Origin of the sequence: Streptomyces sp. NPDC050121, from assembly GCF_044460385.1 — a bacterium.
GTDB lineage: Bacteria > Actinomycetota > Actinomycetes > Streptomycetales > Streptomycetaceae > Streptomyces > Streptomyces soliscabiei.
The window spans coordinates 230,686-288,356 of the sequence record NZ_JBITJV010000007.1; the positions used below are offsets into that span (position 1 = coordinate 230,686).

The following is a 57,671-nucleotide window of genomic DNA, read 5'->3' on the forward strand; positions in this document are numbered from 1 at the left end:
CCACGGGAGGGCCTGACGGACGGTGACCGGGGTCGACCTCGGTCACGGCCACCCTGGCTCGATCGTCATCGGTGGTGTGCCCGGCGCGGTGATGAGTTCGCTCCCTGTCGCTCGGGCATCATGGCACGTCCTCGATGACGGGTTGGACTGTGCACATCGCCTGACGCCGGTCAGGCCAGGCCCGCGCCTCCGTCCACACTCAGGAACGCGCCGTGAACGAAGGCGGCGTCATCGGAGGCGAGGTAGGCGACGGCCTCGCCGATCTCGCGGGGGAGACCGAACCGACGTGCGGGAAGGGCGTCCAGGATTGCGGAGGCACGGGGGTCACCGGCGATCGCGGCCTGTACCTCTTCGGGCAGTACGGGGCCGGGAGCAACAGAGTTCACCCGCACGCCTGACGGGCCGTACTGCTTGGCCCATGCCTTGGTGAGGTTGTTCAGCGCGGCCTTGCTGGAGGAGTAGGCAGCCCTGTCCGGTGCCGCTTTGTCGGCGGCGAAGGAGCTGATGTTCACGACCGCGCCGGAGCCCCGCTCGATCATGGCCGGAACGAGCGCGGCGACCAGGAAGAACGGCGCCTTGACGTTGGTGTTGTAGACCGTGTCGAAGACGTCCTCCGCCGTGTCGACGGTGAAGCCCTCGGGGAAGACGCCCGCGTTGTTGACAAGGATGTCGATCTGGCCGGTGACCGCTCGGGCCTGCTCGGCCAGGGCCCGGGCGCTGTCCGCGGACGCCAGGTCGGCCGCTATGAAGTCGGCCTTTCCGCCGGCTTCGCGTATTCCGGCGACGGCTTGTTCGCCGCGCTCGGCGTTGCGGCCGGAGACGATGACATGGGCGCCGCGCTCGGCCAGTGCGTCGGCGATGGCGCGGCCGATACCGCTGGTGGATCCGGTGATGAGTGCGGTCTTGCCGTTCAACGGGGTGGACATCGGTACTCCAAGCTGTTGGGAAACCGGCGGTCAATTGTGGAACTGAGTGTCACAGTAGCAATGATTAGTCGATTATGAAAATGAGAGTCGGGTATGAAAAAAGCAGCGTCCAGGCGAACTGGCGCTGCTGTGGGTCGGTCTTTCTGCGGCCTAGTTGGCCTGGGTTCCGTCACCTTGTCGTGGGCTGAGTGCGGCGAAGGCCTGGTCCAGCAGATCGACGAGGTCGAGGTCGCCGTCGGAGGCGGTCCAGTAGTCGAGCGCGATGTTGAGACAGGCCAGCGCCGCGGCTGCCTTCACCGAGATGTCGAGCGTCACGAGCTGCGGTGAATCGGTGCGCTCGGCAAGGGCATTCGCGAGAGCGGGCAGCCATCCGCGCTGCTTCTCCAGCTGGCGGGCGCACAGGGCGGGGGTGTCGAGGACGAGCCGGGTCGTCGTCAGGGCCCGGTTCGGGTCCTGACGGTAGTGCTCGATGACGGTGTCCAGCCCATTACGCAGCGCCGTCCAGTCGTCTTCGTCGGCCGGGCGGGCGCGAACGGCGTCGGCGACCTGTTCGCCATGAGCCTCGAAGACGCTGAGGACCGCTTCTTCCTTGCTGCCGAAGTATCGCAGGAAGGTGCTGCGGGAGACCCCGGCCGCAGTGGCCAGGTCATCGAGAGTGACCTTCTCGAACCCTTCGCGCAGGAACAGGTCGAATGCCATCTGGGCCAGTTCGGCCCGTACAGCGGCGCGCGCGATGTCCCGGGTCTTCGTGCGTACGCTTGGCACGCCCACTCGCGCAGTCATCTCTCACTCCCAGCATCGCGTGTCGGTTGCCAGTATGACACTCAGTTTCATGGCTTAGCTGTGCGGACTCGAGGCATCCATGCCGATGCAGTGCTGGACGGCGGCGGGATGCCGATGGCGACGCACCGCTGCGGTGGCACGCTCTGGCCGGTCTGGCCGGTCCGGATTGGTGCGGGAGAACCAGTCGGTACGGGAGGCGCCGACCCCGCCCGAGACCACGATCGCGGCCTCGGTTGGCTCGGGGCGGTCGGCCAACTCGCGCAGAGTGCGGCCAGAAGTCCTGGTGCCGATCGTCTCGTCGGAGAAGACCACCGCGAGGGGCTCTACCGCACCGGCGGGCGGGCGGTTCGAGGCCAGTTCGTGGAGATCCGTCACGGACTCCAGAACCCGGCATGTCCCGCAGATCGATGATGGCGTCATCGGCCCCGTCGCGTTGCGTCCCGGCATGCACAGCAAGCTCTGTCGACGCTGGGCGACGGCAGTTGTCCGTCGAGTCACCGCCACAGGACCATGACGGCGGATGCGGCGACACCGACGACGATGATGAGTGTTCGCAGCCCGGCGGGTGGCAGGCGGCGGCCCGCGCGGGCACCGATCAGTCCGCCGAGCGTCGATCCGAGCGCGATGAATGCGGCAACGGACCAGTCGACCTTGGTGGCGGCGACGAAGACCAGTGCCGCAACCGCGTTGACGATCGCGGCCAGGACGTTCTTGGCGGCGTTGAGGCGGTGCAGGCTCTCCCGAACGGAACAGCCCAGCAAGCCGATCAGGACGATCCCCTGTGCGGCTCCGAAGTAGCCGCCGTACACGCCCGCTGCGCAGACTGCCGCCCACAGTCCCGGCGGCCCGTGCCCGGGCGTCCGCGTGCGCCGGTCCAGGCTGCGGCGCAGGTAGGGCTGGGCGAGGGTGAGTGCACAGGCGGTCAGGATCAGTACGGGCACCGCTGCCTGGAACGTCCGGGCCGGCAGCCTGAGCAGGAGCAGTGCTCCTGCCAGCCCGCCCAGGGCGGAGGCCGTGGCGAGGTGGGCCAGGCGGCGGGCCTGGCCGCGCAGTTCACGCCGGTAGCCCCAGACGCCGCCGAGCACTCCGGGCACCAGTCCGATGTTGTTCGACACATTGGCGAGGACGGGCGGATAGCCCAGAGCGAGCAGAGTGGGGAAGGTGATCAGGGTTCCGGAGCCGACCACCGCGTTGAACGCCCCGGCTGCCGCGCCGGCTGCGGTGATGGCCGTAGCCGCAAGGAAGTCCACTACTGCCTCTCCGTGTTTCACCGGCCCACGGCCTGCGGGCCGCGCACACGGCTTGCCCGCGCCTGCCGTTTTTGGCCGGCGCGGTGTGGACGTGCCGGCGCCCCCGGTCAGGGGGACCGGGGGCGCCGGATTGTCGGACGGTTCAGGAAACGATGACGGGCTGCTCGGTCGGGGAGGAGGTCCTGCCGAGGCGACTGTCGTCAGGGTCTTTGTGGAAGGAGCCGCCCTTCATGATCGCGGAGATGTTGTCGCGGTTCTGCAGCACGGTGATGTCCTGCAGGGGGTCCCCGTCGACGAGGATCATGTCGGCGAGGAAGCCGGGCCTGATCTGCCCGAGTTCGTCGGGCATCCGCATGATCTCGCCACCGAGTTTCGTCGCGGCCAGCAGCGTTTCCATCGGGGTGTAGCCGAGTAGGTCGACGAAGTGCTGCAGGTCCCGGGCGTAGGTGCCGTGCGGTGTCCAGGCAAAGCCGTAGTCACCGCCGGGCAGGACCCGGATGCCCCGCCTGCGCATCTCTTGCAGCCCTGCGATGGCGCACTCCAGCTCGTGCTTGTAGCCGGCCGCCTCGGCCGCTTCTGGCGGGTAGCCGAAGCCGGCGGCGTCATGGAGGGTGGCCACCAGCCAGTTCAGGCCCGGGGCGACGAAGACCTCGTCCTTCTTCGCCTCCAGCATGTCCATGCCCTCGTCGTCGATGAAGCTGGCGTGGTAGACGATGTCGACGTTGTTGCGCAGCGACATCTTCACGCTCTCGGCGGAGCGGGCGTGCGTGCACACCCGCAGGCCGCGGCGGTGGGCTTCGGTGGTCACGGCCAGGACCTCTTCGTCGGAGAAGTAGTTGTCCTCGGCGTGCTTGTTGCCGGTGATCTCCTCGCCCGACATGCTCAGCTTGACCAGGTCGGCGCCGTAGGCGACGTTGCGGCGGACCTGCTTGCGCATTTCCTCCGGGCCGTCGGCGAAGGCGGTGATCCCGTCGACGAGCTCGCCGCCGGTGACGGCGATCTCCTGACAGTTGGCCAGGTATCTGGGACCGGGAATCAGCCCGTCGTTGATCGCGTTGCGGATGACGACGTCCAGCCGCGGCTTGGCCGCTGCCGCGCCGACGCACATCGTGTAACCGCAGTTGAGGTAGGTCAGGGCCGACTTGGCCGAGAGCAGGGTGTGTTCCTCGACGCCCAGACGGCCCAGGCCGGGAAGATCCGCAGAGTCGATCCAGGAGAAGTGCGTGTGGGCATCGCACAGGCCGGACATGAGGAACTGCCCACTCCCGTCGACGACGCGCACACCGTCCCGGGACAGGTCACCGCTGCCGCGGCGCACCTCCGCGATGCGCTCGCCGCGGACGAGGACCTCTCCGTCGAACGGCTCGCTGCCGGTCGAGTCGAAGACACGGACGTTCGTGAACAGGATCGAGGTGTTGGGTGACATCCTCGTCACCTTCCTTTCAAGCGGCTCTTGCCATGGTCAGCGGGCGAGGAATTCCTGCAGTGCGTAAGTGACCTGGTCGGCGGCTTCGACGGTGTGCCAGTGGCCGACCCCGTCGAGGACCTTCAGGCGGGCCTTGGGCAACAGGGAGAAGATCGCGTCATTGACGGCGACGGGGCTGGTCTTGTCCTCGCTGCCCGTCAGCAGCAACACCGGCGCCTTGATGCCGGCGAAATCCGGCTCCTCGGCGGATGCGAGGGCCTCGCAGGCCAGGGCGTAGCCCTCGGGGTCCTGTCCCAGCAGCAGCTCCCTCACCATGGCGGCGGCCAGCGGCCGCTCGGTGCGGGTCGTCTCAGAGGTGGCCACGGACACGATGGCGTCGGCCACGGCCGACATGCCGCCTTCCCGCACCGTGCGGGCCCGGGCCAAGGTGGCCTGCCGCGCCTGCTCGCTCTGGGCGCGCACCGGCCCGAGCAGGGCCAGCCGGGTGACCCGGCCGGGGTGCGCGGCCGCGAAGTGGGACGCCACCAGGGTCCCCATGGAGTGGGCCACCACTGCCGTCTCCTGGATGCCCTCGGCGTCCAGCAGTGCCACCAGCTCCTCCACCCAGTCGGCGATGTTGGGGACACCGGCGCGCGGGGAGCGTCCGTGCCCGGACAGGTCGTACCGCAGCACCGTGTGGGTCTCGGCGAGCGCGGCGGCCTGCTGGTCGTAGACGGTCGTGGCACCGCCCAGGCCGTGGATGAACACGACGGGCGTTCCCTGCCCGCTCTTCTCCACGAACAGCCGCGCCGCACCCGCCGACTGCAGACGGTCGCGGCCCGGTACCGGGCCGATGACGTTGGTCAGCTCGCCGAGGCCCGGCGCGGACACGACGACGCGGTCTCCGGTGGTGAGGTACTTGGGCGGGTCGAAGCCGATCCCGACACCCACCGGGGTGCCGGTGGCGATCACGTCGCCGGGCTCCAGCGTGATGCCGGCCGACAGCGTTTCGATGATGGTCGGCACATCGAAGATCAGCTGAGAGGTGTTGGCGTCCTGGCGCAGCTCGTCGTTGACCCGGGTCTGCAGCTGCAGATCCTCGATGTCGATCTCGTCCGCGCTCACCGCCCACGGGCCCATCGGGCAGAACGTGTCCAGGGACTTGCCGATGAACCACTGCTTGTGATCACGCTGCAGATCCCGTGCGGTCACGTCGTTGATCAAGGTGTAGCCCCACACGTACCGCAGAGCCTCTTCGCGCGAGACCTTCGAGCAGCGGCGCCCGATGATGATGCCGATCTCACCTTCGTAGTCCAGTGCGGAGGTGAGATCGGTGTGGGGATCGACCACATCTCCGGAGGCGATGACCGACGCGGCGGGTTTGGTGAACACCACCGGGTGCTGGGGGATGTGCTGCCCGTCGGCCGACCCGGTGGCATCGAACCCGCTGCGGGCGAACTCGGCGGCGTGTTCGGAGTAGTTGCGTCCCACGCAGAAGACGTTGCGGTGCGGCACCAGAGGCGCAAGCAGTTTGCCGTCCGCGGCCTGGCCGTCGACCTGCACACGTTTCCCGGCCGCCGGCCCGGCGGCGATGATCTGCTGCAACTCCGTGATCCACTCGCCGGTGTCGGCGAAGCGGACCGCTCGTGTGGTCCCCTGCTGGTCCACCGCGCACACGCGCACGCCGTCAGTGGTGTGAATCCGTGCGTACCGCACCGGCCCTCCAACCAATTGGAACCAATCTTGGCTATCGGTTCGTATCGGTGACCTTAAGTACGTGTTTCGCGTCGGTCAATGACCTACCGGCCGGTAATTGGTTTGGGGTGGTGCTAATATTGGTCCGCATTGGTTTGGCGAGGAGGGGACATGAGCCACCCGGTCGGCCCAACGGCCAGCGTTCTCAGGCACATTCAGCGGCACGTAGTCGAAGCCGGACTCAAGCCCGGTGACCGTCTGCCCACTGAACGTGACCTGGCCACTGCCGTCGGTGTGGGGCGCGCAGCGGTACGGACCGCTCTGGAGGACCTCGAAAGTCGCGGCATCGTCCTGCGTCACGTCGGGCGGGGCACCTTCCTCGCCCCCGACGGGACCGCAACCCCCGAAGGCCACGATCACCCCAGCCCGTCGGAGATCATGACCGCCCGCATGGCCCTCGAACCCGAACTCATGCCGCTCGCCGTCCTGTCGGCAACCGGCCCCGACGTCGCCGAGATGGAGCGCTGCCTGCGCGGCGGAGAGCAGGCTGCCACCTCGGAGGAGTTCGAACGATGGGACACCTCGCTGCATCACAGCTTCGCCCTGGCCACACACAACGCGGTCCTGATCAACGTCAGCTCGCTGCTCGTGTCAGCCCGACGCCAGCCCGTGTGGGGCGGCCTGAAGAAGCGAACCTTCGACGCCCAGCGTCACCGCTGCTACTGCGACGAGCACGAGCAGATCGTCGCCGCCGTCAAGGAACGGGACGCGGAAGCCGCACGCGAGGCGATGAAAAGTCACCTACGGCACGTCCGCCGCACTCTCCTCGGCGACGCCGAGTGACTCGACCGTGGCCGTTGCCTGAGCTCCAATGCGTCGCCTCGTCGGTCAGGTCCGTGTTGCAGGAGAAGGGACGAGGTCACGGACAGGAGTTGCTTGATTCGGGTCTGGGCGTATCCGTTGGGTCGCAGCGTAACTGCGCTGCGACCCAACGACGTTCGCGCTCCGGGTGCCGCTACTTCAGCACCGGGGACGTCGACCCAGGTCCTGCTGCCGTCGCGCATCGGCACCCGCACCGTCGACTGGACGCTCTCGTACCGGGCCGGACGGTCATGGGCGAGCCAGTCGTGGTTGACAAGGGGAGGTAGTCATGCCAACTCCGAAGGCCGGTAGCCCCGTTGCGGGGTTGCGAAGACGGTAATGGGGGGGGCGGGCTGCTCCCCGCCGTGTGGGGCGGTGCGCATGTGGGGAGTCCAGGACGGCCAGCTCTCCGACCAACCGCCCGCTGCGGCAACGGCCGTAACATCGTGGGGGCCGATGGCGTGATGACGCTGGGTGATGCGGTTACCTACCTGGCGGGACCAATACGGCCGGCCATGGACATGCGCCTCGACCCGCAACCGGCCATTGCCATGGTGTCGCCCTGGTGGCAGGACTGCCTCCGCTCGTCAGGCAGGCGAGGCGCACATGCCTCGCTCATATCTGGCGTGCCGGTACGTGGGCTGATGCAACAGCTCACGTCTGTGCATTGAATCCCGTTCATACGGGGGAGGGCACGAGGCGCTGCTCGGCCCAGATGATCTTGCCGTCGCGGGTGTGGCGAGTGCCCCAGCGTTCGGTGCACTCGGCGACGAGGAAAAGGCCCCGGCCGCCCTCGTCGGACAGGCGTGCCCGGCGCAGATGCGGGCTCGTACTGCTGCCGTCGGAGACTTCGCAGATCAGCGACTGGTCCTTGATCAGCCGGAGCCGTATCGGGTCGGCGGCGTGACGGATGGCGTTGGTGACCAGTTCGCTGACCACCAGCTCGGTCACGAAGGCGGACTCCTGAAGCCCCCATGCCGTGAGGCAGTCGGAGGCATGCTTGCGAGCCTCGGCCACGGCAGCCGGATCACCGGGGATCTCCCAGGAGGCGACATGGTCCTGGTGGAGGGCCCGGGTGCGAGCGATGAGCAGTGCTATGTCATCGGCCTGGGACTCGGTCCGCAGTGTCTCCAGGACCGTGTCGCAAAGAGCTTCCAGCGTGGGAACGCGACGGGCCAGGACGCGGCAGAGCGTATCGAGCCGTTCATCGATGTCGTGCTCGCGCGTCTCGAGGAGCCCGTCGGTGAACACGGCCAGCAGGCTGCCTTCGGGCACCGTGATGTCGGTTGCCTCGAAGGGAAGGCTGCCCAGGCCGAGCGGCGGGCCGGCAGGCAGGTCGAGGACGTGTGGGGTGCCGTCCGGATGGACCAGGATCGGGGCGGGATGGCCCGCCCGACTTATGGAGAAGGTGCGGGAGACTGGATCGTAGATCGCGTACAGGCAGCTCGCTCCGACGTCCCCGGAAGGCTCGCCCATGTCGCCGGCGCTCTCGGAGCTCTCCGCCTCACGCTCATACGCGGCGTGGGTCACGATGTCGTCGAGGTGGGTGAGGAGCTCGTCCGGAGGCAGGTCGACGTCCGCCAGCGTCCGCACGGCGGTGCGCAGGCGCCCCATGGTGGCGGCGGCGTTGATGCCGTGCCCGACGACATCGCCGACTGCGAGGCCGATCCGTGCGCCGGGCAACGGAATCACGTCGAACCAGTCGCCGCCCACCTCGGCATCGCCGCCCGCCGGCAGGTAGCGGGCGGCGATTTCCACCGCGGCATGGGGGATCGGGCTCGGGGGCAGCAGGGCGCGCTGAAGCGCCAGCGCGATGCCGCGTTCGCGCGTGTACCGGCGGGCGTTGTCCACGTGGAGCGCGACCCTGGCGACCAGGTCCTCCGCGAACGCCAGATCCTCGAGGCTGAAGGGCTCCGGACATGCGGCATGGCGCAGGAACAGGACCGTACCCAGGGTCGTGCCCCGGGCGCGGATCGGCACTGTGATCAGCGAATGCGCCCCATACCTGCGGCACAGGTCCGCGCGTACCGGATCATCGGCGAGCCAACCGACGATCTCCGGGTCGGTGATGCCATGCAGTTCGGCACGGCCAGTGATGACGGAGCGGGTGACAGGAGAAGACGATAGATGGACCTGGCTCTGGCCGACGGAAAGTGCGGCCTCCCCCGCCCACTCGTAAACAGACCGGTTCGCGGCCCGGCGCAGCGCCGCACCACGGCCGGCGAGAACGGGACCGGGCTGCTCACCCTGGAAAACGGCGTCGAACAGGTCGACGGTGACGAAGTCGGCGAAGCGGGGAACGGCGACCTCGGCCAGTTCCCGGGCCGTCCCGGCCACGTCAAGGGTGGTGCCGATGCGGGTCCTGGCCTCGCTCAGCAGTTGTAGCCGTTGCCGTGAGTAATGCTGCTGGGTGTAGTCGTACACCGCCAGGCTCACCGCACTCACCTCGCCGGCCGCGTCCTTGAGCGGGAAGAATTGGGCGACCCAAGGGTGCGCCTTGCTTCCGGGCGGTGTACTGACCTCGTGCTCCATGTAGTCCGGCTCACCGGTCTTTGCCACCCGTAGGACCCGCCGCTCGGCTTCCTCGAAGGTCGGCCCTTGCAGGAATTCGGTCAGGTGCAGGCCGCGGACTTCGTCCTCGGGACGGCCGATCACTTCCGCCATCTTCTCGTTGATCCGCAGCAGCCGACCATCCCGATCGTAGATCACCAGAGCGGTGGGGTACTGGTCGAACTCCCGCCGCATGAGCGCTTCTTCCTTGCGGGCATCAGCATTCTCCGTCACCACGCCGGTTCGCTCGGTGGTCACGGCTGTGAGTGCAAAACCGACCTCCCGCTCACCGTCCTGCAGCAAACCCAGACGCGCCTCCGCACTGAGCCCCCGTCCCTCCCGGTCACGAAATCGCGTGCCGTCCTCGGAGAGCAACTCGGCCACGGGCCTGCCGATGACTTCCGCAGGGGCGTATCCGAGCAGTCGCTGCACCGCGGGGCTGCAACAGGTCACGCGGCCGCTCGGGTCCGTCATGACGACGACGGCGGACGTGTTTTTGTCGGCGCCAGGCGGTCCAGGAACGAGCCGATCGAATGTGACACCCATGATGATCATCCTGACCGTTTTGCCGTAAGTGTCATAGCCTACGATGGCCCCGAACGCGTCTGCCGACAAGGCGGGCTCCGGCTATGGCCCGTGCGCTGTCGGTGCAGGCGGGTCGGTGCCCGCCGGGATGCGGCGTGCCAGGGTCCTACCTCCGAACTGCGGGGCGGTTGCTGCGGCGCCCGCTGCCGTGGCCCACGCGCGTCGGTCGTGGGTCCGGAAGGCCCGTCGACGGCCGCCCGCATCGACCGCCGGGTACGCCGCGCGCGGGCGCGGCGTAGGCAGTGCAGGTCCGTTCCCGCCCACTGCACAGCCTCCCCGAGTTCGGACTTCTGCCCGAGTCGAGCATCCTGCGCACCCGGCAGGAGTGGGAGGCCCCGCCCGGATACCTCAGGTGCCGCCCCGCTCGACTGCCACGGGAACAGCCGCTGACCTGGACACTGGTCCCGGCGGTGGCTCCCCCTGGAAGCACGCCATGAGGAGCGTGCGTCGCCCTGGCGCGGAGGGTTTTTGTCGACATCGATCCGGCCCGCTGTCATCCGCCGGCTGATCGACCAACGGGCGGCGCGCCCCACGGCATCGAGTGGAGCGCCGTCCGTGCTTGCGACTCGGGTACTCCGATCCGATCCGTCTTGTTCAGCGCGGGGCGATTGCGGCGAAGGCTTCGTCGAGCAGGTCGTCGAGCAGGTCGTCGAGGTCGCCGTGACCGTCGGAGGCGGTCCAGTGGTTGACCGCGATGTTCAGACAATCCACTGCGGCGGCGCGCACCAGTGGGCCCAGGGTGGGAGGCCGTGCCGGGTCGTCGCGTTCGGCGAGCGCCTGTGCGATGGCGGGGCGCCAGCCGTTCTGCTTCTCCTGGCTTCGGGCACACAACGCGGGCGTCTGCATGATCAGCTGGGACATTGCGAGTGCGCCGTCGGGGTCCTGGCGGTGGGGCCTGATGACGGTGTCCAGTGCGCGCCGCAATGCCGTCCAGTCGTCTTCGTCGGCGGGCCGGGCCCGTACAGCATCGGCGATCTGCTCGCCCTAGGCGTCAACGGCGCTGAGGACGGCATCCTCCTTGCTGCCGAAGTAGCGCAGGAAAGTGCTGCGCGATACTCCGGCGGCCGCGGCCAGGTCGTTGACGGTGACCTTCTCGAAGCCCTCGCGGCGGAAATGGCCGAGCCCCGGCCGCAGCAGGACTGTCGACAGTTGCACGCCATGGCACTGCAGCACGTCTGCAGCGCAGGGGAAACCCGCCGACCTCGCCAGGCGCCGTCCTCTTGCCCGACGGCGCCGCCTGGATCAGCAGTCAGCCGTGGCCCACGACAGAAGCGTGAGCCCCCGCAGCCGATATCTCGCATCGCGATTCCCACTTCTACCCATGGAAACGAGGCATGACCCATGACCAAGACCCTCGGACTCATCGGTGCCGGCCACATCGGCAGCGCGCTGGCCCGTCTCGCCGTCGTCGCCGGCCTCAATGTCGTACTCAGCAACTCTCGCGGCCCCGAGACCCTCGCCGACCTTGTCGCCGAACTCGGCGAGCACGCACGCGCGGCCACACCCGCCGAGGCTGCACAGGCCGGTGACCTGGTCGTGGCGACGGTCCCGCTGAACTCCTACCAGCAGCTCCCCGCTGCCGCCCTGGTCGGCAAGACCGTCATCGACACGATGAACTACTATCCCGAGCGCGACGACCGGATAGCGGAGTTGGATGCCGCCGAGCAGACCTCCAGTGCCCTGGTGCAGAGGCACCTGGCCAACTCCAACGTGGTCAAGGCCTTCAACAACATCGACTTCGTGCGACTGTTCACCTCCGCCCGGCGCGCCGGCGCCGACGACCGCAGTGCCCTGCCCATCGCCGGCGACGACGCGCTCGCCAAGTCACAGGTGGCCGAGCTGTTGGACGTGCTGGGCTACGACGCTGTCGACATAGGAACCCTTGCCGACAGCTGGCGCAGCGAGCCGGGTACCCCCGTCTACGTCCAGCCGTACCTGCCCGCACAGCCCGAAGGGCTGACCGATGCGGAGAAGTGGCACTGGTTCTCCGAGACCTCGAGCCTCCTGGTACCGGCAGACACAGTGAAGGAACTGACCGGTACCGCCGTACGGCGCTCCGCAGGCGATGCCCGCGCGACTCTTGCTCAGGACTGAGCCCGGCTCAGGAGAGTCGGACAGGCAGCTTGTCGAACGCGACCAGACCGTCGGTGCAGACCTCCAGCAGCTCACCGGCGAGCTCGACCGAGGACCGCTCGGCGATGAAGCAGAGGTTCCGGCTCGAATCAGGCGGTCAATTGCAGTCGAACTCGGCCATCAGGTTCGGTCGTTCGGCGAACAGCTTGAATCCGGCACCGATGAGGTAGGCGGGGTTCGGGCCGCCCGACATGTACAGCAGCACCGTGGTCTCCAGGATCGACGTAAGACGTTGGTGCATCCTGCCTCGTTCGGCAGCGGCGCCGGACGGTGTTCCGCACCCTTCATTTGTCGTGTACTGAAACTGTTTGCTGTTGCGCGAGTCGCCGAGCGTCAACGGCCATTGAGATGCCCAGATGGGTGGCCGAGGCGAGGCAGGCGCCGGCCCAGAGGCGAGGAGTGTCTGCAGTTCGCAGACCAGCTGATCGACGAGCTGGCGAGCCGTGCCCGGTCTGAGGGCCTGCAGTTGACGGGTGGGGGCGGGCTGCTGCAGCAGCCCTTGAGGCCGAAATCACGATCACCTCGACCATGACAAGCACGGTCCGGCGGGCAAGGACGGCGGCAACTCCCGCAATGGCAAACGCTCCAAGACGGTGCTGACCGACGTGGGGCCGGTGGCGGAGGTCTACCGCGCCGACGTGTCCCGGCAGATCATCTCCACCATCACCGACAATGTCCTCAAGGACATGGCCGAGTGGCAGAACCGCCCTCGGGCCAATACCTTCATGGCGCGCGCTCTACGTCTGGGCAGTCAAGGAAGCAGATGGAGCAGGCGCGGATGGCCGCGGACCGTCGTCCCGAGAGCGGACAGCGCAAGATGGTTGTCCGCTCTCACAGCCCACCCCGGCGCCTGCAGCACGCTACGGACGACCACTCCGGGCCGGTCTTCGGGCGGTTGGACGCGCGGGCCGTGCCTTAAATATCCCGGCGGCTCCGGCGACCAAGAGACAGCAGACGACCGGGACGATCAGGGCGATTCGGAGAGTCGTGACCTGGGCGATGAATCCGATGAGAGAGGGTCCTGCGAGAAGCCCGCAGTACCCGAACGCCGCCACCCTCGAGACGTAGGTCGAAGAGTGGCGTGGATCTACGTTCCCGGCCACGGAGAACGTGAGAGGCACAGTGCCCGCGATGCCGAGCCCCGCGAGGGTCCAGCCCAGGATGGCCATGGGCGCGTTGTTGCTCAGGACGGCCAGACCGAGTCCTGCTGCGGCCAGAATGGTGGCGGCCCGGCAGTACTTGTCGGGGCCGACGTGCGCGACGACCCGGTCTGCGATGACGCGCACGCTTATCATGCCGACAGAGAAGGCCCCGAAGGCGAGGGTGGCCACGTTGGGCGCGGCTCCGATGACGTTGCGCAGGTACAGGTTGGACCAGTCGTAGGCCGCCCCTTCGGCGGTAAACAGCGCGAAGGCGACCAGTCCCAGCACGATGATTCGCCTGTTCCTGAGTGCCGGCTGCCCCGCGGGTTCGTCTTCGGTGCGGGCGGGGCGGGGCGCAGCGGGTAGCCAAGGGGCCAGGCACAGGCTGAGGGTGGCGGCTGCGGCCGCGGTTCCGACGAGCAGCCACCTGACATCGATACCTGCCTGCAGCACGACGCTGCCCAGGAGTGCCGCTAGCAGACCCCCGGCTGAGAACCAGGCGTGGAAGGAGATGATGACGGGTCGGCCGATCTTGCGTTCGAGCGCCACGGCCAGGGCGTTCTGCGAGGCGTCGAAGGTGCCGCTGCAGGCGCCAAGGACCACAGCGGCCGCCAACAGCTCAGGCCAGGTGCCAGCAGCGGCCGGTCCGAGAGCCGACAGGCCGAAGGCCGCACCTCCACAGATCAGGATTCGACGTTCACCGAAATGCGACATCAGTCGTCCCGAGACGGACATGGCCGAGAGCGAGCTCAGTCCGAGGACCAGCAGCGTCAGCCCTACCTGCCCGTAGGAGAGGGGCATCCTGTCCTTGATCGACGGGATTGACACGGCCCACACTCCGAGCACGAAACCCAGGGTGAGGAAGTTGGACGTCAGAGCGACGCGTTGCTGCGACAACGACGGCATCGGCTTCTTTCTGGAGAAGGGAGTGAGGCGGGCGGCCAGAGATTTTCGGCGCTCGCGGCGGGGGAAGCTCTCATCGCTCGCGTCACTGAGGGTGGTCGCGTGGCGGACCGCCTCGGCGACCGCGGGGGAGACGGTCGGGATGAAGACGCTGGGGATGATGTAGTTGGCGTTGAGCTCGCCGGGCTCGACCCGTGCCTGCGATGGCGATGGCGTTTGCCGCGGCGGTCAGCATGGTGTCGCTGATGTGAGCATTGGGGTAGTCGCTGCGGCCGGTGGCCACCACCACGGCGTGCCGGTGGGCGGCAACGGGGTGCACCTCGGGCACCGGGTTGGCCAGCGCAAGCACCACCGCGCGCGGGGCCATGGCGGCGACGTCGGCCTCGTCGAGCAGGTTCGGCCCGGAGACGTCGATGAACACGTCGGCGTCGGCCGGCGCCTTCTTCCGATTGCGCTTGATGGTCAGGTGGCGTACGTCGGCGGGGTTCTCGGCGATGGCCGGGCATACCCGCGCTACCCCCGGCGTGTACTCGCGGGACAGGTCATCCCGGTGCCGCAGCGGCACCTTGGGCGTCACCTCGATCTTCCCTCCCAGGCGCATCGGGAAGGTCCGGTCGGAGACCTCGACCACGGTGCAGTCCGGTAGGGCGGCCGGCGCTTTGGTGATCGCCGCGCTGCGACCGGCGTTGCAGCTGGTGTCGACGACTAACCGCTCCTCGGTGGACTCGGCCACGTCAAGGGCGGTGATCGCCCCACTGGCCTCGGCTACCGCCTGCGACAGGCGGGCGATGGCCATCGGCGCGGTCGTCGTCTCGACCCGCACGGTGATCGAGCAGCCCGGGCTGGTGGCTACTCCTCCGCCCGACCGTGCCAGCGCCTGAGCGGGGGGCGCGACAGCGGTCGCTGGGGTCGACTGGTCGGCTGCTTGCGGTCCGGCGAAAGCGGGGCCGTCGGTCTCGGCCCGGGGAGGGGGAGAGGTCATGGGGTGGTCCTCGGGAGGCAACTTGGTGAGTACTGCACGCTGGGCGGGCCGGCCCCGGCGTCACCTCAGCGGCACGGGCCCGTCGCTCAGGTGATCAAGGATCCGCAGCCAACTGGCCCTCTTCGTGAGCCGAAGTGGCAGGCGGTAGGTGGGTAGCAGCCGGTGAGGGCGTGGCGAGACGGCGGGTTGGGCAGAGGACTGGGCCCGCTGCCCAGCGGGGCTCGGACATCCGCCGGTGGGTACTCGCCTTGTACGGCAAACCGGGCCGCCACTGGACGAGCTCAAGGACCAATCCCCCGGTCAGTGCGGAAGCAGGTCCCCAGGAGTCCGTCCAGCGGCGGCCCCACCTATGAGATGACTCCGGACAGCGACCGGACGTCGGGACCCTGCTCGAGTCGGCGGCGGCATGAATGTCATCGACGTGGATGATCAGATGCCAGCCGTCGGGTCTGCGGGGCAGGGCGCGGCTTCGGCGGGTTCAGCCTGGTCCAGGTCCGGTACGGCCATGTTCACGTGGTCGGAGGCTCGCCGGCTCGCTTCACGCTGATCATCGTCTTCTCCGTTCTTCACTGCCGATCGTCGTGGACCCTGACCGATCGGCGCCGGGTGTCGTCTTCGGACGACCCTCGAACCGGGCTGACTCATCAGTGAGAGACCCGCCCGAGTCGCCACTTCTGAGGAGCCTTAGCGAGCTGTATCTCGCAGCCAGCAACTTAGCCTAACGTCCGTTAGTTCGCTAGAGTCGTGGATGGGCTACTGGCACGGTCATTTCCGCCGGAGCTGGTCGGGTGGGTGGTGGCCGAGTGCGGGAGGTCCGGGCAGTGCAACCGGCAGCTGCGGGCGCGGGTGGTGGTCTATTTGTCGCTTGCCATCTGCCCGTTCGCCGGGCAGGAATACGAGAAGGTGGCGCGGCTACTCATGCAGTTGGCCTGGGCGAAGCGCTGCTCATGGCAGGTGACCGACACGGCGGCGATTTCCCGGGCCCGGGACAGGCTTGGGCCGGGACCGTTGAAGGCCCTGTTCTCCCAGGTGGCCAAGTCGCCGGCGACTCAGTCGACGCCGCGGGCGTTGTACGGCATGGCTCGCCGGACGCCGACATCTGCACCGCCGCTACGAGCGCAAGGCCGACCACTTCCTCTCCGTCACCAGTATCGCCTGCACCCTGATCTGCTACCGCAGACTCACCACATGAGATGACCTCTAGGTCACTGATCTCAGGTTCAGAAGCTCGTGGGAGATCAGGACTGCTTGGTCGGCGCCGGCAGCCAGTTCAGCGTCGGAACTGTCCGGGTCGAACCAACGGGTCGCCCCCTCCAGTACGGTCATCACGACCTTGATGCGTCGCTCGGCGTCGGGAAAGCCCATGTCGAGCGCCGCTGCTTTGAAGAGGGCTTCGTACAGATCGACCCAGTGCGTCACCTGCTCACTGAGGTCAGTGGGCAGCATGTGTACCATCCGGTCGGTGGCCACCAAGAGGTCCCACAGGTTGCTTTCGGGCAGCCGAATCTGGCGGGTGAAGTGAAGCCTCACCATCGCGTCCCAGAACTCCGGCGCGTCCTCTGCCTCAGTGACAGCCTCGCAGAGAGCTCGTCCGAACTGTTGGAAGTGCCACCGCAGGGATTGCGCGACGATCTCGTCGCGACCCTCGGGGAAGTGAGAGTAGATGCTCGGTGCCTTGATGTTGAGTTCTTTGGCCAGCGTCCGCATGCTGACCGACTCCATGCCGTGGCGAATGCACAGCTGCAGGAATGCTTCGAGGACGCGCCGCTTAGCTGCGGTCATGCCGGTCCAGCTGTCGGATCCGATTATCTGGACGAATTCGTCGAGGGCTTGCTGACGGTGTGACGTACGTATGCCGACGGGCAGCTCCGACAGCGCGGAGGGCGCCGATCCCACTCGCTGATTGGACACAGTTGAGAGTCTATGGGAGCCAGGCGGCTGGCCCGTTCAACCGGCAGCGCGCCCGGCTCACGACTCAGACCTCGCCCTGGCTTTTACCCGGACGCATGCCCGGAGTGGAGGCCTGTTCGGGTCAAGCTCCGGATGGAACGCATGCTGTCGCTGCCGTTGTCCGCACCGGGTAGTGTTGGATGTTCGTCTGTCATCCAGCGATTCCTCCCCCGACACTCGTCAGTTCGATCATCGGCTGCCTCATGGGCCCCGCTGGCAAGCCCGCTCGTCGAAGCCCGAGGTTCGGCTGTTTCAAAGGTCGACGACCGGTCTTGCGCGTGGGTCCAGGGTGTCGATGGCAGGCCCTCGACCTTTGGCCTCTCCGCGTCTTCCGTCAGGAGCTCGAAGGCAGGTTGATGCCGACGTACTTGGTCTCCACGTACTCATTGATGCCCTCGGGGCCGCCTTCGCGGCCGAAGCCGGACTGCTTGACACCGCCGAAGGGCGCGGCGGGATTGGACACGATGCCTTGGTTGATACCGACCATCCCGAACTCCAGGCTCTCAGCGACTCTGACCGTCCGCTCCAGGCCGGCGGTGAAGACGTAGGCGACCAGACCGTACTCGGTGTCGTTGGCGAGCCGCACGGCTTTGTCGTCGTCGGAGAAGGTGGTGATCGGGGCGACTGGCCCGAAGATCTCCTCGCGGAAGACGTTGGCTTCCTGGGGGACGTTGGCCAGGACGGTAGGGGTGAAGAAGTAGCCAGGTCCGTTGCCCGGCTGGCCGCCGGTGAGCACGTCGGCGCCGCGGCTGGTGGCGTCGTTGACCAGATCGGTGACTTTGTTCTGCTGCTTGGCGTCGATGAGGGGCCCGACGGTGACTCCTTCATGGGTCCCCGGGCCGACGACCTCGGCTTCCATGCGCGCGGTCAACCGCCGCCCGAACTCGTCGGCGACGGACTCGTGGACGAGGAAGCGGTTGGCCGCGGTGCACGCCTCGCCCATGTTGCGCATCTTGGCCAGCATCGCGCCGTCGACGGCAGCGTCGAGATCGGCGTCGTCAAATACCAGGAACGGTGCGTTGCCGCCCAGCTCCATGGAGACTCGCAGCAACTGGTCGGCTGACTCCTTCACCAGCGCCTTCCCGACCGGGGTGGACCCGGTAAACGTGAGTTTCCGCAGGCGCGGGTCTGTGATCAGCGGGGTCATGACCTGGCCGCTGGTACCAGTGGGAATGACGTTGACGACGCCGGCGGGGACCCCGACCTCGGTGAGCAGGTCGGCGAGGGCCAGCATGGTCAGCGGCGTCTGGGAGGCCGGCTTGACCACCATGGTGCAGCCCGCGGCGATTGCGGGCCCGATCTTGCGGGTGCCCATCGCCAGGGGGAAGTTCCAGGGCGTAATCATCAGGGTCGGGCCGACCGGCTGGCGCATGGTCAGCAACCGGGTCTTGCCGTCGGGCGCCGTCGACCAGCGCCCGTCGATGCGCACGGCCTCCTCGGAGAACCACCGGAAGAATTCCGCGCCGTAGATCACCTCGCCCTTGGCCTGGGCCAGCGGCTTGCCCATCTCCAGGGTCATGAGCATGGCGAAGTAGTCGGAGCGCTCGGTGAGCAGCTCGAACGCCGCACGCAGGATCTCTCCGCGCCGTCGCGGCGGGGTGGCCGCCCACTCGGTCTGGGCCGCGACTGCGGCGTCCAGGGCGGCGGCGCCGTCACCGATGGCCGCCGATGCGACGTCCGTGAGGGTGCGACCGGTTGCCGGGTCTTCCACTGCGATGGTGCGGCCGTCGGAGGCGTCGCGCCACTCGCCGTTGATGAAGAGCCCGACGGGGACCTGACTCAGCGTGGTTTCCCGCAGCCGAGCCGTGGTCGCTGCCTCGTTGGGTGCAGTTCTGCTGTTCATCGACGTCCGTTCTGTGTGAGATCGGGGGGTGTCGCGAAGACGTTGGAATGAAGTGTGGGTAGGCGAGCCGCGTGTGCCCCGACGGCGCCGCAAAGCTGGGCGGTGGCAGGGTTCGGCGTCGGCCGGCCTGCGGGTCGTGGGCTCCCTGGCCGGCCGACGCCGTCGGTCTCGGGGTTGGTTGGTGCGTAGCCAGCTGTGTGAGGCCGAGGTTCGCCGAAGTCAGGTGAGAATGGCCGGCATCTTCTCGAAGGCGATTAGCCGGTCGGTGATCACGCGGGTCGGAGGCCGGAGCAGCTCGACCTTGGTGAACCGCTCGGCGGCCATGGTGAGGATGACGTCGACCTCGGCTCGTGCGATCAGCTGTCCCGCGCAGCTGTGGGCTCCGAGACCGAAGGTCAGGTTCCGGCTGGTCTCCATGGGCCGCTCGTAGTCGAACTCGTGCGGGTTGTCGAAGACGGCCGGGTCCCGGTTGACGGCGCCGATGGGGAACTTGATCATCGACTCGGCTGGGATGATGGTGCCGGCGATCTCGACGTCCTCGGTCGGGAACCGCGTCAGGAGCAGTTCGACGGGGTGGAGCCTGGCGAGCTCGTTGATGATGCGCTCGCGGGCCTCGGGCTTGTCGCGGTAGTCGCGCATGATGTCGGGTCGTTCGGCGAACAGCTCGAACCCGGCGCCGACCAGATAGGCGGGGTTGGGGGCGCCGGACATGTAGAACAGCACCATGTTCTCCAGCACCTCGCGCGGGGTGACCTCGCCCCGCTTGCTGGCGGCCAGCAGCTCGTCGGCCAGGCCGTTGCCGGGGTTGGCCTCCTTCTCCTTGAGCAGGGCCTCGGTGGTGTCGAACATGTACTTAAGGTTCTTGATGGATTTCTCCCGGATGCCCTCGCCGGGGTCGGTGGCCTGGACCAGCATGGCGTTCCACAGTGCCCAGAACAGGGGCTCGACCTCGCCGTCGGGCAGGCCCAGGACCTGGGCCATGGTCGTGTGGGTGGGCAGGACCCCGAGATCGAAGTGGGCGTCGATGACCGCGCCGGGCTGGTAGTCATCCAGGATCGCCTGCAACGAGACGCGGGTGGCCTCCACCCACTGCTTGATCAGCTTGGGGGTGAACCAGCGCGAGAAGAGGCGGCGGGCCCTGGTGTGCTCGGGCGGGTCCAGGGAGAGGACGGTGTTCCCGAAGGCCAGCCAGGGGTTCTCATCGACCCAGCTGGGCTCGCGGATGCTCATCACCGGGGCCTTGACGAACTGCATGGCCTCCTCGTATCCGAGGACCACGAAGGTGCGCTCGTCGGTCTGGTGGACCGGACCGAGCTCGCGGGCCCGGTCGTACCAGGGGTGGGGGTTGTTCTGGAACTCCTTGTCGCTCCACGGGAACAGGTCGTCCTCGATCGTGGTGGGCGTCACAGTGGTCCTTTCCGCGGCGGGGATGAGGATGGGCAGAGCGTCGTTGTCCGCCCAGTCCGCGGCGGCCTGGGCGGGGTCGAGCCCGGACGCGGCGTCGTGGCGTCCGGTGACGCCGATCTGGGTGGCGCCGAGGTCGACCAGCAGCTGCGACATGGTCTTGATGGCGTTGTTGTAGTTCTCGTAGCTGCTGTCGCCCAGGCCGAAGGCGGCGAAGCGCAGGTGGCTCAGATCCGGCCGCTCGTCGCTGAGAGCGTCGTAGAGGGGTTCGGTGGTGGCCGGCAGGCCGCCCTCCCCGTAGGTGGAGGTGATGACCACCGCGATCTGGGCATCAGCGACGTCGCCAACCTCCAGCTTGGTCATCTCGGTCAGCTGGGTCTCGATGCCGGCATTGGAGAGGGTCTCGACGATCTCGTCGGCCACCATCTCTGCATTGCCGGACTCAGTGCCGTACCAGACATGGATGAGTGTCATGCGAGTGTTCCTTCGGTTCCTGGGTTGCCGTGTCTCGTGTTGGTCTGCTGATCGACTACTGCCTGCCCGTCGCGCTCACGTCGTCGTGCGTCCCGTCGGTCGCCCGGTCGGCCTCGACTGAATCAGTGGCTTGAGGGGTGACAGGGTCGGTCGGGCCAGTCAGGTTGGTCGGGCTGGGGGCGGTGGTCCCGCGGTGGGTCTCCACCACGTCGGCCATCTCCTCGCGGGTGGTGAACTTCCACCGCAGCCGGTCGGGCCGCGCACGCGCTACCTCGGCACGGTCGATGGCTTTCCAGCCCTCGAAGGAGACGGCGTCCGGCGGCAGCAGGTCACGGATGCCCTTGAGGCCCGGCCGCCCGGAGGATCGCTGCAGCCGGTCGACCACTTCCTCAGCGGCGGCCTTGGCCAGCGTGCGGTTCTCGGCCAGGTTGCCCAACGCACCGCTGTGAGCGCCACCGGCCCACACCTGACGTTCGGGGTCGGCATGCGCAACCGGGTTCTGCTCGACGGTCGGGCGGACGAAACCCATGGCCGTCACGACGGTGTCGACGACGTAGGCCTTCTCGCCCGCCCCGGCACGCTCTCCCGAGTTTCCGGACTCCTCCGGTTCGCCTGAGGGGGTGGTCGTGGAGGTCTCACTGGTCCGGCGGGCGCGGACCAGGGTTCGGCCGTCGGCGTACTCGATCGCTGTGGGGGACCGGTTGAAGTGGATGTCGATGTGGATGGCATCACGCACGGCCGACGCTTCGCCCTCGGAACCGGCATCGGGGGCAGGTTCATCGCCGCGGGACAGGCTGCGTTCCACGACCTCACCGTCGACCGTGATCACGACGCCGGGCAGGCGGCACAGCTCGGTGAACATTGAGGCGTCCCAACGGGCGCGTTCGTGGGGTCCGCGGGCCAACAGGATCAGCCGGTGGAGGTCGTGGGTCGCGAGGCTGGCCCACGCCTCGTCGTCGATGTCGGTCCCGGCGAACGCCTCTTCGGTCTTGCACAGCAGCCTGGCGACGTCGATGGCGACGTTGCCGGCGCCGACCACGAGGAGGTCGGTTCCCAGCGGCCCGTGAGAGCCGCCGAGCGAGCGCATCCGGCTGTCCGGGTCGCCGTTGAGGAAGCGGAGGAGCTGGCCGGCGCCGTAGACCTTCGCCTCCGGGTGCGTCGGCACCTGCAGCGGCCGGTCATCGGAGAGTCCCGTGGCGATGACGACGACATCGAAGGCCTGCTCGAGTGTCGCGAGAGAGATGTCGCGGCCGATGACGGTATTGCCGACGAACTCGACGCCTTCGGAGGCGAAGAGCCGGTCGAACTGCCGACTCACGCCTTTCATGCCCTGGTGGTCTGCGGCTATGCCGTAGCGGACCAGGCCATAGGGGGTGGGGCGACCGTCGAAGACGGTGATCTTCACCTCTGGGGCCAACCGCCGGAGGGCGAGCGCGGTGTAGCAGCCGGACGGTCCGCAGCCGACGACAGCGACCTCTCCGGTCACCCCCGAGTTGCCAGCGTCCGCGAGTCCCGTCCGGACATTGCGTCGAGCCCGAACATCACGAGCAGGCCGCGCATCACGAACTGGCCGGGCGGCGACAGAGCCGGTGGAACCACCGGTGTTCCCGGACGAGGTGGGCGTCATCTGACCGTCTCCGTGTGGCGTCGGCGTCTCGGCTGATCCCGAGATTGGATGCCGGGAACATACCTAACGACCGTTAGTAAGTCTAGACGTTCACATAGCGAAAATCGCCTCGGTGGTCGGCCGCCAATTAACGGACCTCTATGGCGTCGCGCAATGCCCGGCGATCGGTCGCGGCGATATAGCAGCAGGTCATCGAGCTCGCTGGCGGGGTGGGCCAGGAATTCCAAGACGGCCCTTCCCATGCTGACGAACGTTAGGTAGGGTCCCCAGTCATCTTGGAGCAAGCGCGACGCGACATCTCCGTCGATCTCCCGTGACCTTGCCGATCAGCCCCTCTGAGGGAGCCACCGTGAGCGAAGCAACCAACTGTCCGGGTTCTGCCGGCGTCAGCGTCACCGAGTCCTCGACCCGTCTGTCCGGCAACCTCGGGACCACCTCACTGGTCCTGAGCGTCCTCGCCTTCTCCGCCCCCATCGTCACCGTGTCCGGCTACATCGCCTTCGCGATCGGCTTCGTCGGTGACTCGGCACCCCTGGCCTGGGTCGTCGCGACCGTGAGCCTCTTCATCTTCGCGGTCGGCTATACGACCATGACCCGTCACATCCACAGACCGGGTGCCTTCTACGCCTACATCAGCCTCGGGCTGGGCCGCGTTCTCGGCGTCGGTGGGGCCTACCTGGCTGCGGTTTCGTACATGCTCATCACCGTCGGCATCTACACCTTCTCCGGCGTCATGGTCTCCGCCGCCATCGACCACCTCGGCGGCCCCTCCGTCCCCTGGTGGGCGTGTACCGCCGGCTGCTGGGTGCTCATCAGCATCCTCGGCCACTTCAAGATCGAACTGTCGGCCAAGGTGCTGGGCACCGTCATGGTCTTCGAAGTCGTCCTCGTCAGCGTCTTCAACCTCTTCGTCCTGGCTAAGGGCGGCGAGAGCGGCCTGTCGGTCGAGCCACTGAACCCCGGGGACTTCTTCAACGGCGGAACCGGCCTGGCTCTGCTGTTCGCCTTCGGCAACTTCATCGGCTTCGAGGCCACCGCCTTGTACCGCGACGAGGTGCGCCGGCCCAGCAAGACCATCCCCCGCGCCACGTACCTGGCGGTGTTCCTGATCGGCGGCTTCTACGCCCTGTCCGCCTACTCGCTGATCATCGCCTACGGCTCCGGTGCGGCCGGCCGAGCGGTCAGCGACCCCACCACCATGTTCGACCACGCCATGTCCGTCTACGTCAGCAGCAACCTGGCCACCGTCACACTCCTGCTGGTCTCCACCTCGGCCCTCGCCTCGGTGCTGTCCACGCACAACGTCGTTGCCCGCTACCTGCAGAACCTGGGCGCCGACCACGCCCTGCCCACCTGGCTCGCCGCCGTCCACCCCCAGCACAAGTCGCCCTACCGGGCCTCTCTGGCCAACTCGATCATCGTCGGGTTGCTCATCATCCTGGCGGCCCTCTTCGTGTCTGACGAGAACAAGGTCATCGGCGCCGGAAGTGGCATCGGTACCGCTGGCGTGCTGGTCCTGATGGCGCTGGTCAGCCTGGCCGTGTGGCGCTACTTCGCCGCCACCGGCCGGCCGGCCGGCGAGACCGCCTGGCGCGTCACTGTCGCCCCGATCATCGCCTTCGTGCTCTTGGCCGCGGTCGTGATCTTCGCGGTCATCCGCTTCGACCTTCTCGTCGGCGGCGCACCCGGCCAGAACCTCTGGATGCTCCTGGTGCTGATCGCCTTCCTGGCCGCGGGCTCCGGTGTCGCCTACTACATGAAGCGGAACCGGCCCGACCTGTACGCCATGCTCGGCCGGGCCGAGGGAGACAACGTCGCCACCGACCCCACCGGCGAGGCCCAGATGGAGGCCGAGCTGGAGGCCACCAGCGGCTCCTGACCCACACCCGCCCCAGTGCCCCGCCATCAGCGGCGTCACCCCGTCAGCGCTCCGTCCAGCGTAGTCAGGCATCAGCGTGGTCAAGTGCCGTCCGCCGGCCACCGGCCCGCAACTGGCGGCGGGGCACGCACCGGGTCGCAACACCCTGCACGTCACTGCGGGACATCCATCGAACAAACCGACACACCAGCAACAGCTGCACAGAAAGTGGGTTAGCAGTCATGACCGGAGTCAAGATCGGACTGGTTGGTGCCGGGCCGTGGGCCAAGGTGTTCCACGCCCCGATGATCACCGGCGGTCCCGAGACCGAGCTGACCACCGTGTGGGCGCGACGCCCCGAGGCCGCCCAGGAGATCGCCGCTGAATTCGGGGCCACGGTCTCGAACACCTTCGAGGACCTGCTCGACGCCGTCGACGCCGTCGTGTTCGCCGTTCCGCCCTTCGTGCAGGCCGAACTCGCCCCCCAGGCCGCGGCCGCCGGCAAGCCGCTGCTGCTGGAGAAGCCCATCGGGCTCGACCTGGCCCAGGCCGAGAAGCTCGTCGCCGCGATCGACGCCGCCGGGGTGCCCACTCAGGTGATGTTCACCAACCGATACAGCCCTCGCATCCGCGAGTTCCTCGACCAGGCCGGCCAGCAGACCCCGATCGGTGCCGTGGGTTTCTACGTCAACCAGGCCGCTCTCCCAGGTGGATTCTTTGCCACCCCCTGGCGGGTGGAGAAGGGGGGCCTGCTCGACCTGGGACCCCACGTCCTGGACACCCTCGACGCCGCCGTCGGTCCCATCGTGGACATCCAGGGACAGGGTGACCCGCAGAGCTGGTACGTCATTACCGCAACCCACTCCAACGGTGTCATCAGCCAGGCCTTCATGTCCCTGACCAGCCCGGTCGTCCGCGACGTTGCTGGGGTCAAGGTCTACACCGAGCAGGGCGAACTTGAGTGCGAGTTCGTCGGCAAGGACGGCGATCCCGCCGTGCCCGGCGTGATCCGGCGCGAATTCGCCGAGGTCGTCGCCTCGGGGAAGTCCCACGAGATCGACATCCACCGAGCCCTCTACATCCAGCGGCTGCTCGAGCAGGCCGCCGTCACCAACCCGGACAGCACCACGACCACCGCACCGGTGAACCCGCCGGCCAAGGGGTGACCCACGCCCGTCAGCCCACTACTCCTGCCCTCGCAGGAGGCGTCAGCCTCCCGGACTGAAACCGGATCCGACCACCGCCAGACCTGGCCGCCACGGCCTACCGGCAGCCGATGACTTCGACAAAGAAAGAACTCATGGCCGACAACAACCCGGCAGCTTCCCCGGCAGCCACCATCGAGCAACTGCTGGGCCCGGACAGTCCATCGAACTGGGGAAAATGGGGCCCCGATGACGAGGTGGGGAGCCTGAACTACCTCGGCCCCGCCGAGATCCTTCGCGCGGTCAGCGCAGTGCGCAGCGGCGAGGTGTTCACCCTCCAAGTGCCCATCGGTGACCCGGACCGGTCCGACCCCGTATGGCCCGGCCGCACCCCGGCAGTGCGTACCCAGGTCATGGACGAGGGGTTCTTCGCCCGCGGCGAGGAGCCCGAACCCTCCGACGGGCATCACTGGGCCGACGACAAGATCGAGATGTTCACCCAGGGATCCACCCAGTACGACGCACTCGCGCACTACTGGTACGGCGACCAGGTGTGGAACGGCTACCCGGCCGACACCACCATCGGCGCCCTGGCCCGTGCCTCGGTCCTGCCCATCGGCGAACGAGGTGTGGTCGGCCGCGGTGTCCTGATCGACATCGCCCGTGCCCGTGGCAAAGACGTCCTCGACAGCGGAGAGCAGATCTCGCTCGACGACCTGCTCGCTGCCGCCGACCAGCAGGGAACCACCATCGAGCCGCGCGACATCCTCATCATTCGCACCGGCTGGATCGGCTCCTACTACCGCACCGCCCGCGAGGACTTCTACCGCGACTGGAACGAGCCCGGACTGGCCTACACTCCCGAACTCGTCAAGTGGTTCCAGACCATGGAGATCCCCAACCTGGTCACCGACACCATCGCCAACGAGCTCAGCTTCTACCCCGGCGGCCTCCAACTGCCCCTGCACTGCGCCCTGATGCGCAACCTGGGAGTCGCCTTCACCGAGCTGTGCCAACTCGACGACCTGGCCACCGCCTGCGCCGACGACCAGCGTTGGACCTTCCTCTACGCCGCCGCCCCCCTGAAAATCGTCGGCGGCAGCGGATCACCAGTGAACCCGCTGGTGATCCGATGACCACCTCCCCAACCCCACCTGCCAGCACACCTCCGGGCACGCACACGACCTCGTCTGCCGAGATGGTCGGCGCCACGAGTGGCATGGCCGAGTGCGGCCCAGCCGCTGCGATCGACGTCTTCCGCGACTCCCACGGCTTCTTCACCATGGTCGCGGTCGACCAGCGCGAGTCCCTCCGGCACATGCTGCGCGAGGGCCAACTGCTGGACGAGGTCGACGACGCGACGCTGGCCGGCTTCAAGACCGCCGTCGTGGACGCCATCAGCGGAGCCGCCAGCGGCATCCTGCTCGACCAGCAGTACGGCCTCGAGGCCGCACAGCGAGCCCAGTGCCCGGTCATCCTCGCTGCCGACATCCTGTCCTCCTCCGAGGCGGGAGGACCGGTCGACATCGCTGCCATCGACGACACCGTCACCGCGGAGACCGTCAGCCAGTTCGGTGCCCAGGCCCTCAAGCTGCTCCTGCCTTGGCATCCGCAGCACCGCAGCGAGGCCATCGACCTCGCTCACGCCTTCATGGCCCGTTGCCGCGACCTGGGGCTTCCGGGAGTGCTCGAGGGTGTCGTACGACCCCGTGACGGTCGAGCCACCACCTCTGGCGGATTCGCCGAGGCCCTCATTGCCGCCGCAGTCGACCTCGCCCCCACCCAGCCCGACCTCTACAAGACCGAGGTCGTCTTCGGCTCACCGGCCGACCGGCGCCTGGCCACCACCACCGCCGAGGCCATCACCGACGTGATGGCCTGCCCATGGGTCGTGCTGTCCTCCGGCGTCGCCGCCCACGACTTCGCGACCGCAGTCGCCGCATCAGCCGCAGGCGGAGCCAGCGGGTTTCTCGCCGGACGCGCGGTATGGAGCGGCGCGGCCACCTCGCCCGATCCTCACGAGTACCTGCGGTCCCACGCCGCCACCAACCTGCAAGGCCTCACCGACCACATCTGGGGCACCGTCTCATGACCACAGCCACACCCGCCAATAAACGGTCCGCCACCGCACAAGCAAGCGTGGCCGGTGCGGACGACCCAAGCCCGACGGGCGTCCCCGACGTTCTCGTTGTCGGACGGATCTGCATCGACCTGTACCCCGAGCAGGTCGGCGTCGGCCTGGAGCAGGTGCGAACCTTCAGCAAGTCCATCGGCGGCAGCGCCGCCAACGTCGCCGTCGCGATCGCACAGCTTGGCGATACCGCCACCCTGGTCACCCGCACCGGTGACGATCCGTTCGGAAGGTTCGCTCGTGACGAGCTCGGCCGACTCGGGGTCGACACCACCTGGGTCACCCCCCTGCCCGACTCCCAGTCAGTGCTGACCTTCTGCGAGATCCACCCCCCCGATGACTTCCCGCTCTACATCTGGCGCAAGCCCACCGCACCCGACATGTACGTCGACGAGGACGACCTCCCGCTGGACCTGATCCAGCAGGCGCCTATTTTCTGGGCCACCGCTACAGGTCTGTCCCGCGAACCCACCCGCGGTGCTCACCACGCGGCCTGGCAGGCCCGCGGACGCCGGCCCAACACCATCCTCGACCTGGACTATCGATCCATGTTCTGGGACAGCGAGGACCACGCCCACTGCGCCATGGACGCCGCCCTGGACCACGTGACCGTCACCGTCGGCAACCTCGAGGAATGCCGTGTCGCCATCGGCGAGACCGAGCCAGACCGAGCCGCCCAAGCGCTCCTTGAGCGTGGCGTCGAGCTGGCCATTGTCAAAATGGGCCCCCGCGGAGTCCTCGCCCGGACCCGCGACGAACGAGTCGTCGCCGCGCCCATCCCCGTCGACGTCGTCAACGGGCTCGGCGCCGGCGACGCCTTCGGCGGCGCCCTGTGTCACGCCCTCATGCGGGGTCTCCCGCTACAGGAGACCCTCGACCTGGCCAATGCTGCCGGGGCACTGGTCGCCACCCGCCGCGAGTGCTCTCTGGCCATGCCCACCCTGACGGACCTCACCGAGTTCGTCGCCGCTGCCCGGACATCGAGAAGCGTCACAGCCGGCCGGGCCGCCGCGGGATAGCCACCCGACCCGAGCCTCGCGGCCAGCACACCCATCCATGTCCCTCGGCCAGTCACCCCGGCAGCGCGGCACAGGAACATCCCCGCAGCCACCCCCCCCGCCACAGTCTTGACCGTTCGAGCAGATTCACTGAAGGAGCACCCGTCATGACCGAGATTCGGGTCGCCATCGTTGGCGGCGCTGGATTCATGGGCTTCGCGCACAGCCTGGGCTGGGCGGTGGCCCCCATCGCCGCTGACCCCGGCGCCAGCATCCGCAAGGTCGTCCTCGTCGAAGCCGACGACGAGCGCGCCGCGACCGCCGCCGAGCGACTCGGCTGGGAGGAGTGGTCCACCGACTGGCGAGAGGTCGTCGCCCGCGACGACATCGACGTCATCGACATCGTCACTCCGCCCGCTTCGCACGCCGAGATCGCCATCGCCGCGATCGAGGCCGGCAAGCACGTGCTTGTCGAGAAGCCGATCAGCAACGACCTGGCAGAGGCCGAAGCCATGGCCGTCGCCGCGGCGGCCGGCACCGTGGTCAACCAGGTCAGCTTCAACTACCGGCACGCGCCCGCCATCACTTTCGTCAAGCGGATGCTTGAGGACGGCACGCTCGGTCATCCCCTGCAGTTCCGCGCCCACTACACCCAAGACGGCGGCGTCCTCGGCCGCGTCATCAGCGGCTGGCGCGCCCAGAAGGGCGCCGGCGGATCCGGAGTAACCGGCGACATCGGCTCCCACATCATCGACATGGCCTCCTACCTGGTCGGCGACATCGAGCAGGTCAACGCCATCCTCGGGGCCAAGGATCCCGTCGAGAACAGCAGCTGGCTCTCCGACAATGATCGCCGCGAGGGAGGCCACCTCGACGACGCCGCCCTGTGGATGGTCACCTTCGACAACGGAGCCATCGGCTCCTTCGCGGCCACCATGTACGCCTCCGGTCGTAAGAACCGCATGTTCTTCGAGCTGGAATGCACCGGTGGCACTGTCCAGTTCGACTGGAACCGTTCCGACGAGGTTCAGCTCAGCCTGGTCAACGACCCCCCCGAGCAGCAGGGCTTTCGCACCATTATCGTCAACGAGCACCACCAAGATGTCTGGTGGCCCATCGCTGGCATGGGATCGGGCTACATCGACGACCACGCCCTACAGTTGCAGAAGTTCGTGCAAGCCATCGTCGAGGGTCGGTCCGGCTCACCCGACTTCGCGGACGCCACCCGCACCCAGCGCGTCATCACCGCCGTCATGCAGTCCGCCGACAGCCACCAGTGGGTCACCGTCGACGAGGTGAAGGCATGAGCCTCGACCTGCGCTGGTCCACCGACCTGGTCACCTTCTTCGACCCGCCCTATTGGGATCTGCCCGCCGACCTCCCCTACGACGACTGGGAGCGAGAGGTCGACAACGATCCCCGCCGCTTCTTCGACCGCATGCTCGACGAAGCCGCCCAGGTCGGGCTCGCCGGCATCGAGCTGGCACCCGCCCCCGGCGGCTGGGTCAACGCCCTGAACGCCTACGGGACAGCCGCCGCGTTCAAGCGGGAGCTCGACCGCCGCAACCTGCAGATGTCGTCCAGCTACGTCCTGCCCGTGCTCCTCAAGGCCGCCATCGACGCACCTGACCCCCGGGCCCAGGCCGACGCGAACCGGGCACTGGAAGAGGACACCGCTCGCCACGCCGCGTTCCTCCGCGAGGTTGGCTGCCCCACCATGGTGACCAGCACCATTCCCCGCGCCCCCTTCTCCGACATCGCAGGCGTCGAGGCCTCCGCGGCTGCGTTCGACGCCCCCGTCGATGAACACCTCATGGGTGCCGTCGCCGAACAACTCGACCGCATCGGCCGAGTCGCCTCCGCTGAAGGGCTGCACGTCGCCGTCCACACCGACGCCTACTCCTTGGCGTCCCGAACGGACGACATCGACCTTCTGATGTCGCTGACCGACCCCGCCAGAGTCAAGCTCTGCATCGACGCCGGACACATCGCACTCGACGGCGGCGACCCGCTCGCCGTGGTCCAGCGCCACGCTGGCCGCGCCCCCGTCCTGCACTGGAAAGACTGCGCCAGCCACCTTCCCCCGCACACCCTCAGCGGCCCTCCCATGACCCGGCACGATGTGATGATCAAGTACTTCCGCGTCATGGGACCCGACGGCGTCGTCGACTGGACCAAGTGGACCCAGATCCTCCGCGACCAGGGATGGCGGGGCTGGGGCGTCGCAGAAATCGACATGTCCCCGGACCCACAGCGACAAATCCGCGAAGGTATCGACTACTTCAACCGCACCCTCGCCACCGACTCGTAGGACTCCGAGTCAGACCTGACGGAGTTCTACGAGCGCTGGATTCCTCAATGGATGTACACATATCGGCGTCGTAGTCGGCGAGTTGTCCGGGGACGGGGTTTCTCCCCAGTCAGGTACACGCGAACGTGGCCAGCTGCGCGGTCGTCACAGGGCCGGGGCCGCCCTGTCCTGCGCCCTCGGAGACCGGGCGGCCCCGGCTCTCCGGCCCGCACCAGCCTCTCTTCGGCGTGGGGACGTATCTCTATACCTCGTTGGCCGCGTTCGGGCATACGCCGACACGAGTGAACGGGGCAGACCGGCCCCAGAGCCAGGGGCGGGTTGTGTGGTGGCCACGGCGGTCTGGGTGATGTCGTCGGGGTTGGCGAAGGACCGCCCGGCCAGGGCGGTCTAGCGGAAGATCCGCCACCAGCCTTCCTGCAGATTCAGCCAGCACGCACCGCGCGGGATGAACGGGTGACGGATCCGGGAGTGATCCTCCAACCAGGTCCGGGTGGACAGTCTGTTGTGATGAGGGCAGGTTGTTGGTGGTGATCCAGATCTCACCTGTCAGTTTGGGTGTCCTCGACCAGTTGCAGGAACTGCTGGTAGAAGACGCTGTTGCGGGAGGATGCGGCCACAGCTCAACCGTCACGATCCACGGCGGCTGCTGCCCCTTCCCCATGTGCCGGTCAGCAGCCCCACAACTGCCCGCATTCCAGGGCCACTTTGTTACTGGGCTTTCCGTTGAGTTGTCGGGGAGTGACATCGTTTGAACCCTGCGGTAGTTCGTGGGCATGAGGTATGCGCAGGGTGGTGGTTTCACTCCGCAGGGCCAGGTCGCGCGGGAGCGGGTGCGCATACTTGCCGCCGATGGCTTCGCTCAGGGTGAGAAGAACGTGGTGATAACCAAAGGCTCCGGGGCAGTACTCGGTCGGTGGAACGGTGGCGACGGTCCTGGCGGGAGGGCGGAAGAGGGGAGCGCTCTGTAGGTCGGGCCCGGCGAAGCGGCCGAAGGTCGGCGACCGTGACTTCGCCGCGCTCGAGCCGGTCCTGTTGGAAGGCGCGATGGCTCAGGGCTGGGCGGATGAGCGGTGGACGCTCTCGCGCGTGCAATTGCTGATCGCGGATCAGCTGCGGGTGTCGTGCACGGGCCACTACGGCGTCGAACTCCACGTAGGTCCATTCGGCCGCCTCTCCCGAATCCGCACGGAAGACGAAGAAGGGGGGAGTCGGTGTGCCGACGCATGGCCGAGTCCCAAGTGTGCTGGAACGTATCGGAAATCATGTGCGGGTTTCCTTGCACTGGTGGGAGCCGGCAGGACGATCGTGGGCCGCCAAGGAGATGCCGCATGTCTCCTTGACGCAGGCGACCGCGATGCAGGACGGAGTCGGCCCGGGCGCACCAGGTCCAGGGGGCGCGGAGGTACAACACACGTCTCGTTTACACACGTCTTGCGAGGTGGATCGTGTCGACGGGTGGCGTGCGACAGAGTCTCGATCGACAGGAAAGTCAAGTCAATGCGCAGTGAAGGGCTTGATTCGCAGTACCGCCCTGCAAAAATGTGCAGATGCAGACCCCGGGTCCGAGCGCCGACGACCTCCTCGTCCTCCTGGAGGTCGCGCGCAGCGGCCGCTTCAGCAGGGCGGCTGAGTCCCTGCGCGTCAACCAGGTCACCGTCTCGCGGCGGATCGCCGCGCTGGAGCGTGCGGTCAGCGGCAAGCTCCTTGTTCGCGCGGCTTCCGGATGGGAACTCACCGACCTCGGCCGCCGTGCGCTGGCGGCAGCGGAGCAAGTCGACGGTGTGCTGCAGAAGTTGGAGTCCGTCCGAGGTCGGGGCGGAGATCGAGGATGTCGTCCGGCTGTCGGCCCCGACGGCTTCGCCACGTTCGTCGCCGCCCCTGCGGCGGCCCGTCTGCACCAGGACCACCCGGGAATCAGCGTGGAAATCGTCTCCGCGACCCGGCGCGCCGCGCAGCACCGCTCTGGCCTGGACATCGAGATCGTCGTCGGAGAGCCACGAGTGCTGCGGGCCCGGGCGCTCCGGCTCGGCGGCTATGTCCTCGGTCTGTACGCCACCCCCGATTATCTGGCGCGCCATGGGGAGCCGACGGGATTCGACGATCTGGCCCGGCACCGCCTGATCTACTTCATCTCGTCCATGCTCCAGGTCGACGACCTGGACGTGGGACGCCGCTTTCTCCCCGAGATGCGCGACGCGGTGACGTCCACCAACGTCTTCGCCCACATCGAGGCCACATGCGCCGGCGGCGGCATCGGGCTGCTGCCCACCTTCATGATCGCCCCGCACCGTGACCTCGTAAGGCTGCTTCCCGGAGAGGTCACGGTCGACATGGCCTACTGGCTCGTCGCCCGCGAGGACACCCTGCGACGCCCCGCGGTCGCCGCCATGGTGAAGCAACTCAGGCGGACGATGAAGGAGATGGGCAACGTGCTGTCCACCACCGCCCCGGGGGCGTGAAGTCTCCGGGAGAGACGCTCACGAGCGCACGCAGGTGAAGTTCTCGGCCCGGTCGGGGTCGCCATGACCGTTGTACCGGGGCCATTCCGGATAATCGCACAGCGGCCGGGTGCGCCCGGAGGCGGCCGGGTTGAGGTCCAGGGGATGGGCCGGAAGCCTGCTGCCGATCCCGAGCCCCGGTGTGCTCAGATCCGCGCCCGACAAGAAGGGAGTGCCGGGATAACCGCGTTCCCCGCTGGCCAGCTTGTAGCCCCACTCGACGGGTGAGGACAGGTCCCGGACCGCCTTGATCTGCGGGTCGGACAGGCAGGTGGGGCCGCGGTCCTCGCCGCCGGGGCAACGCAGGACCCGCGGGTCGAAGTGGCATCCGGCCTCGTCGGAGATGACGCCGTCGCGTACCCCGTCGTCGCCGTCGCAGCTCTGCATGACCCGGTCGTAGATCAACTGCTGTTTCTCGCGGCTCGGGAAGGCGCCGGGACGCTGCAGTATCTGCGTCATGTGGCCGAACCACAGGTCGAGCGCAGCGGCGTTCCAGGCCGGAGCGGCGGAGATCACTCCGTCGAAGTCACGGGGCCAGCGCTGCGCCACGGCCAGGGCCTCGCGGCCGCCGCTGGATGCGCCCGCGAAGTAGGAGCGGCGGGGCTGGGTGCCGTAGCGTTCGGCGATGAGGAACATCGCGGCGTCGCGCGTCTTCTTGAGCGCGTCCGCGGCGAAGTTGCGCAGTGCCTCGTCGTTCATCGCGAAGGCGCCCGCGTAATTCCAGTCGTTCAGGGCGAGCTGGTGGCCCGAGTCGCCGGCGAAGACGGCGAATCCGCGGGCGAGGGGAACACCCTCGGCGGCATCGCCGAAGGGGACGTTGTCGGTGAGCGAAGGAATGGCGCCGTCGTAGCCTCCGCCACCGAACATCATCGCCTTGCCGTTCCACTCGGCCGGGAGTGCGATGCGCATCTCGATGTTCGGGGCTTCGGGGTCGACGGGGAACAGTTCCGCGTCGACCTGGCAGTACTCCCCGATGGCCCCGGAACCCGTTCCGGAGGCCGGGACGGTCTTCGTCTCGGTGACTCGTCCTCCCGATGTCGGGAGGCCCAGGGCGTCTGCGGGGATGGCCAGTTCGGCGAGCCCTTCGCACCTGGCGGGTGGCCCCGTCGCGGCTCCTGACGTCGCCGGGAGCGAGACCATCGTGAGTACCGCGATGACGGGTGCTGTCAGCGCACGCACAAAGGCGGATCTCATAACTTCTCCTCGGAATCAGAAGGACGTGGCCGGACCCAGTGCCTGAGATCATCCGGCACGCCTCCGAACGGCGGAATTGCGGCGGCCGCAACGCTAGGGAGCGGGCCCCGCGCTTGAAACGCGGAGACAGTGCACAGTTGCGCATGCGGGAACTGCATTTCTGTCGACGCTGCGCGAGCTGCCCGAGCGCGCTGAGGCGCCGCAGGGTCACTTGCGGCAGGCGGTGTTCCCGCCGCTGCGCGTGAACTGCTCGAAGAAGCGCCACGAGGCCTCCGAAGCGCTGGGCGCCTTCGGGTCGTTAAAGGTGCCCGCGTACTCCGGGTCCGTGGTACCGCCGGGCCAGTAGTGCGACATGCCGTCCACGATCCACCGCTCGGCGATCTGACAGCCGTCCCGGCCCCGTGCCACCTTGCTGGTCCACGCGTAGCCGTCGGGGACCTGACCGGTCCTGGACGAGGTCGGGTCGTCCCGGAAGGTGTCACCGTCCGTCCCCGGCTTCAGGAGATTGTTGACAGCGAGCCACTCGAGGTAGGCCTGTCGGGCGCACCCGCCGAGCACGGGTTGTTCGCCGAGTGGGTCACTGGTCCCGCCGATCGAGAAGAAGGGCATCACGTGCGCCCGCGGCCCCATCTGCTCGACGGCCTGTGGTGCGTAGAGCAGGGCGGTGGCATCGGGCAGGACCATGCAGGAAAGGAAGTCCATGCCGTAGCCGCCTCCCGCCGACACTCCGGCCGCCGCGTACAGCTCGGGGTAGGCGGTGGCTGTCGCGCTCGACTGGAAGGCGCCCGAGGACATGCCCATGAGGTAGACGCGATCGGTGTCGACGTGGTAGGCGGAGCTGGTCTGCCGGGTTATCCCGGCGACGATGTCCGCGTCGCCGCCTCCGCCTCGGGTGGTGCTCGCCTTGTCGTTGCTGACCGCGCGCCAGCACTGTCCGCCGTTGTCGGGGTAGGCGACAAGGAAGCGCTCGCGGTCCGCGAGCGGGTTGAGCAGGTTGGCGTGCATCTGCTGTTCGGCCGTGGTGCCGCAGCCGTGCACCATCACGTACAGGGGGAGCCTGTCGGCAGGCTTCCAGCCCTTGGGCACATAGACCAGGTAGTCGTTGACGCCCGTCGACGCCTCGTAGGTCCGCTGGTCGACGTGTCCCTCGCCGCCCGCGGTGTCCTCATGTTCGGCTGCGAGGGCGGGCGGGGCGACGACGAGTGTCAGGCAGCTCGCCGCGACGGTCACGGCGAGCACGGTGCGGAGCCATATCCGGTCGGCTGTCAGGCCGATGGATCTCCGCGAAGTCCCAGGGCATGCGGACTCTCCGCGGCCGAAGGGCTTGCGACCGTGCTTCATGAACGAGGGGATCACGGGGTCCTCCCAACGCGGCACCCGGGACGCAGTCGATGCGCGACGGGTCACCGAAGGCCACTGATACATAAGGCAGTTGTTCTACCGGGGCAAACTGAAGATCAGCGATGGAGAGCGCAAGAATGTCCCTCAACGTCCCTCCTGCACCTCGGCCCTGACCGACACGGGGGCGCATTCCCGCGCCGAGGCGGCAGGCAGATCTCGCCCGGCCCGGTGGGGCGCAGGATCGCGAGCGCGCGGCCCTCGGAAGCGTCACGCCCACTGCGACACCAACGACTCGATCACGATGTGCCGTTCGTAATCGGCCAAAACGTCACGGTCGAGCCCGCTGGTGAGCAGGCAGAACGAAAGGCCGGTCTCCGGGTCCGCCCAAGCGGACTGCCCGCCGGCCCCGCCGTGACCGAAGCCGCGCGGGGATGTGCAGCCACCGAACGGCCGCATCGGCATCGCGGCATCGCGCGACGGCACCCGCAACACCGCGCCGTCGTCCGGCCCCGCGATGACCAGGCCGATGCTTCGGTTGGCGCTCGCACCCACCCGGTCCGGGTCAAGGAAGGTATTACGGATGTGGCCCGTGGCGTCCGCCAACACGTCCGGCCGCCACAGCTCCGTCGAGTTCCACATGAGCTCTTGGTAGAACAGCGCCACACTCGCCGCGTCCGAGAAGGCCCCGCCGCCAGGCGCACCCACCGCGATCAGTTCCGGGTCGTTCCCGAGCGCCAGCACCACCGACTCGTTCGCTTCCAGGACCGCTTCGTCGACGGGGCGTCCGGACAGCGTTTCGAGCATTTCGATCGGATGCTTGCCGGTTGCAGTGACCGGCTTGAGGTTGCCCTGCCGCTCGTTGGGCACGCCCAGTTCGAGACGCTCCAACCCCAGCGGGTCGAGCACGTGGGCGCGCAGCGCCTCCCGGTAGTCCTGTCCGGTCACCCGTTGGACCACTTCCGCCAGCACCCAGTGCGCCGCGAGGGGGTGGTACTCGTAGCGGCTGCCGGGCTGCCACTCCAATCGCCAGTCCGTCATGCGCGCGGACCGCCCCTCGCGCGTGACAACGCTCTCCTGCTCGATGACTGCGTGGGGGAACCCGCAAGTGTGCAGCAGCACTTGCTCGATGGTGACGACGTCCTTGCCGTGCGCGCCGAATTCGGGCCATACCTCGACCACCCGGGTCTCCAGGCCGATCAGGTCCTCTCCGATCAACTGCCACACCAGGGAGGCCACGATCGGCTTGGTGGCTGAGAACAGGCAGAACCGGTCGGACTCCCGGGCGTCCCCGAACGACTCGAACACCACCGTCTCGTTGTGCCGGGCCGCGGCGAACTGCGCCGCAGGCCAGACGCCTTCGTCGACCGCGGCCTGGATACACTCACGCATCGCGGCCAAGGGCCGGCTCGTCGAGCTCATCGTCGGTTGTCTCCTCGTGGGTCAGATGGGGCACGAAGTGAGGCATCAGCTCAGGTCAGCGAGTGCAGATCGCCTGGGCCTCGCTCATCAGCGGCGGTGGTGAATGCCGGCGGCGCCGATCGGGGCCGTCGCCATGCTCCGCGTCAGGTAGGTCAGGGGAGGTGAGTGGCAGCGGCGCCGTCCGCTGCCGCTACCCGGCATGAAGCCCCGGCGTGAACGCCCAGGGTTCCTCGCGCAAGATCAGACTGAGGCTACAAAGTTGCCTCACCCGGCGACCAGTCCTCCGGAAGCGGACCGGAGGCCTGTACCGAGCTGGCGACGTCGATGAACGAGCCCGTGTCGATCGACTCGGCGACGGACACCATCGTGTCCAGGACGTGGTGGGCCAACTGCCCGGTCGCGCGGTGCGGTACACCGCGTCGCAGGGAGCGTGCCATGTCGAGGACGCCCATGCCGCGACCGTCCGCCGGGCCTGTGGTCTCGACCGTCGTCCACTCGCTGGCGCCGGTGGCCCAGATCTTCAGCTCGCCGTCGAAGGTGTTCGGGTCGGGCAGTGAGAGCGTCGCCTCGGTGCCGGTGATCTCGACGAACCCCGCCCGGATGTGCGGGGATTCGAAGCTGAAGATGCTGTTCGCGGAGCCACCGGACGCGAACTGGATCAGGGCGCTCACGTGTGTGGGCACCTCGACCTCGAACTCCTCGCCCGCTCGCGGGCCTGAGCCGATGGTGCGGGTGGCCATGGCCATGGAGCCGACCGCCGAGACCCGGCGGACGCTGCCGAAGGCCTGCACCAGTGCGGTGAGGTAGTACGGGCCCATGTCGAACAGCGGCCCCGCGCCACGCTGGAACAGGAATGCCGGGCTGGGGTGCCACGACTCCGGCCCCGGGGTCTGGAAGATGGTCTGGGCCGTGAGCGGGACCCCGATGCCGCCGCGCTCGATGATCCGGCGGGCCGTCTGCAGACCAGCTCCGAGGAAGGTGTCCGGCGCGCACCCGAGTCGCAGGCCGGCGTCGGCCGCCTCCTTCAGCAGCCGGAGCCCGCTCTCCCGGTCCAGCGAGAAGGGCTTCTCGCTCCACACGTGCTTACCCGCCCGCACCGCCGCGGTCGCGATCTCGACGTGGGCCGCCGGTGTCGTGAGGTTGACGATGATCTCCACGTCCGGGTGGTCCAGGGCGAGCTCAGGAGTGCCGTGCTCAGGGATGCCGTGGTCCCGTGCGCGGACCTTCGCGACTTCAGGGAGAAGATCGGTGACGGCGTGGACCTTCAGGTCCGGGAATGTCGTGAGGTTGTTCAGGTACTCCTTGCTGATCACGCCGGCGCCGATGACGGCAACCCCGACCGGCCCGCGGCTCATCGGGCACCGCCCTTGGTGCGGTCGGCGCCGGGGCCGGCCTCGAGGTAGCGCAGCGAGGAGGCGACGCCTTCGAAGATGTCACCGGCGTAGTCGTCGAACTCGACGATCCCCACCTCGAGGTGCTTCGCCGCTTCGATGATGCCCCACACGTCGATCTCGCCCTGTCCCGCGGGGAGTTGCGCGGCCGTGTCCTTCGTGGCCGGACCGTCCTTGATGTGGATGGCGATCACGCGCTCGCCGAGGCGTTCCAGGAGCCTGGCGGGGTCTTCGCCCCCCACGGCGGCCCAGTAGGTGTCGACCTCGAGGACGAGTTCGGGGTCGAGCAGGTCCGCCAGGACCTCCAGGGCGGTGGCACCCCTGATCTTTGAGGAGATCTCCCAGTCGTGGTTGTGGTACCCCACGCGAACTCCATAATCCGCGCCCTTCGCCGCTGCGGCGTTCAGGCGGGCCGCGGTGTCGCGGATCGCCTCGATGTCCTGCCAGCGCTGGGGCGGGACGAGGGGGTGGACCACGGCGCCGATGCCGAGGCGCCGAGCGGCGGAGAAGATCTCGTCCTGGTCGGGGGGAGTTTCGGCGGGGATGTCGGCGGCGATGTCCGCCGGAGCGTCGATGGGGATCAGGAGGGTGTGGCCCGTCGGAGCCGTGATGTCGTGCTCCGCGAAGGCTGCGGCGAGTTCCTCGGTGCGGGTCTCGAAGGCGCAGGGTTCGACCCGGCGGTAGCCGATCTCGGCGAGTTGTCGGATCGTCCCTTCGAAGTCCGTTTCCAGTGCGTTGCGGACCGAGTAGAGCTGCACGGAATACGTCATGGAAGCAGAGGCCTTTCGGAAGAGGTGTTGTTGCACTCGATGGCCGCCGTCAGTTCGCGGCGCATGTGGTCGGTCACTCCTGGGAGCTCGTTCAGGAGCACGGACAACGGCAGGGCCGTGGACCGGCGGAGCAGTTGCTCCACGTCCAGGTGGGGAGGCAGGTGATCCCGCAGGATGCCGGAAACCGACGCGAGGACCGCGTCGTGCGCGGCGAGGCGCTCCACCGGGCTGTCGAGAGTGAGCAGGTCGGGTGTCGTAGTGGGCGTGTACGTCCATGCGTGCCGGCCGGCACCCACGGCGTGCTCCGCCCGGTCCGGGTGCTCGGGCAGCGCCACCACCGCGGTGGTGCCGTACGGGATCGTGACACGGACGGTCATGGCGTCGTCCTCGTGTTCCCACTCGACACTCACTCGCCCGTGGACGGTGTCGTGCGCGGTCCGGGCATGGGTCAGGCCGCCGCCGGGTCGTGGCGCGATCCGCATCGTCCGGTAGCCCGGGCTTGTCGCCCGTACGCCTCCGATGACGGTGTGCATCCAGTTCGCGACGGAGCCGAGCGCGTAGTGGTTGAGGGACGTCATTCCGGACGGGTTCACCGTGCCGTCGGGCAGGATGGCGTCCCACCGCTCCCAGATGGTGGTCGCTCCGCGGACGACCGGATCGAGGAACGAGGGCGCCCGTGTCTGCAGCAGCAGGCGATAGGCGTCGTCCGGGTGCCCGGTCGCCGTCAGGGCGTGCACCACATGCGGCGTGCCTGCGAAGCCCGTGGAGATGCGGTAGCCGTCGCGCCGCACGATGTCGGCCAGACGCGCGCCGGCGTGGGGCAGTTGGCCCTCGTCGAGCAGGCCGAACCGAATGGCCAGGGCGTATGCCGTCGCACACTCGCCGGTGATACGGCCGCTGGAGCTCACGTACTCGGCCCGGAACCCCGCTCGGACCTGATCCGCGACTTCCGTGAAGTACGCGACGTCGTCCGCACGGTCCAACACGTCCGCAGCGCGCGCCATCTCACGTGCAGTCTGGTGGAAGAAGGCCGTCGCGACGAGATACCGGTCGGCCTTGGACTGGCCGGGGCGGTCCATCGGGGTGGAGGGGTCGAGCCAGTCCCCGAACTGAAACCCGGTATTCCACAAGCCTGTCGGGTCGAGCAGCGGCACCACACTGCGCGTGAACGTCGCCATCGAGTCGTAGCAGCGGCGCAGAATCTCCTCGTCGCCGTACTCCCAGTACAGATGCCAGGGCAGCCGCACCGCTACGTCGCTCCACAGGGCCGTCGGTGTGTCGTGGCCGGGCTGCACATCGGGTACGACGTACGGGACGAACCCGAGGTCCTTCTGCTCAAGTGCGAGGTCGCCGAGCCACGACATCAGCACCCCACGCACGTCGTACAGGTAGGTCGCCGTCGGGGCGAAGGCGTTGATGTCTCCCGTCCAGCCGAGTCGCTCGTCGCGCTGCGGACAGTCGGTGGGAATGCCGACGAAGTTGCCGCGCATCGACCAGACGACGTTCTCGTGCAGCCGGTTCAGCAGGTCGTTCGACGTCTCGAACCATCCCGTACGGGTCATGTCGCTGTGCACGACCACGGCTCGCACGTCTTCCGGTTGCAGGTCGCCGGGGAGTCCGCCGATCTCGGCGTATCGGAAGCCGTGGTAGGTGAACCGTGGCTCGAACTCCTCGGGTCCGTCGCCGGCCAGGACGTACCGGTCGGTGGCCTCGGCCGTGCGCAGGGTCGTGTAGTCCGGCACGCCGTCGACGAGCACCTCGGCGTGCCGGACGGAGACCGAAGTTCCGCGGGGCCCGTCCAGGCGGAGCCGCACCCAGCCGGGGAGGTTCTGGCCGAAGTCCACGACGGTGGTTCCGGCCGGGGACTTCCAGATCCTTAGCGGCGGCAGCTCCTCGACGCGTCGGATCGGCTCCGCGGTGGCCTCGGCCAGGGTGGCCATGTCCCAGTCGACCGGTTCGGCCTCGTGCCAGGTGCGGTCGTCGAATCCGGGCTCGTTCCACCCCGCTGGTTCGAGCGTTGCGTCGATGGTGACCCCGTCGTAGAGGGAGTTGGCGCGTACGGAGCCCTGCCCGCACCGGAACCTCTCGCCAGAGGCGACGTACTCCGTCCGGTCCGGGTAGCGCAGTTCGATCAGGGAGAGCAGAGCGGGGCGGTCGGCGTAGATCCGGGGGCGCGTGATCTCCTCGAAGCCGAGGCGGCCGACGGCCCAGCCGTCGCCGACGATGGCGCCGAACGTGTTCGTGCCGGTGCGTACCGTGGCGGTGAGGTCGTGGCTGCGGACGAGGAGGCGGTGCCGGTAGGACGTCCAGCCCGGCGCCAGGACCTCGTCGCCGACCGGGGATCCGTTCAGATGGGTCTCGGCGGTGCCGAGGGCGGTGATGTGGAGAGTTGCGCTCAGGAGGTCCGGGCAAGCTTCGAACTCGGTCCGGAAGTACACCGCCGGATCGCCTGGCTCGCCCACGCGTCGTTCGGGCGAGCCGACGAACACCGCGCCGGCGGCTTCGAACTGTGCTGAGAGCATGGTGTCCATTTCTCGTTCGGAGACAGTTGGCCGCGTGCGGCTCGAACGGTGTCGTGGGCCGGTCGGACACGCGTACGGTCACGTGGCAGAGATCTCGGGCCACCGGCCCGAGCCCCGTCGCGCCAGGCCGATGTCACCCGGCGGGGTGGTGCACCGCTGGGTCCACGCCGAGCGCGACTGCCGTCGGAAGTGCCGCTGTCATGCGGGGGAGAGTTCGGTGAGGTCGAGAAGCGGACGCTGCAGGTCGACCTTCACACCCTTCACCTTGGGTGATGTGTAGTAGAAGACCGAGAAGCTGGTCACTGGCACGAGCCAGGCCTGGTCGATGGCCCGCCGCGTGGCCTGGTCGTAGAGCGAGCGCTGCTCAGCACCCATCGCCGTGTCGCCCTGCTTGACCAGTGACGCCACCTTCGGGTCGTCCCCGCCGTACATCAGGCCAGGGGTCGGAAGGTAGAACTGCTTCGCGTACAGGAAGAGCGGGATGTAGCCGTACCCGTAGGACACCATGGGATGCTCCCCGCTCAGATACTCCCGTGAATACTTGGAGCCGTCGCTGGCGTTGACCGCGCGCACCTTCACGCCGATCTTGGCCCAGTCCGAGATCACGGCTTGTGCGACGTCACTGGTGGGTGGGTTCACGGTCAGGCTGAGCATGGTGGCGCTGAAGCCGTTCGGGTAACCCGCCTTCGCGAGCAGCGACTTCGCCTTGTCGGGGTCGTAGGCGTAGCGGTCGGCTTCCGACTCGAGGTAGTCGGGCGTGCCCGGTGTCCCTACCTGGTTGACCGGCTTGCCGGTGCCGTGCAACAGGCCCTCGGCGATGGCCTTGCGGTCGATGGCGTAGTTCAGCGCCTGCCGTACGAGCTTGCTGCGCAGGGGCTTTGCCCCGGCACCCTTCGCACGGCCGGTCAGTTGGATTCCGGTCTCCGCGACCAGGGTGGAGTACGTCTTGAGGTTGGCGCTCTTGGCGCTGTCCAGCGTGTTGATATCGCCCTGCGCCAGGTCGGCGGCGCCGGTCTTCAGCAGGGAGAGCGCCGCGTTGGTCGAGCTGACGACCTTGATGACGATCTTGTCGTAGCGGATCGCGGACTTGTTGTAGTAGTTCCGGTTGGGCGTGTAGGTGTAGTGGTCGCCGGAGACGGTGGCCTTCTCGTCGAGCACGTACGGCCCTGCGCCGAACGTCTCGTGTCCCAGTGCCTTCTTGTTGGCGAGTCCCTTCGCGCTGATGACCGAGCTGAGGTGTGTGGTCGATGACAGGTTGTACGGCATTTCCGGGTTGGGCCGGGCGAGCTTGAGGGTGACGGTGCGCTCGCCCGTCGCCTCGACGGTCACCTTCCCGAGCGACGGCGCCTGCGGGCTGTTCGGATCGGCGAAGGTGTACTTCAGCGAATTGACCACCGCGGCCGTCGTGACCGGTGTGCCGTCCGCGAACTTCACACCGGGGCGCAGGGTGAGTTGGAACTCACGGTTGCCCTTGCCCACGTACTTCCACGAAGTGGCAAGGCCAGGCTCGTACTTGCTGTTCGGGCCACGGTGGATGAGTGAGTCGTACGCCAGCGGGGTGTACCAGTTCTCCCCTACGGTGATGCCCGCGCGCGCCGGGTTGAAGGTGCTGGGCGGCATGAGCGAGACGACGTTGAGTGTGCCTCCGGACTTGCCCGTGGACGAGTCGGCCGTGCCGCTGCAGGCCGTCGCGGTCAGTGCGGCGCACAGGGCACCGGCCAGCAATGTCGTGGTGCGGGTGAATCCTCTGTTCATGGAACTTCCTCCATGGAGTGCCGCGCGCCCGGAGCGGGTGTCGGTGCCGGCGGCCCGGTTCGCGCCGGCGGGGGTGTTATCAGGAGTCCTGTGCGACGGTGAGCCGCTGGGAGGGTGCTCGCTCGGGATCCGGGTCGGGCACCGCGGCGAGCAGCTGCCGGGTGTACGGGTCGGTGGGCGCGTTGTAGACGCGCTCCGCCGGGCCGGTCTCGACGATGCGGCCCTGGTGCATCACGGCCATGCGGTGGGACAGGAAGCGCACTACCGCGAGGTCGTGCGCGATGAAGAGATAACTGAGGCCCATCGACTCCTGCAGTTCGGCGAGGAGATTGAGGATCTGGGCCTGCACGGAGAGGTCGAGTGCGCTGACCGGCTCGTCGCAGATGATGAGCGACGGATTGATGATCAGGGCGCGGGCGATGGCGATGCGTTGCCGTTGTCCGCCCGAGAAGTGCGCCGGATAGCGGTCCGCGGCGTCGTGCGGCAGGCCGACCCGGACGAGGATGTCCCGCACGCGCGCGGCGATGTCCCGCCGCGACAGCGAGGACGACTTCAGCAGGAGCGGCTCGGCGATGGACGTGCCCACCCGCCGCGTGGGGTTGAGCGAGCTGTAGGGATCCTGGAAGACCGCCTGGATCTCCGAACTGAGGGCCCGGCGCTCGCGCCGGCCAGCTCCGGTGATGTCGCGCCCCCGGAACCGGATGTGCCCATCGGTCGGGGGCCGGAAGCCCAGGACGATGTTGGCGAGGGAGCTCTTGCCCGAGCCCGATTCGCCGACCAGGCCGAGGGTTTCTCCCTCGGCGATGTCGATGTCGACTCCGTGGAGAACGCGGGCGGGGTTGCGGCGAAACCCCTGCGGATAGTCGAGGACGATTCCGTGTGCGCTCAGCAGGGGCTGAGTGGGCGTCGTGTCGGTCCGGCTCACGAGGCATCCTCCATGTCGAGTTCCCGCACGCGGTCGATGTGGATGCAGCGGCTGTGGTGCTCGGCCGCGACCGAGGCCAGGGGAATCGGGCCCTGCGCGCAGTCGGCAGCGGCGAGTGGGCAGCGGTCCTGGAAGTGGCAGCTGATGGGCCAGGCGGCCGGAGGCGGCACGGTGCCCGGGATCGTGGGCAGCCTCGCCCGGTGCGTGGTGGTGCTGCCGTCGGCCGAGGTGCGGTCGAGTGCGCGGTGCGGGTTGGCCGCGAGGAGTCCGGCCGTGTACGGGTGCGCGGGCGAGTGGTAGAGGGTGCCGACCGGTCCCTGCTCGACGACCTGCCCGGCGTACATGACGACCGCACGCGCGCACAACTGCGCCGCGACGCCCCAGTCGTGGGTGATCAGGACGATGGCGAGTCCGCGCTCCGCCTGCAAGCGCCGGAGCAGTGCGAGGATCTCGGCCTGGACGCGGGCGTCGAGCGCGGTCGTCGGTTCGTCCGCGACCAGCAGGTCGGGGTCACCGGCCAGGGCGAGCGCGATGGCGACCCGCTGGGCCATGCCTCCGGAGATCTGGTGCGGGTACCGGCGTGAAACGGCGCCCGGGTCCGGGATGTTGACCAGGTCGAGGAGTTCGACGGCCCGCGCCCGCGCGGCGCGCCGGTCCAGACCGTGGTGCCGGCGCGCGGCCTCGGCGAGCAGATCGCCGACGCGGCACGTGGGGTCGAGCGCCGTCATGGGTTCCTGGGACACGTAGCCCATGCGGGTTCCGCGCAGTGCGTGACGGTCACGGTCGGACAGCGACAGGAGTTCGGCTCCGTCGAACCGGCAGGAACGGGCGCGGACTTCGGCGCCGGCGGGCAGCAGACCGAGTACGGCTGAAACCGTGACCGACTTGCCGCAGCCCGACTCGCCGACGATGCCGAGGATTTCGCCCCGGTCCACGTGGAAACCGACGCCTTGGACAACGGCGCTGCGCTTGCCACCCGTGCCGAAGGCGACCGTGAGCCCGCGCACCGCCAGCAGGGTGCTCGACGCCGCCTGCTCCGTCGCCCCACCGGGTTCGGTGGACTCGTCCTCGCCTTCCTCCCATACGGGCGGTTCACCGCTGCCCGCGCCACCGTGCCTTGCCGGTGCGGTGCTCCACCGTTGCACCATCACATCGCGCACGGCGTCGCCGAGCAACGCGAGGGCGAGCATGGTCAGACCGATGACGCCGCCCGACGGCACCAGCATCCAGCTGGATCGGTCGAGAACCTGGCTTGCCTGGGTGATCAGGCCGCCCCAGGAGGGATCCGGTTCCTGCACGCCGAGCCCGAGGAAGGACAGACCCGCCTGCACGCCGACCGCGGCCGCGGCCATCAGGGACGCCTGCACGAGTATCGTCGTCGCGAGGCGCGGCACGATGTGCCGGAGCAGGATCTGACCGTCACTGAGGCCGGACACGCGGGCCGCCGCGACGTACTGTTCCGTACCGACACGTTGCGTCTCCGCGCGGATGACCCGGGCGAGCCCCGACGCACCGAGTACGCCGAGCACGATCATCGCGAGGTGCTGGTTTCCGGGGAACACGGCGAGGACGAGCAGGAGGATCAGAATGGACGGGAGTGCGACCGCGAGCTCGATCCAGCGCAGCACCGCCCAGTCCACCCAGCGGCCGAAGTAGCCGGCCAGCACGCCCATGGCGGTGCCGGTGACGACGAAGACAAGCGTCACCTCCACGATTCCCAGCAACACCCCCTGACCACCGAACAGGACGCGGCTGAGGATGTCCCGGCCCAACTGGTCGGTACCCAGCCAGTGTTGCCCGCTGGGCCCGGCCAGCACGTGGGTCAGGTCGGTGCTCGTGGGCCCGTACGGAGCGAGCGCGTCCGCACCCACGCTCATCCCGCCGACCGTCACCAGCCACAGGAGTGAGAGGACCGCCAGCGGCCTGCGGACCAACGCCCGTAGCGCCGACCCGCGCCGCGGCTGCCGCTGGGTCACCGACGGCTGCTCCGCCGGGTCGTCCCTCAGGCCCATGTCGCCCGGCGTGGGGTCCACCGCCGTCTGCTCGATGCCGGTCACCGGACACGCACCCGGGGGTCGATCGCGCCGTAACAGAGATCGACGAGGAGGTTCGCCGCGACGACGAGCAGAGTGAAGTACACGACCGCTCCCTGAATCACAGGCAAGTCCCGGGAGGCCGTTGCCTGTTGGACGATGGAACCGAGGCCGGGCATCGCGAAGACCTGTTCGACGAAGATCGTGCCGCCGATCAGCCCGACGAACACGACGCCGATGACGCTCATGATCGGCACACCCGCGTTGCGGAGCGCGTGCCGGAAGAGAATCGACCGGTGCGCGAGGCCGTTGGCCCGCAGCGTCTTGATGAAGTCCTGGCTCAGGACCTGCCCGAGAGAGTCGCGGGTCTGCTTGGCGATGATCGTGGCTCCCCCGATCGCCAGGGAGGTCACCGGCAGAACCAGGGACTGCGCCCACTGCCCCGGTGAATCCGCGAAGCTGACGTAGCCGGCGACTGGAAGGAGCCGGAGCGTGACCGAGAAGAACGAGGTGAGGACCACCGCCAGCCAGAAGTTGGGGATGGCCATGCCGCCCACCGACAGGACGTCGACGATGCTGCGGGTGGCACCGCCGCGCACCGCCGAGGTGATGCCCAGCGCCAGACCGAGTACGGCACTCGCCAGCGTGCCCAGGATCAGCAGCGAGAACGTGACCTCGAGGTGCTCGTTGAGCTGGGAGGTGATGCCCTCACCGGAGAGGGTCGAAGTTCCGAGATCACCACGCACCGCATGCGCCAGCCAGCTCCCGTACTGCTCGAACATCGGCTTGTCCAGGCCGAGGCTCTCACGGAGGGCGACAATCTGGTCCGACGTGGCTTGCGGACCGAGCATCATCTGCGCGGCGTCGCCGGGGACCACACTGGTGAGCACGAACGACAGGGCTGTGGCGACGAAGACGACAGGCAGTGACCACAGCAGGCGGTTTCCGAGGAGTTTCAGCACGGCAGGTCCTGCACGGACGGGTTCCCTGCGGGCGCGGAGCGAGCAGCGCCCGACAGGGAGGCGATGAGTGGCGGCATGGCGGTAGGCAAGTTGCGCACGGCGCTCTCCGGAGGTGGGTCGGATCGGATGTCGACGGCGGTCGATGTTCCAGACCGGTTTCGGACCGCTGAATTTCCAGTGACACTTGAAGTTCGGGCTCAAGGTAGGGCTGGGTTCAGCGCGCCGTCAATATCGAGCGCACGCTGAAATTCAGGCGGCGGGCGGCTGGTGGGTAGCGGCATGGCCGCCCGGGCGAACTGCCGGCGGATGCCGTATCTGAAACGCCGGGCTCACCGGGGGTGGCGGTGGAATCTGAACTACCGGGCGCACCGGCTACCGAAGTTGAACTGCCCGTGAGTGAACCGGCGGCTGCCGAGCCCCCACCGACTACGGCGTGACCGTACGCGCGCTGCCCCGGTGCCCGCTGGGGGAGCGCAGCAGGACGGCGTCGATGACGGCGCCGAGTTGGGTACCGATGTCGAAGGACGGGTCGACCAGCCAGTGGCTCTGCAATCCGTCCCAGGCCGCGATGATCAAGGCTGCGGCTTGTTCCGGATCGACTGCGGGGCTGACCTCTCCGGTCTCCTGGAGCAGCGAGATGTCGCGGGCCAGCTGTGCGCAAGAGATGCGCCAGCGTTCCTTGAAGTAGTCGTGCGCGGGGTGTTCGGGGTTACTGGCCTCGCCGAGCAGGGATGCGTAGAGGTGGACGATGTTGGTGCGGCGTACGCCGTCCACGGCGAGCGCGGGTGCCGCCGCTACGGACTCGCCCGGGCCCAGCAGGCCCATCTCCTGCTCGTCGAACAAGGCCAGAGCCGCGACGAGGAGAGCTTCCTTGGAGGGGAAGTGGTAGAGGAGGCCCGCTTCGCTGATGCCTGCTCGCTTCGCCGCCCCGAGCGTGGTCACACTGCGGTGGCCGTGCTCGACCACCAGTGCCAACGTGGCCTGGGCGATGGTTGCGCGGCGTTCGCGCGTCCGTGCATACGGACCGCGCCGACGGGGCTCTGGCATGCCAGCACCGTATCCGACTCCGCATGCGGGCCCGTCCGCCTCGCGGCGACGTGACCGGCGGAGCATCGATGGGAACGGGCAACTCTCGCCCGGCTGTTGACGCGCACCCGGGCAGCCGACACTATGAAATTCAAGTTGCACTTGAGATTCAATTCGAGGGTGCCCTGCGCTGCGGACGAGCGCGACGCGGAGAGCGCCGAGCAGCAGCCGCCCCGAGAACCGGTCGAGGACTGCTCCGTAGCCGAACACCGCCGGGGAGAGATCAAGGACCGCGGCCTGCACCCCCAGCCGGTCACCTACCACCAAACGCGAGGAATCGACATGGCAGGACTGTCCGTACAGCGCGTTGCCGAATTGAAGGCGCGGGCGCGACGGGACGTGGACGAGGGGCTGTTGCCGGCGTGCCAGTACGCGCTGGCCAAGCACGGCGAGGTGCTCGTGCACGAGACGCTCGGCGACGCGCCGCCGGACGCGCGGTTCTCGATCTGGTCGACGACCAAGCCGGTGTTCAGCTCGCTCGTGTGGCAGTTGATGGGCGAGGGCAAGCTGGATCCCCTGGCGCCGGTCGTGGACCTGTGGCCGGAGTTCGGGGCGCACGGCAAGGACCGGGTGACACTCGAACACCTCCTGCTGTTCACCGCGGGATTCCCGGAGGGGGAGCTCGACTGCGACTCGATCTTCGACCGTGCGGCCCGGGTGCGGCAGATGGAACAGTGGAAGCCGTCCTTCGAACCGGGCACCGCCTATGGCTATCACGGGTTCAGTGCGCACTACGTGATGGCGGAGCTGGTGGAGCGCGTGACCGGCACCGACCACCGCACGGCGTTGCGGGAGCGGATCCTCGATCCTTTGGGCCTCGACCGGCTCGAACTCGGCGTTCCCGAGGACCGGCAGGGCGACCTCCAGCGCATCCTCGGCGCCGGTGAGCCCAGCACGGAGGAGGAAGTGAAGGACCTCCTTGGTGTCGACTCGCTGCCGCTCGAAATCACCGAGGCGATCACGGCGGCCGCGGGGAACGCGAGTGTGCGCCCGGACACCGCCCTGATCACGTGGCAGCGGCCCGACCTGGTCGCGTTCGGTTTCCCTGGAGCCGGGGGAGTGAGCGACGCGGCGAGCTTCGCGCTGTTCTACCAGCACCTGCTGCACGACCCCAAGCGCGTGTGGGACCCCGCGATCCGGCACGACGTCACGACCCACGTACGGAACACGTTCACCGCCGCACCGTTCGACATCATCGCGAACCGCACCCGCGGGCTTGAGCTGCAGGGCGACGACCCGACGCGCCTCCACCGGGTCGGCGGTGGAGGCGCCACACCGCGGACGTTCGGGCACAACGGGGCCGCGGGCCAGATCAGTTGGGCCGATCCGGACAGCGGCCTGTCCTTCGTCTACCTGACCAACGGGTGCGACCGGAACGACGCCCGCGTCGTACGGCGCTCCCGCGACCTGAACACGGCGGCGCTGGCCTGCGTCGCATGAGCGCACCCGTTGTCACCGTACCGATCCGGCCATCACCACTCCGTCCATGACGGATGCCTTCTTGACCGATGCCTTCACGACCGAGATTGCGAGTCACCGAGAAATGACCGACCAGGACCTGACCGCCGTAGCGGATGTGCCCCACCAGGACGACCCCGCGTTCGGTCCCGCGTTCATCGATGTCGACGAGTGGTGCGAGAGCCCGATCCCGCACCGCTACCTGCACGGTGGTTTCGAGGGCACCGAGACCCGCTTCGTGATGTACCTGCCGGAGCGCGACGCCTATCAGGGCCGGATGGTCCAGGAGCTGGCGGGCGGTGTCGGAGGTTCTGAGGTGCACCCTCCCGAGTACCTGGAGAAGCTGCTCCGCAGCGCCTTCCGGCTGGGCGCCTTCGTCGTGGCGTCGAACCAGGGCTGGATCCTGACCCCGGAGCGGCCCGGGGTCGGCGGGCCGGGCCTCCCGGAGGACCTCACGATCCTGTCGCACCGGGCGAGCGCACAGACCGCGCGCTACGCCAAGACGGCCGCGGTGGAACTGCTGGGAGCCCGGCCGCACCACGCCTACCTCATCGGCGGCAGCGGCGGCGGCGCCCGGTCGGTGTCGGGCATGGAGCAGGTGCCCGGTCTGTGGGACGGTGCGGTCCCGATCGTCATGGTCAATCAGCACCTCGCCTGGCACTACTGGTCGGTCTGGATCCGCGCGGAAGTCGCCCTGCGGCACAAGAAGGACGCGATCACCGCCGCCGTCGACGCGGGCGCCGACCCCTTCACGGTCCTCGACACCGACGAGCAGCGGCAGTGCCTGTCCGACCTCTACCGCGCCGGATATCCGAAGGGGGCCGAGTACCTGCTCAGCATGGCGGCGCCCGAGTGGGCGAACTGGATCCCCCTCATCGACCCCGAATACGCGGAGGACTTCTGGACTCTCCCCGGCTACGCGGGCGAAGGCAAGGAACCACTTCGCGCGACCGCCACCGTCACCGGCCTGGTCCGCGCGTCGGACCCGGAAGCTCCCGCGCTGATGGAGCCGCTCATCGAAGGACTCCGTGAATTGCTCGCACCCGAGCACGTGGTCGGTGCGCGACTCGGCGGTGCCGAGCTCACCAGCGACCTGATCGGCTGCCGGTTCACCGTCGGCGAGCCCGGCCGTGAGGTCCTGCGCGTGTGTACGGCCGTCGCCGGTGACTGCATCGGTTTCGTCGACTTCCAGGAGCGCCCGGCACCGCAGGTGGGCGACGAGATCACCCTGGACGACACCTTCGAGCAGGCCTGGTCCCACTACCACCGGCACATCGTCGACCCGGAGCGGCCGACCATGCGGCACTGGGCGAACGACGGCCGGCCGATCTGGCCGCAGCGCCCCGCCGACGCCGAGCGCCGGGCCGTGCTCTGCGCCCTTCCGACCGGCCGGTTCGAGGGCAAGATGATCGTCGTCCAGAGCGCCCTCGACCACCTGTGCCCGCCGATCTTCGCGCACGACTACGTCGAGTCGGTGCGCGCCCGATGCGGGGACGGTGACGACCGCATACGGCTGTGGATCCTCGACAACGCCATGCACGGCGATGCCTCACCCGGGCTCGGCACCGAGATCAACCTGCGGTTCATCAGGTTCCTCGGCGCTGCGCTGCAGGCGCTCGTTGACCTCGTGGCATGGGTGGAGGACGATGTGAAACCGTCGGCCGACACCTCCTACGAGCTGGACGCCTGGAACAGGACGCTGCTGGCGCCGACAGCCGGGCAGCGGGGCGGAATCCAACCGCTCGTCTCCATCGAGGGACCGGTCGAGGCCAGGGCCGGCGAGGCCGTGCGATTCACGGCCGACGTCGAGGTCCCGCCCGATGCGGGCTCGGTGGTCGAGGCGGCCTGGGACTTGGACGGCACGGGCCGCTTCGAGCAGAAGGCCCAGATCAAGGAGCCGGCGTCGAACCTGACGATCGACGTGGAGCACAGCTTCACGGAAGCGGGCACCCATGTGGTCGTGCTGCGCGTGGCAAGCCATCGCCAGGGTGACACCTCGGACCCGGTCAGGGTCGTGGAGAACCTGGCGCGGCTCCAGGTGCGCGTGACGGACGAATCCTGAGCGAACCAGGCGTCCTCCCCGTACCGAGCCTGCCTGGTACCGAAGTGCCGCGCTACTCGGTGAGTGCGTCGAAGTCGAGGTTGCGGAACGCGTTGGCGACGAACAGCGCGGCCAGGTGCCCGGCCTCGTCGAGGTCGTCGCCGCGGTCGATGGCGTGCTCGCAGACCTGAATGGCGACGCCGACGCAGGCGGCGGCGAGCGCTTCGGCGGTCGGCCCGAGCGCCGGGCCGTAGGGCTGCCGACGGCGCTCGATGAGGCCGGCGAGCCGTTCTGTCACCGCGCCCAGGACCTGCCCCCGAAGACTTGTGGGGTGGTCGCCGGTCCTGTCTCCACGGAAGAGCAGGTCGAAGCCCTCGGCGCGCTGTGCGGCCATGCGGAAGAGCGGCTCCATTCCCGTCCGCGCGAGTTGAGTGAGCGACAGGTCGGCCCCGTGCTCGTAGGCGTCGGCGATCCAGGCATTGAGGATGTCCGCCTCGCGTTCGATGACGCGACGGTAGATCTGCTCCTTGCTGCCGAGGCGGGCATAGAGCGTGGGTCTGGTCGTCCCTGCCCGTTGAGCGATGTCGGCGATCTGGGCAGCGCTGTAGCCGGCCGCGTGGAACACGCCACGGGCGGCGTCGAGCAGTTGGTCTTCGTCGAAGCGGCGGCCACTCGGGCCGAGCGCGGTGCGGACGGACATGAGAAGAAAGTATAGGACGACTTCTTGACGCGAAGTAAAGCTCCACCCTAGCTTTACGCGAAGTAAAGAACGCGGCACTTCTCCGCAGCACCCCACCCACCTCGACATCCACATCCACACGCACGGAGGAAAGATGTCCCATTCCCGTTCGCGCCGTCGCGCCGCCGGGACGACGTCGCGGTCGAAACATCCGTCAGTGAGCGCGAGCGTGCGCTGGCGGATCCTGCCCGCCCTGGGCGCCACCGCGTCCCTGCTCCTGACCTTGGGGGCGACGGATGCCGGCGCCAGCAGCGGCGAAGCGGGGGCTGAGCGCGCGGCCGCACCTGCGAGGAAGGGCGACGTTCCGTTCGAGCCGATCGGCTTCGAGCGCATCCCGGTGCCCCCGGAGATCCGCGCGGGCAGCCCGTCCTTCGCCCCCGACGGCAAGCATCTGCTGTTCCCCGGGACACACACGGTGGACGGCAAGTCGAAGAGCGATGCGTGGATCACCGACCTGAAGGGCAAGAACCTCCGCTGCCTCACCTGCTCAACCGGGGCGGACATCCCGCGGCTCCCCTACGTATTCCCGTTCGCGGACGGCAAGCGGCTCTTCCTGGGGTTCTACGGCGTGCTCGAGTGCGCGCCCAGCATCGTGAACTGCCGCACGTCCAAGTACCTGCCGTACGACCTCTCCACGGCGAACCCTCCGGGCGGCGTGATCCCGCCGGGCGGAGCCGCGAACAGACCGCAGGCCGTCGTCCGCCAGGGCGCCTACCCGACGCTGGCGCAGGACGGAAAGCACATCGGCTACTCGGACGTCCGCACTGACGGCCTGGAGCAGATGGTGGTCGCCAAACTCGTACGCAAGGAAGACAAGTACGTCGCCGAGGACCCCAAGGTCATCAACCCGCCCGGCCCCACTTCGGCGACCGACCGGAACATCGACGCCTGGTCGGAGAGCACCGGGCTCTACGAGCTGAAGACCTTCACCCATGGCGGAAGCCATGTGACGTACGTGCACTCAGGAGGCACCCACTCGGAGAACCCCGAGGTCTGGGAGGTGAACCTCAAGACCGGCGTCCGCAAGCGGCTGACCAACCACCCGGACTGGGACGAGGACTTCGCCGGGGCTCCCGACGGCAAGAGCGCCATGGTGTGGAGCAACCGGACCCTCCACATGTGGGACGCGCTCGGAGGCCTGTTGCCGCACCGCGGCTTCATCGACGCGCCGATGATCGGCGCCGAAGCCGGCATGCTGATCAACACACCGAACAACATCGCCTGTGGTGGTGTCATGTGGCTCATGCCCGGGGAGGGCGACCACGGTGGTTCGGTGTCCGGTCAGCCGATCGTCGCCCCGGAGATCCACGCGCACGACACGGTCTCGGGGTGGGGCGCGTGGAGTCCTGACGGCACGAAGTTCGCGCCCACCGCGCTAAAGGAGGGAGCCGGACTCTTCTCGGGCGACGCGCCCGACTATCTGCTCGTCGCGAAGATGTCCAGCCGCAAGCCGACCAAGCCGGCACCCGTCGTCAGCTCCGAGGTCGGCGACTGGGCCCCGGCCCCGGTCGACTGGCACACTCCGTTCGGCTACGTCGGGGACGTGACTCTCCACGGTCCGGGCGGCGGCACCGTGGACGTCCGGTACAACGGCAAGCAGGGCGCGGTCTACGGCGACTTCTCCGCGACGTACAAGAACTACTCGGAGGACGGCAAGACGTTCCTCGACGGGACCAAGAAGATCGACGTCCTGGAACCCGGTATCACCAAGGTCCACGAGGTCACCAACCTCGTGATGACGGGTGAGCACACCGGATCGCTCCGCAAGGACCTCGAGATCGCCGGCGGCAACGTCACCGGGACGCCGACCTACAAGGGCTCCTCCACCGCCACCTACGACGGCAAGACCGTAACGGGACCGCCCTCGTGGCTGACGCAGAAGGGCTCCTGCCCCGAGCGACTGCCGAAGAAGCCGCAGATGAAGGCGACGGCCAAGCACCTCGGCCATGGCCGCTACGAGATCAAGGTGACCGCGAGCGTCGGCGGCATGGGCCCACACGAGGCCACTGTCGACACCCGGCCGGTGACTCACGCGCGGATCGACACCCCCGGTCAGGACGCCTACACCAACGACCGCGGCATCGCTGTCGTCACGCTCCCCGGCGGCCGCCCGGCCACGGTGAAGGTGACGGCCGGCGAGACGATCACGCCGACGAACCTGCGGGTCGGCTGAGCTGTCGGCGCGGTGGATGCGTCCGGCGGCGAGGGCGAGGACTGCCGAGGTCCTTGCCCTCACCCGTCGGACACGAACCTCATGCACGGAGACAGGCTCCGCAGCCGCACAGGAGGAGGTTGCCCGATGAAGGGCGTGACACGCAGAGGCGCAGCAGCGGGAATCCTCGGAGTTCTGGCGATGACCGCCTGCTCGAACCCCGGCGCCGGCGCAGACTCCGGACCTCCTGGGACGGGGGAGGCCACGGTCCAGGCCAAAGCGTTGACCGTCTGGACCAACAGCGCCGATCCCGAATCGATCAGAAACGTCTACGAGCGGTTCGGGGAGAAGCACGGCGTCAGGATGAACATTGTCGAGATCGCCGCGGACGGCTTCGAGAACCAGGTCCAGACGAAGTGGGCCAGCGGGGACCGGCCCGACATCCTCGAATACCACGCCACCTCCGCCTTCTGGGCCCTCAACCCGGCCCGGAACATGGTGGATCTGTCAAGCATGCCGTACGTCGCCAAGTCCGGCGACCTCTACCAGCACGTCGGGGCATACCGCGGAAGAACGTACGCCGCGGTCACTCAGAGCCCAGGGCTCTTCGGCATTTTCTACAACAAGAACGTGCTCAAGAAGGCCGGACTGCGAGCCCCGAAGACGTACGACGACCTGAGCCGCATCTGCTCGGTACTCAAAGCGAAGGATCCTGCCGTGACCCCTCTTTGGGAAAGCGGCGGTTCACAATGGCCCACGCAGATCCTGGGCGGCATCCTGTACATGAGCTCGGCTCAGAAGCGGGATGACTGGGCACAGAAGATCATGGACAAGAAGGCCGCGTTCGACGACCGGAACGGCCCGTTCGTCGCCGGAGCCTCCGCATACGATCGGCTGCGCAAGGATGGTTGCTTCAACAAGGACGCCACCACCGCCACGTTCGAGGCGTCGGTGAGATCCGTCGCCGACGGGTCGAGCGCGATGGTCGCGCTCGGCTCCGATCTCAGCCCGTTCAACGAGGAGTTCGGCGGCGACACCGACAAGACGGACGCGACCATCGGCTTCGCCGCGGTGTCGGCCGACGCTCCCGTTGCTGCGTGGGCGCCGAATGTCTCCGGCACCTGGTACGTCCCCAAAACCGGGGATGCCAGACGGCAGAGCACGGCACTCGCCTTCATCAAGTACGCCACCGGCGGGGGGTACCAGCAGTACATCGACGAATCCAAGACCCCCCCGCTCCTTTCGGGCTTCGAAGAGCCATCCGGCGTGCAGCACCTGCAGCAGCAGATCACCGATGCGTACAAAAGGAACTCGGCTCTGGCGTTCAACACCGACCTGGTGGGCTTCAGCGACCGGTTCCCCACCTACACCACCGGGATTCTCAGCGGCCAGGAGACACCGCAGGGTGTGGGGCAGAAGGCCCAGACCGCCTTCGAGCAGGGCGCCAAGGCCGCCGGTCTGCCGGGGTGGTGACGAGTCGATGCGACCCCTTCGATCAGCGCAGACGATGGCGAACGTGCCTCCGGCGCCTGGCGGGCTTTGCTCGGTGAGCGCCCGCCCATCGAGAAAAGCCCGCCGCAGCCGGAGTCGGTGGTGGCCCTTCGCCCTGCCGGCCTTCCTCCTGGTCTGCGCGTTCTTCCTGCTCCCGTTCCTGCTGAACGTGCGCTTCGCGTTCACCCGATGGACCGGCTATGCCGAAGACATCAGCTGGAACGGCTTCGACAACCTACGGAGCATGGCCGAGCAGGGCATCCTGGCAGGCGCGATCGAGGCCACACTCACGTACGCGGTCATCGCCATGATCGTCCAGAACGCCTTCAGCCTCACCCTGGCCCTGGCACTGCAGCGTTCCGATCGTGTCAACAGTGTCTTCCGCGCCCTGTTCTTCCTCCCGGTCCTCATCGCACCGGTCGCCGCGGGATATATCTGGTCCGCCATCGTCGCCCCGGCGGGACCGCTCAACAGGGCCATCGGCCTGGTCGTACCGGGCTTCGACTACGCCTGGTTGGGGCACGGCTTCAGCGCCTTGGCCACCACGGCCTTCATCGACGCCTGGAAGTGGAGCGGGTTGACGACGTTGGTCTACATCGCCGGACTCAACGCGATCCCACGGTCCGTCATCGAATCCGCGGTGGTGGACGGCGCGAACGCCTGGCAGCGGTTCTGGCGCATCCGCCTTCGCCTCCTGGCGCCGGCCTTCACCTTCACAATCGTCGTGACACTCATCGGGGCGCTGAGCGCCTTCGACATCATCATGGCGACGACCCGCGGAGGTCCCGGCGATGCCACCACAGTGCTCAACATCGCGGTGTTCACACAGTACGGCGGGGGCTTCTTCGGAACCGCGAGTGCGTTGAGCCTGGTGGTGACCGCGTTGGTGGCAGGGATCGCCCTTCCGCTGATCGCGTTCCTGCGCAGTCGAGAGACAG

Annotated in this window: 43 protein-coding genes and 2 pseudogenes (1 of these 45 running past the window's edge); 17 read left to right on the forward strand and 28 right to left on the reverse strand. The window is 68.2% G+C overall.

Going from position 1 to position 57,671, the window contains the following annotated elements:
• Positions 1–170 precede the first annotated feature (170 nt).
• The 6 genes from ACIBTS_RS13770 to ACIBTS_RS13795 all read right to left on the reverse strand — a co-directional run bounded on the left by ACIBTS_RS13770 (position 171) and on the right by ACIBTS_RS13795 (position 6,080).
• A complete protein-coding gene (locus ACIBTS_RS13770; protein WP_398684132.1) occupies positions 171–926 on the reverse strand; it encodes an SDR family NAD(P)-dependent oxidoreductase in 756 nt (251 codons plus the stop codon).
• 150 nt (positions 927–1,076) lie between these two features.
• Positions 1,077–1,709 carry a TetR/AcrR family transcriptional regulator gene (locus tag ACIBTS_RS13775; protein ID WP_398684133.1) on the reverse strand — a complete coding sequence of 211 codons (633 nt, stop codon included), beginning with the start codon at positions 1,707–1,709 and terminating at the stop codon, positions 1,077–1,079.
• Positions 1,710–1,763: 54 nt separating this feature from the next.
• Complete coding sequence (locus ACIBTS_RS13780; RefSeq protein WP_399319161.1) at positions 1,764–2,084, reverse strand: hypothetical protein; 321 nt, start codon at positions 2,082–2,084, stop codon at positions 1,764–1,766.
• 119 nt (positions 2,085–2,203) lie between these two features.
• A complete protein-coding gene (locus ACIBTS_RS13785) occupies positions 2,204–2,959 on the reverse strand; it encodes a sulfite exporter TauE/SafE family protein (protein ID WP_399319163.1) in 756 nt (251 codons plus the stop codon).
• Positions 2,960–3,101: 142 nt separating this feature from the next.
• Positions 3,102–4,385 (reverse strand): amidohydrolase family protein, encoded by a 1,284-nt coding sequence (locus tag ACIBTS_RS13790; RefSeq protein ID WP_399319164.1) that lies wholly within the window; start codon positions 4,383–4,385, stop codon positions 3,102–3,104.
• Positions 4,386–4,421: 36 nt separating this feature from the next.
• Positions 4,422–6,080 carry an alpha/beta fold hydrolase gene (locus ACIBTS_RS13795; protein WP_399319166.1) on the reverse strand — a complete coding sequence of 553 codons (1,659 nt, stop codon included), beginning with the start codon at positions 6,078–6,080 and terminating at the stop codon, positions 4,422–4,424.
• Between the two features lie 150 nt (positions 6,081–6,230).
• On the opposite strand from ACIBTS_RS13795, the gene ACIBTS_RS13800 reads away from it, so the two are divergent.
• Positions 6,231–6,902 (forward strand): FadR/GntR family transcriptional regulator, encoded by a 672-nt coding sequence (locus ACIBTS_RS13800; RefSeq protein WP_398684138.1) that lies wholly within the window; start codon positions 6,231–6,233, stop codon positions 6,900–6,902.
• A gap of 696 nt (positions 6,903–7,598) precedes the next feature.
• On the opposite strand, the gene ACIBTS_RS13805 is transcribed toward ACIBTS_RS13800, so the two are convergent.
• From ACIBTS_RS13805 to ACIBTS_RS13815, 3 genes are all read right to left on the reverse strand, one after another.
• Positions 7,599–10,085: a SpoIIE family protein phosphatase gene (locus ACIBTS_RS13805; protein WP_399319167.1), complete on the reverse strand. Its 2,487-nt coding sequence runs from the start codon at positions 10,083–10,085 to the stop codon at positions 7,599–7,601.
• Between the two features lie 564 nt (positions 10,086–10,649).
• Positions 10,650–10,979: a hypothetical protein gene (locus tag ACIBTS_RS13810; RefSeq protein ID WP_399319168.1), complete on the reverse strand. Its 330-nt coding sequence runs from the start codon at positions 10,977–10,979 to the stop codon at positions 10,650–10,652.
• 60 nt (positions 10,980–11,039) lie between these two features.
• Positions 11,040–11,210, reverse strand: a complete 171-nt coding sequence (locus tag ACIBTS_RS13815) for a TetR/AcrR family transcriptional regulator (RefSeq protein ID WP_399319170.1) — start codon at positions 11,208–11,210, stop codon at positions 11,040–11,042.
• A gap of 186 nt (positions 11,211–11,396) precedes the next feature.
• Here ACIBTS_RS13815 and ACIBTS_RS13820 point away from each other — a divergent pair, with 186 nt between their 5' ends.
• Positions 11,397–12,149, forward strand: a complete 753-nt coding sequence (locus ACIBTS_RS13820; RefSeq protein ID WP_399319171.1) for an NADPH-dependent F420 reductase — start codon at positions 11,397–11,399, stop codon at positions 12,147–12,149.
• A gap of 136 nt (positions 12,150–12,285) precedes the next feature.
• On the opposite strand, the gene ACIBTS_RS13825 is transcribed toward ACIBTS_RS13820, so the two are convergent.
• Positions 12,286–12,429: a hypothetical protein gene (locus ACIBTS_RS13825; protein ID WP_399319317.1), complete on the reverse strand. Its 144-nt coding sequence runs from the start codon at positions 12,427–12,429 to the stop codon at positions 12,286–12,288.
• 162 nt (positions 12,430–12,591) lie between these two features.
• Between ACIBTS_RS13825 and ACIBTS_RS13830 the strand changes: the two are divergent.
• A pseudogene (locus ACIBTS_RS13830) lies at positions 12,592–12,898 on the forward strand (IS256 family transposase); the annotation flags it as partial.
• A 150-nt stretch (positions 12,899–13,048) separates the two neighbouring features.
• Here ACIBTS_RS13830 and ACIBTS_RS13835 read toward each other — a convergent pair.
• Both ACIBTS_RS13835 and ACIBTS_RS13840 read right to left on the reverse strand, forming a co-directional pair.
• Positions 13,049–14,236 (reverse strand): MFS transporter, encoded by a 1,188-nt coding sequence (locus ACIBTS_RS13835; RefSeq protein ID WP_399319307.1) that lies wholly within the window; start codon positions 14,234–14,236, stop codon positions 13,049–13,051.
• Between the two features lie 96 nt (positions 14,237–14,332).
• A pseudogene (locus ACIBTS_RS13840) lies at positions 14,333–15,029 on the reverse strand (hypothetical protein); the annotation flags it as partial.
• A 930-nt stretch (positions 15,030–15,959) separates the two neighbouring features.
• On the opposite strand from ACIBTS_RS13840, the gene ACIBTS_RS13845 reads away from it, so the two are divergent.
• A complete protein-coding gene (locus ACIBTS_RS13845; protein WP_399319173.1) occupies positions 15,960–16,412 on the forward strand; it encodes a transposase domain-containing protein in 453 nt (150 codons plus the stop codon).
• Between the two features lie 3 nt (positions 16,413–16,415).
• On the opposite strand, the gene ACIBTS_RS13850 is transcribed toward ACIBTS_RS13845, so the two are convergent.
• The 4 genes from ACIBTS_RS13850 to ACIBTS_RS13865 form a co-directional block, all read right to left on the reverse strand.
• Complete coding sequence (locus ACIBTS_RS13850; RefSeq protein WP_390977957.1) at positions 16,416–17,126, reverse strand: TetR family transcriptional regulator; 711 nt, start codon at positions 17,124–17,126, stop codon at positions 16,416–16,418.
• A 373-nt stretch (positions 17,127–17,499) separates the two neighbouring features.
• A complete protein-coding gene (locus ACIBTS_RS13855) occupies positions 17,500–19,008 on the reverse strand; it encodes an NAD-dependent succinate-semialdehyde dehydrogenase (RefSeq protein ID WP_399319175.1) in 1,509 nt (502 codons plus the stop codon).
• A 219-nt stretch (positions 19,009–19,227) separates the two neighbouring features.
• Positions 19,228–20,886, reverse strand: coding sequence for a cytochrome P450 (locus ACIBTS_RS13860; protein WP_399319177.1), 1,659 nt, complete (start codon positions 20,884–20,886; stop codon positions 19,228–19,230).
• Between the two features lie 55 nt (positions 20,887–20,941).
• On the reverse strand, positions 20,942–22,372 hold the full coding sequence (locus ACIBTS_RS13865; RefSeq protein ID WP_399319179.1) for an FAD-dependent oxidoreductase: 1,431 nt from the start codon (positions 22,370–22,372) through the stop codon (positions 20,942–20,944).
• Between the two features lie 490 nt (positions 22,373–22,862).
• On the opposite strand from ACIBTS_RS13865, the gene ACIBTS_RS13870 reads away from it, so the two are divergent.
• From ACIBTS_RS13870 to ACIBTS_RS13905, 8 genes are all read left to right on the forward strand, one after another.
• Positions 22,863–24,392, forward strand: a complete 1,530-nt coding sequence (locus ACIBTS_RS13870; protein WP_399319180.1) for an APC family permease — start codon at positions 22,863–22,865, stop codon at positions 24,390–24,392.
• Positions 24,393–24,613: 221 nt separating this feature from the next.
• Entirely contained in the window at positions 24,614–25,537 is a 924-nt protein-coding gene (locus tag ACIBTS_RS13875; RefSeq protein WP_390977967.1) for a Gfo/Idh/MocA family oxidoreductase, read from the forward strand.
• Between the two features lie 110 nt (positions 25,538–25,647).
• Positions 25,648–26,652: a cyclase family protein gene (locus ACIBTS_RS13880; protein WP_399319182.1), complete on the forward strand. Its 1,005-nt coding sequence runs from the start codon at positions 25,648–25,650 to the stop codon at positions 26,650–26,652.
• Positions 26,649–27,608 (forward strand): hypothetical protein, encoded by a 960-nt coding sequence (locus tag ACIBTS_RS13885; protein ID WP_399319184.1) that lies wholly within the window; start codon positions 26,649–26,651, stop codon positions 27,606–27,608. The genes ACIBTS_RS13880 and ACIBTS_RS13885 overlap by 4 nt, the downstream gene beginning before the upstream one ends.
• The gene (gene iolC / locus ACIBTS_RS13890; protein ID WP_399319185.1) at positions 27,605–28,666 is read left to right on the forward strand and encodes a 5-dehydro-2-deoxygluconokinase; all 1,062 of its coding nucleotides are present in this window, start codon (positions 27,605–27,607) and stop codon (positions 28,664–28,666) included. The genes ACIBTS_RS13885 and iolC overlap by 4 nt, the downstream gene beginning before the upstream one ends.
• Before the next feature lie 146 nt (positions 28,667–28,812).
• Positions 28,813–29,952, forward strand: coding sequence for a Gfo/Idh/MocA family protein (locus ACIBTS_RS13895; protein ID WP_399319186.1), 1,140 nt, complete (start codon positions 28,813–28,815; stop codon positions 29,950–29,952).
• Positions 29,949–30,956, forward strand: a complete 1,008-nt coding sequence (locus tag ACIBTS_RS13900; protein ID WP_399319187.1) for a sugar phosphate isomerase/epimerase family protein — start codon at positions 29,949–29,951, stop codon at positions 30,954–30,956. Before ACIBTS_RS13895 ends, ACIBTS_RS13900 begins: the two co-directional genes overlap by 4 nt.
• A 1,547-nt stretch (positions 30,957–32,503) precedes the next feature.
• Positions 32,504–33,415 (forward strand): LysR family transcriptional regulator, encoded by a 912-nt coding sequence (locus tag ACIBTS_RS13905; protein WP_399319189.1) that lies wholly within the window; start codon positions 32,504–32,506, stop codon positions 33,413–33,415.
• Between the two features lie 18 nt (positions 33,416–33,433).
• On the opposite strand, the gene ACIBTS_RS13910 is transcribed toward ACIBTS_RS13905, so the two are convergent.
• The 11 genes from ACIBTS_RS13910 to ACIBTS_RS13960 form a co-directional block, all read right to left on the reverse strand.
• Positions 33,434–34,648 carry a tannase/feruloyl esterase family alpha/beta hydrolase gene (locus ACIBTS_RS13910; protein WP_399319190.1) on the reverse strand — a complete coding sequence of 405 codons (1,215 nt, stop codon included), beginning with the start codon at positions 34,646–34,648 and terminating at the stop codon, positions 33,434–33,436.
• A gap of 207 nt (positions 34,649–34,855) precedes the next feature.
• Complete coding sequence (locus tag ACIBTS_RS13915) at positions 34,856–35,878, reverse strand: alpha/beta hydrolase family esterase (RefSeq protein ID WP_399319192.1); 1,023 nt, start codon at positions 35,876–35,878, stop codon at positions 34,856–34,858.
• Positions 35,879–36,256: 378 nt separating this feature from the next.
• Positions 36,257–37,408, reverse strand: coding sequence for a serine hydrolase domain-containing protein (locus ACIBTS_RS13920; RefSeq protein ID WP_399319194.1), 1,152 nt, complete (start codon positions 37,406–37,408; stop codon positions 36,257–36,259).
• Positions 37,409–37,659: 251 nt separating this feature from the next.
• The gene (locus ACIBTS_RS13925) at positions 37,660–38,763 is read right to left on the reverse strand and encodes a Gfo/Idh/MocA family protein (RefSeq protein ID WP_399319196.1); all 1,104 of its coding nucleotides are present in this window, start codon (positions 38,761–38,763) and stop codon (positions 37,660–37,662) included.
• The gene (locus ACIBTS_RS13930; protein WP_399319197.1) at positions 38,760–39,569 is read right to left on the reverse strand and encodes a sugar phosphate isomerase/epimerase family protein; all 810 of its coding nucleotides are present in this window, start codon (positions 39,567–39,569) and stop codon (positions 38,760–38,762) included. Before ACIBTS_RS13930 ends, ACIBTS_RS13925 begins: the two co-directional genes overlap by 4 nt.
• Positions 39,566–42,091, reverse strand: a complete 2,526-nt coding sequence (locus ACIBTS_RS13935) for a family 78 glycoside hydrolase catalytic domain (RefSeq protein WP_399319199.1) — start codon at positions 42,089–42,091, stop codon at positions 39,566–39,568. The genes ACIBTS_RS13930 and ACIBTS_RS13935 overlap by 4 nt, the downstream gene beginning before the upstream one ends.
• A 198-nt stretch (positions 42,092–42,289) precedes the next feature.
• A complete protein-coding gene (locus ACIBTS_RS13940) occupies positions 42,290–43,846 on the reverse strand; it encodes an ABC transporter substrate-binding protein (protein WP_399319201.1) in 1,557 nt (518 codons plus the stop codon).
• A gap of 79 nt (positions 43,847–43,925) precedes the next feature.
• Positions 43,926–44,771, reverse strand: a complete 846-nt coding sequence (locus ACIBTS_RS13945; RefSeq protein WP_399319203.1) for an ATP-binding cassette domain-containing protein — start codon at positions 44,769–44,771, stop codon at positions 43,926–43,928.
• Complete coding sequence (locus tag ACIBTS_RS13950) at positions 44,768–46,828, reverse strand: dipeptide/oligopeptide/nickel ABC transporter permease/ATP-binding protein (protein WP_399319204.1); 2,061 nt, start codon at positions 46,826–46,828, stop codon at positions 44,768–44,770. Before ACIBTS_RS13950 ends, ACIBTS_RS13945 begins: the two co-directional genes overlap by 4 nt.
• Positions 46,825–47,766, reverse strand: a complete 942-nt coding sequence (locus tag ACIBTS_RS13955) for an ABC transporter permease (RefSeq protein ID WP_399319206.1) — start codon at positions 47,764–47,766, stop codon at positions 46,825–46,827. The genes ACIBTS_RS13950 and ACIBTS_RS13955 overlap by 4 nt, the downstream gene beginning before the upstream one ends.
• Positions 47,767–48,192: 426 nt before the next feature.
• Positions 48,193–48,813, reverse strand: a complete 621-nt coding sequence (locus ACIBTS_RS13960; protein ID WP_266392442.1) for a TetR/AcrR family transcriptional regulator — start codon at positions 48,811–48,813, stop codon at positions 48,193–48,195.
• Between the two features lie 159 nt (positions 48,814–48,972).
• On the opposite strand from ACIBTS_RS13960, the gene ACIBTS_RS13965 reads away from it, so the two are divergent.
• Positions 48,973–50,292: a serine hydrolase domain-containing protein gene (locus tag ACIBTS_RS13965; protein WP_399319208.1), complete on the forward strand. Its 1,320-nt coding sequence runs from the start codon at positions 48,973–48,975 to the stop codon at positions 50,290–50,292.
• 103 nt (positions 50,293–50,395) lie between these two features.
• Complete coding sequence (locus tag ACIBTS_RS13970; RefSeq protein ID WP_399319210.1) at positions 50,396–52,372, forward strand: PKD domain-containing protein; 1,977 nt, start codon at positions 50,396–50,398, stop codon at positions 52,370–52,372.
• Between the two features lie 52 nt (positions 52,373–52,424).
• Here ACIBTS_RS13970 and ACIBTS_RS13975 read toward each other — a convergent pair whose 3' ends face one another.
• The gene (locus ACIBTS_RS13975; protein ID WP_266392434.1) at positions 52,425–53,051 is read right to left on the reverse strand and encodes a TetR/AcrR family transcriptional regulator; all 627 of its coding nucleotides are present in this window, start codon (positions 53,049–53,051) and stop codon (positions 52,425–52,427) included.
• A 196-nt stretch (positions 53,052–53,247) separates the two neighbouring features.
• Here ACIBTS_RS13975 and ACIBTS_RS13980 point away from each other — a divergent pair, with 196 nt between their 5' ends.
• The 3 genes from ACIBTS_RS13980 to ACIBTS_RS13990 form a co-directional block, all read left to right on the forward strand.
• On the forward strand, positions 53,248–55,263 hold the full coding sequence (locus ACIBTS_RS13980; RefSeq protein WP_399319211.1) for a hypothetical protein: 2,016 nt from the start codon (positions 53,248–53,250) through the stop codon (positions 55,261–55,263).
• Positions 55,264–55,524: 261 nt separating this feature from the next.
• On the forward strand, positions 55,525–56,715 hold the full coding sequence (locus ACIBTS_RS13985; RefSeq protein ID WP_399319212.1) for an ABC transporter substrate-binding protein: 1,191 nt from the start codon (positions 55,525–55,527) through the stop codon (positions 56,713–56,715).
• 73 nt (positions 56,716–56,788) lie between these two features.
• Positions 56,789–57,671: the 5' portion of a carbohydrate ABC transporter permease gene (locus ACIBTS_RS13990; protein ID WP_399319214.1), read on the forward strand. Its footprint extends 8 nt past the window's final position; only the first 883 of its 891 coding nucleotides appear in the window; it begins with the start codon at positions 56,789–56,791; the stop codon falls past the right edge of the window.

What these genes read in the sequence shown, in the direction of transcription:
- ACIBTS_RS13975 (WP_266392434.1), bottom strand. Translation starts at nt 53,051, where the DNA reads ATGTCCGTCCGCACCGCGCTCGGCCCGAGTGGCCGCCGCTTCGACGAA.
- ACIBTS_RS13895 (WP_399319186.1), top strand. Translation starts at nt 28,813, where the DNA reads ATGACCGAGATTCGGGTCGCCATCGTTGGCGGCGCTGGATTCATGGGC.
- ACIBTS_RS13835 (WP_399319307.1), bottom strand. Translation starts at nt 14,236, where the DNA reads ATGCCGTCGTTGTCGCAGCAACGCGTCGCTCTGACGTCCAACTTCCTC.
- ACIBTS_RS13930 (WP_399319197.1), bottom strand. Translation starts at nt 39,569, where the DNA reads ATGACGTATTCCGTGCAGCTCTACTCGGTCCGCAACGCACTGGAAACG.
- ACIBTS_RS13875 (WP_390977967.1), top strand. Translation starts at nt 24,614, where the DNA reads ATGACCGGAGTCAAGATCGGACTGGTTGGTGCCGGGCCGTGGGCCAAG.
- ACIBTS_RS13910 (WP_399319190.1), bottom strand. Translation starts at nt 34,648, where the DNA reads ATGAGATCCGCCTTTGTGCGTGCGCTGACAGCACCCGTCATCGCGGTA.
- ACIBTS_RS13770 (WP_398684132.1), bottom strand. Translation starts at nt 926, where the DNA reads ATGTCCACCCCGTTGAACGGCAAGACCGCACTCATCACCGGATCCACC.
- ACIBTS_RS13855 (WP_399319175.1), bottom strand. Translation starts at nt 19,008, where the DNA reads ATGAACAGCAGAACTGCACCCAACGAGGCAGCGACCACGGCTCGGCTG.
- ACIBTS_RS13880 (WP_399319182.1), top strand. Translation starts at nt 25,648, where the DNA reads ATGACTTCGACAAAGAAAGAACTCATGGCCGACAACAACCCGGCAGCT.
- ACIBTS_RS13825 (WP_399319317.1), bottom strand. Translation starts at nt 12,429, where the DNA reads ATGCACCAACGTCTTACGTCGATCCTGGAGACCACGGTGCTGCTGTAC.
- ACIBTS_RS13860 (WP_399319177.1), bottom strand. Translation starts at nt 20,886, where the DNA reads ATGACACTCATCCATGTCTGGTACGGCACTGAGTCCGGCAATGCAGAG.
- ACIBTS_RS13960 (WP_266392442.1), bottom strand. Translation starts at nt 48,813, where the DNA reads ATGCCAGAGCCCCGTCGGCGCGGTCCGTATGCACGGACGCGCGAACGC.
- ACIBTS_RS13905 (WP_399319189.1), top strand. Translation starts at nt 32,504, where the DNA reads ATGCAGACCCCGGGTCCGAGCGCCGACGACCTCCTCGTCCTCCTGGAG.
- ACIBTS_RS13925 (WP_399319196.1), bottom strand. Translation starts at nt 38,763, where the DNA reads ATGAGCCGCGGGCCGGTCGGGGTTGCCGTCATCGGCGCCGGCGTGATC.
- ACIBTS_RS13790 (WP_399319164.1), bottom strand. Translation starts at nt 4,385, where the DNA reads ATGTCACCCAACACCTCGATCCTGTTCACGAACGTCCGTGTCTTCGAC.
- iolC (WP_399319185.1), top strand. Translation starts at nt 27,605, where the DNA reads ATGACCACAGCCACACCCGCCAATAAACGGTCCGCCACCGCACAAGCA.
- ACIBTS_RS13900 (WP_399319187.1), top strand. Translation starts at nt 29,949, where the DNA reads ATGAGCCTCGACCTGCGCTGGTCCACCGACCTGGTCACCTTCTTCGAC.
- ACIBTS_RS13775 (WP_398684133.1), bottom strand. Translation starts at nt 1,709, where the DNA reads ATGACTGCGCGAGTGGGCGTGCCAAGCGTACGCACGAAGACCCGGGAC.
- ACIBTS_RS13970 (WP_399319210.1), top strand. Translation starts at nt 50,396, where the DNA reads ATGACCGACCAGGACCTGACCGCCGTAGCGGATGTGCCCCACCAGGAC.
- ACIBTS_RS13820 (WP_399319171.1), top strand. Translation starts at nt 11,397, where the DNA reads ATGACCAAGACCCTCGGACTCATCGGTGCCGGCCACATCGGCAGCGCG.
- ACIBTS_RS13935 (WP_399319199.1), bottom strand. Translation starts at nt 42,091, where the DNA reads ATGCTCTCAGCACAGTTCGAAGCCGCCGGCGCGGTGTTCGTCGGCTCG.
- ACIBTS_RS13800 (WP_398684138.1), top strand. Translation starts at nt 6,231, where the DNA reads ATGAGCCACCCGGTCGGCCCAACGGCCAGCGTTCTCAGGCACATTCAG.
- ACIBTS_RS13885 (WP_399319184.1), top strand. Translation starts at nt 26,649, where the DNA reads ATGACCACCTCCCCAACCCCACCTGCCAGCACACCTCCGGGCACGCAC.
- ACIBTS_RS13940 (WP_399319201.1), bottom strand. Translation starts at nt 43,846, where the DNA reads ATGAACAGAGGATTCACCCGCACCACGACATTGCTGGCCGGTGCCCTG.
- ACIBTS_RS13920 (WP_399319194.1), bottom strand. Translation starts at nt 37,408, where the DNA reads ATGAGCTCGACGAGCCGGCCCTTGGCCGCGATGCGTGAGTGTATCCAG.